The organism is Cupriavidus sp. CER-90 (assembly GCF_057652055.1).
Genome location: NZ_JBYGYM010000003.1, coordinates 1 through 57,671 on the forward strand (window position 1 = coordinate 1; position 57,671 = coordinate 57,671).

The following is a 57,671-nucleotide window of genomic DNA, read 5'->3' on the forward strand; positions in this document are numbered from 1 at the left end:
GTCAGCACGATCTCGCCACTGCGCCCCATGACAGCATTGCCACTAGCCGTCACCAACCGGCCACGCGTATCGAGCCGGAAGTCGCCGTTGCGGGTGTAGGCAGGGCCGGCATCTGTGGCGATCTCGAAAAATTCGGAACCGGTCAGCGCCACTTGCAGGCTCTGCCCCGTGGAACGCAGCGTACCGGCGCGTGTGTCCGACACGGTCAACGGCACGAGACGCCCTGCCGGATGCGATGCCAACGATGCGCCAGCAGGATCGGCAGCGGCCTGCCCTGCATCCACCTGCGCGGAAAACGGCAGCGTCGGCGTGCGGGGCATCGCGCCGACCTCGCGCCGGTAGCCCGGCGTCGAGGCGTTGGCCAGGTTCAGGGCGATGCGGTCGAGTCGGTCCGCATCGGTCTGCAGTCCGGTAAGTGCCACGGCCAGAGTCTGTTGCACAGTTTGTTCCTTCGTATCAGAGGCTCACAACACCAAACGACTTCAACTCCACCGCGTGCGGCACCTCGGCCATCGAGATCACGCGCAGGTGCGGCAAGACGCGTTCCGACAAGCTGCGGACATGACGCCGCAGTTCGGGCGCGCACAGCACCACGGGAAGGAGATTGCTCTTCATCATCTTTTCGGCGTGAAAGACGAGTCGCTGGATAAATTGCTCGGCCAGGCGGGGATCGAGCGCGAAATGCCCCCCGTTCTCGACCGCCTGCAGGTTTTGCAGGAATCCGGCTTCCATGGCGGCGTCCAGCGTCAGCACCTGCAGCGCACCGGCGTCGCCGGCCAGTGCCTGGCAGATTGCGGGGCCCAGGCGCTGGCGTACGGCCTCGGTCAATGCCAGGGGATCCTTGGTGGCGCGGCCCGCATCGGCCAGCGTTTCGAGAATGGCCTCGACGTGGCGGATGCTGACCTTCTCCCGCAGCAGATGCTGCAGCACCTTCTGCACATCCCCCAATGACAGCACCGTGGGAATCAGTTCCTCGACCAGGCCTGGATGGCTCTCGCGCACGCGTGCCAGCAGGCGTTCGGCTTCGGCGCGGGTAAGCAGCGTGGCCGATTCGCGGCGCAGGATTTCCGTCAGATGGGTCAGGAACACCGTTTGCGCGTCGACCAGCGTGAATCGCGCTGCCACGGCGGCGTCGCGCTGGGCGGCATCGATCCAGAGTGCCGGCAGCCCGTAGGTGGGATCCTTGGTCGGCTCGCCTGGAATGGCGCGCGTATCGCCTGACGGATGGATTGCCAGCAACTGCTCCATGCGCACTTCGGCCTTTGCCCGTACCACGCCGTCGATCTGGATCTCGTACTGGTTCGGGCCCAGCCGGGCCCCTTCGCGAAACCGCACGGGCGGGAGTACAAGGCCCAGATCCTGGGCGTGCTGCTTGCGGAACAGCGCGATGCGCTCCATGAACAGCCCGCCTTCCTGGCTGACAAGAGGCAGCCATGCAGTGCCCACGTGCACTTCGATCGGCTCCACGGCCAGTGCCGCGTAGCCCGTTTCGTCCTGGCTCCGGGGCTGCGCGTCGGACGCCGTGTCCGGGCTGTTGTTGTCCTGGGCGGCGCCCCGCCTGACACGGCGCGCAACCAGCGCGACGCTTACGACGAGCGCCAGCAGAACCAGGATCGGCACGGACGGTATGCCCGGCAACAGCACCAGCCCGCCCAAGGCACAGGCCACCAGCAGCAGCGTCTTCGGAAAGGACGTGATCTGGCGCAGCACTTCGTTGCTGAGATTGGCATCCGACGCCGAGCGCGTAACGATGATGCCGGTACCCACCGCAATCACCAGCGCCGGAACCTGGGTCACAATGCCGTCGCCAATCGTCAGCAACGTGTAGGTCTGCAAGGCTTCGGACCAGCGCATGCCGAACTGCATGGTGCCGATGACCAGGCCGCCGACGATGTTGATGAGCATGATGATGATGCCGGCAATGGCATCGCCCTTGACGAACTTGCTTGCGCCGTCCATCGCCCCGTAGAAAGCGGCTTCCTTCTCCAGGTTCTTGCGGCGGCGCTGGGCTTCCTCCTGGTCGATGAAGCCCATGTTCAGGTCGGCGTCGATGCTCATCTGCTGGCCTGGCATGCTGTCCAGCGTGAAGCGCGCAGCAACTTCCGACACCCGCTGCGCGCCGCTGGTCACCACTACATACTGCACCACAATCAGGATCAGGAACACGATAAGGCCGATCACATAGTTGCCGCCCACCACATAGGAACCAATGGCCGCAATCACCTTGCCGGCGTCAGCGTCCGCCAGGATCAGGCGCGTTGCCGCCACGTTGAGCGACAGCCGGAACAGCGTGGCGATCAGAAGCAGCGATGGAAACGTGGAAAACTCCACGGGTCGCGCCATGTAGAACGTCAGCAGCAGGATCAGGAACGCGAACGAAAAGTTCGTGAGGATCAGGAAATCCAGCAAGCCGCGCGGAATCGGCGCGAACAGCACCAGCAGGATGCCGAGTACCAGGCCAACCAGCAGCACATCGCCCTGGCCCGACAGCAATTGCCGCCAGTTGCTCATGACGTGGCCTCCTCTGCCGTCAACGACTGCGCCACCTGCCGGGAGCGCCGCATGGCGAGTACCCAGACCATGATGCGGGCCACATCGGCATAGAGTTCAGGCGGCACGTGCTGGCCGATGCCGACCCGGCGGAACAGCGCGCGCGCCAGTGGCCGGTTTTCCACGATGGGCACCGCCTGCGAGCGGCCTGCCTTGCGGATGGCCAGGGCAAGGGCTCCCGCGCCCTTTGCCACCACGCGCGGCGATTCCATCTGGCCGTGGCGATACTCGAGGGCCACGGCCAGGTGCGTGGGGTTGGCGATGATGACGTCCGCGCCGCCCGCCTCGCCGATGGCGCCTACCTTCCGTGCCATCTCCTGGCGCAGTTCGCGTTGCCGTTGCCGAATGCGTGGGTCGCCTTCGCGCTGCTTGTGTTCATCCTTGACCTCCCGCTTGCTCATGCGCATGCGCTGGGCAAACTGGCGTCGCGTGAACAACAGGTCCACCGCGGCGATCACGGTCAGGATGATGACCACCCGCAATCCGATGGCGCCCATGTCGTTGAGCACTGTTTCCACGTAGCGGCGCGGCGGCAAGGCTGCCAGATGGTGGAACTGCGGCAGAAGATCGGTCAATGCGTACCAGACCACCAGCGCCAGCAGCGTCAGCTTCACGCAGGAACGCAGCGCATGGAACAGTGTTCGCACCGAAAGCAGTTGCTTGAGGCCAGTCACCGGATTCAGCCGGGTCCAGTCGGGCTTGAGTGCCTTGGGCGCGAACATCGGCCCCGTCTGCAGCACGTTGCCGATGACGGCCGCAATCATCACCGTCACCAGGAACGGGGTCAGCGACCACACCAGATGATCGAGCGTGGCCGCCAGCAGTGCCATGATTTGCCCGCTGTCGCGGGCCGTGACGGCGCGTTGCACCAGCGCACTGTCGAAGCGGAACTCATGGAGAATGCCCTCGAGCCCGCGCGCGTGCAGCGTGGCGATGACGACGGCCATGACCAGCGTACCCGTCACCTCCTGGCTCCTGGGCACCTGGCCCTGTTCGCGCGCGCGCTCCAGCTTGTAGGCCGAAGCGGCTTCGCTCTTGTCGAAGTCTTCGTCAGCCATTATCGGAACAATGCCTCCCAGTTGCGAAACACGGTATTGAAGATGCGTGCCACATAGTCACCGGCCGAGCCGAGCCAGACTGCCAGCGCACCCAGGCCGACGATGACCTTGATCGGCATGCCGAGCACGAACATGTTCATCTGGGGCAGATTGCGGGCAAGCAGCGCCAGTCCAAGTTCCACCAGAAGCAGGCATGTGACGACGGGCGCCACGAGGGCGAAGCCCAGGACGAATACGCCCGATACATGACGCAGCACGGCCGGCAGGCTCTGCTGGATCGCCCAGGGCGCACCGATCGGAAAGTGTTCGAAGCTGTAGGCCAGCGCACGCAGCAACGTGTGGTGGGCGTTCAGGGCGAAGAAGCACAGAACGGCGAGCTGCGTCATGGCACCGGTCAGCAGCGGCAGGTTCTGGCGCGTGGCCGGATCGAACAACTGGCCCATGCCGAACCCGATCTGGATGTCGAGCACGCGCCCGGCAACAGAAAACGTGGCAAACGCCAGCAGGATGCCGAGGCTCAGCAGGACGCCTACGGATACCTCGAGGCAGGCGGCCTCGAACAGCGAGGACAGGTCGGCGTGCCCCCGGTAGCTGGCAGAGGGCAACGCTTGAGACAACGCTGCCGCGATGCCAAGGATCACCAGGACGCGAACGACAGCCGGCATCGGAATGGCAGACAGCACTGGTGTCATGGCGAACACCATGCCAATGCGGATGCTGACCAGTAGCACCGATACGACCCACGAGCCATAGGCGAGACTTCCCACTGTGAACTCCGGCCGACGGTCAGAACAAGGAAGGAATACTGGTCCAAAGCTGCGTGCAATAGCTGGTGAGCTTGCGCAGCATCCACGGACCCAGAGCGATCAGTACGATTCCCGAAGCGATGAGCTTAGGAACGAAGGTGAGCGACATTTCCTGGACTTGTGTCACAACCTGCAGGAGGCTGATGACCAATCCAACTGTCATGATGACCGCCAGCAGCGGTAGACAGACCGTCAGGCCCGTCCACAACAGACCCGACACCATGCGTAACGCGAGATCCGCGTGCATAACCGACCCTACCCTTCTTATCGCCATTCTTGGCTGTTTGTTCTTTGGCCGCCCGACCGTCTGAGCGGTATGCGGCTGATGTTTCCAACAGCGCCCTGTCTCTGCACGTTCCGAAGGACGGAATCACATATGTTCTGCAAACATGGCGCGGTCGCAATTGTGCAATTTGCAATTTGGCTGAACAAGCCCAACTTTCTTCGGGTAGGCGAATATTGGCGCTAAACCCATCATCGAGCGGCGTGTGCAGCACTAAAGATGTATGTAAGGTCTCTGTTAGCTAGCAGAGATGCAGCAATTGATGTGTTTTAGCCACAGTTGTTACTTTAGTAGGATACTTAAAGCGGTCCAGAGCACGCCAAGACATCCCGTTACACTGTCGGGATCTTCCTTGTCTGGCGAAGAATGCCATACCTGTGCCATTGAGCCACGGCCGGCAACGGCCCGCATCCCGGGTCGTCCGGCAGCACTGAATGGCCCGATGGGCTGACCGCAATTTATGTTAAATGCGGTGCGTAGGTTGGAACCGCGTTCTAGTGTAGGGTCGGCGTAATCTGCACCGCGACGACCTTGCTTGCCGCCGAGGAGTAAGTCGCCTTCCCACTGACCTGGTATGGCTGGGTCTTCAACGGTAGCGGGTCGTTCGCTGATAGAAACGGTTTCGCGGATTCCCTTGGTGGGCCTCCGCAAACAGCCTGAACGGTCGTTGTTTTGACCTTGAACCCTGGAGATGTCGGCTCTGGCCGCCGGGCGTGCTTAGGACCCGGAGTTCTCATGGACAACTCGGTGGCGGCGCTGCCCCTGGGGAATAAGAAAAACTCAGCTCGTTCTGTCAGTGAGGAGAGCGAGCGGAGAATCGTTCATGCCTTAGCGGTGATTCCGGAAAGCACCTTCGACATTGGCCCCTCCTTGACAAGTTGCGTCGCAAGTTCAAACACCTTCGGATCGATCTGGGACACATCCAGCGAGGCGAACGATGAACTCCTGTCGATGTTCCAGTGCTGAAAGACCTCCTTCAGTTCTGACCATCCGGCCTCAGAACCAAAAACTCGAAGGTAGAACTTGCCAAACTCAATTGCATGACGGCGATCAGCGTTGCGTAACGATTCGTTCGCGTAGGTCTTACCAAGGGAGAACGCGTACTTCGCGGCTGCTCCGAGTAGCGTGATGACAAGGACTGTTCTGATAGCTGAGAAAGCAAAATCTACCCAGCCAAGGGACGCTTGCGAAGGTAAAGAGTGGGCTGCGCCGAAGACGGAAAACGCGATACCAGCGAGGAGCGCGATGAACCCAAGAATGTTCCAGCAAATGCTCCACCGTCCATTGCTTCGCTCAAGCGAGGCCAGCCGCGCAAGAGCGTCGTCAATGTATTGCGGAGCACTGTTTTCAATCCGCCGCGAGAAGAGCGCGACGGCTTCTTCCTTCGCGGCCTTCCGTCCCACAAACGCGGAAACTGCACGCTCAATCTGTGAAACCACATACGAAAGATCCCGACCGGTTGCATTGATCGCCAACACGTCGGCAACTATTGACGGAATCTCGGTCAAATCAAGCAGAACGGGGATTACAACCATGCGCCCTGATTCACCTGCGTAGGCACGCGCCGCTCCCAACTCAGCCATGACGTGGGGTGAGTTCAACGAGCGCGGGGAAAGCAGTACAACGAGAGCTTCGGATTTCTTCAGCCCTTCTCCCAGCTTTCCTCGCCATTCATCTCCAGGCGCAAGCGAATCGACATCAACAACGATGTCATGACCGTTCGATGCGAGTGCTTCGGACAAGCTCAAAGCAAAGCCTCGATCCTGCTGCGTATAGGAAATAAATATTCTCGGCATTTGCTAGTTCATCAGGGCCAAACCAGGTGTTAAGGATAAACACACTGTTGGCGTGCCTTCGATTGTCAGGGTGAAGTGTACCCTGCAGGATGTCAGTGGCCTGCTGAATATCTTTCAGGACAGGCCTCCAACTAGTTTTTCTTCATATTGCACGGAAGTTCACGGAATTCACCCTGACACTTGGGACGGCTGGAGCCAAGTGAAAGGTGCTGCTCCACCTCCGCTATTGCGGGATAGCTCCTGGTCGTCTGTTACCAGTGTCCCGCCGGCCATCCAAGCCTTCTCAGCGCCAGCCACAGCCGCGTTCTAGTGCTTGAGGGTCTTTGTTGGACCATCACAGGATTCTTGCAGTCCGTCCCTTACATTCTTGTTCCAATGGTAGAAGGTTATCGTTTCGAGCATCGTAGATTTTCTCTTTAGTCTTCGACAGCGATAGAATCAAAAGCGAACTGAACGCGATAGCGGACCAGCTCGAGATCTTTTACGGCCTCCGCGGCGTAGCGAACCGGCTCCGGAAAGTCGCCGGCAATGAGCATCCCGCGAGGCGGCTTCTGATCCTGCCGAGCGTACCAGCCAAGGTAGCGGGCGATCTGCCCCACCGCAGCGTCTTTGGCATCCCCCACCTTCAATTCGATGACGACACGGCGGCCCTTTCCATCTTCCGCAAGGATGTCCACGCGGCCGACGTCGATCACAACTTGACGCTCCACGAATCGCAATCCCTTCTCAAGCATGCCCAGATTTCGAATCAAATGTTCTTCCACATCCCGCTCGAAGCTTATCGACGCCTCGACGCGCTGCTCGATCGCATCGACGGTCTCGACTTCCTCTTCGATCAAGGGGTCTTCGGCAACCGGCGCCCAAACGTTTGGCCCGTGCTTGCCTTCGTCGTAGATGAAGAAGCGACCGTCGTTGGCTCGATAGAGAAACTTCTCTGCTGACTTGTGATGCAGATATGCCTTCGGCTGGTTAACGGCGCATCCATAGAGATGCGCTGTCAGCGTGCCGGGCGTCCATTTGCCCGGGTAAGCAGATTTGATATGGTTTCGAATCTCGCGCGACGTGACGCCGATGGGCGAGGATTCAACGAAGTGGCGGACAGCACCGGCCATGGTTGCCATGGGGATTCCCGATTTGCTCTGGGTTGTAGGAAGGTGTCCAAAACTAAGCACGCCGATGGAACCCACCAAAATTTATCATCAGCAGGGACCGCGAATAGTTGAGGCGGCTTTGTGCACACAGCGCTGCAACCGGGTCGCGTGAATGCGGCCCGGCATACTTTCTTAGCTGACTCGCTCCGAAGGAACCGTAGCCTGGGAGTTTCCCGCTGCAGAGGATCTTTGGTCGCTCAACTGACTAGTCGGCAGCCTGCGACGCATGTAGCGATCAATTTTATTGACATACCGCCCGATTTTTCCGTCAACACGGGCTGTCCCCATGCCTCGAAGTGGAACAAGGCAAAACAACCATAGCCCAACGAACAGCAACATTATCGCGAGCACAACGTTTCCGGCGAGATGACGTGGGTCGGCGCTCACCCAGTAGTACTGTCTTCCGATGATCTCGATGCTAAGTACAATTGCCGATGCGCTGATAAGTGCCTTAGCAATCAGCAGCGTGACCCACTTCCAAGCCTGAGATATAAAGCGAGGGCTCTGAGCAGAGCCGCTGATGCCGGAAAATATATATGCAAAACACTGAGTTGACACAAAAAAAACGAGCAGCCCAATAAGCGCCCAAAATTCCGGCCCAATATCGAGAAAGAAATTTGCACCAGCCAGAATCAGCTCCGCTGTTCGATTTTGTGGTTTGCCGTCAAAGGCGAAGATGCCGCTCTCACCGGCCGCAACAAAAATACCTGCACTCCCAAATAAGGCACCAAAATATGCCACCCACATTGGGTAGATCACCTCCGGCTCGGTCTTCGCCTTCTCATTGAGCACGAAGAACGTGAAGAACATCATGATAGCGGCCGCTACGATTAGGACGCTGAACGGAAACGCAACAGAGAGCCGCGATAGCCAAGTTTGCTTCGTGATGGCGGTTTTTTGGCACCCGGTTAGCAGTTCATAACGACGATCTAACGGATGATCGACGATGGTCTGACCCTCTATCCCTTCACCAAAATCGAGTTCGTACCCTTGCCATTCTGCGTCGAATTCAGAGATCTTAATGGATCCCGTGGTGCTGTCAGATACAGTTACACGCTTTCCTGCAACTTCAATTCTTAGATTCCCTGCTTGATTACGATACTCGCCGTCGAACTGAGGTACGAAATACCATACGGGCAAAGCAATCCCGATCACCACCAGCCCTACTCGGACCAGAACTGTCTTAATACTGCTCCACGTAAGAGCCGACGCGACGCGGTCGAGCGCCGCCCATATCCGCTTTCTGAGATTCCTCGATGCGGGTCCACTTAATTCTTCCTGAGGCGCAGGGGAAGGCGTCGAATGCATGATCGCGATAAGAAGGGACTTACAATGAATGTAAGAACGCCGTCGAGCGTCCTAAAAACGAGTTCTGAGAACGTAAAAATTCCCGCGTCGAAAACATGCGGGAAGAAGTCTTTGGATTTTCTCACGGATAGAGAATTGTGAACGTTTTTTTCGCATTTTTCCACCCTCTCCCTTTCTACCTTACGGTTTCTTCCGAGATGCTTGTTCCGTGAGCAGCCCTGAGATGACTTGGCTATCGGTTGTTGGCGCGTCATCTGGAGGGGTAGTTGGGGTACAAAGGCTAGGCGGAATTCGATGTAGAAGGGATTCTCTGACTAGTGGGTGAGGGTCGTCCGTCCCTATGCAAATCCGCACTCCATTTGAAAATGGAGTAAATTAACGCTTCTGCGGGGCTTCCTATGAAGGATAAATACATGGCTACCTACAAGCAGTTGTTGGCCCAGAAGGAAGCACTGGAAGTCCAGTTCGCCGACGCACGTTCGACTGAGGTGGCGGGGGTGATCCAACAGATCCAGAAATTAATGGGAGCGTACGGTCTGTCGACCGACGACATCATCGGAAATCGTCGCCGTAGTCGACCGGCCGGCCTCGGAACCGCCAAGGCAGTTAAAAAGCCTATGCCACCGAAGTATCGCGATCCGAAGACGGGAAAAACCTGGTCCGGTCGCGGCCATACTCCGGCGGGGCTTGGAAAGAACCGGACTTGGGTACGTAGCCCTACTCGCGCATTCTGGCTGAAGTACGCCGGTCGCTTATGGTCACTTCTCTAGCCCCCCCGAGCACCGGAGCAATCGTGGGCTCTTCCGCAGCCTATCCGACTGACTGTTGCTGTGAAGGGGGACTGGCGGCTATTCCGGCGCAGCGACTCGTGGTACTGCTTCGCAATCGGGTCGAGGCTTGCTCGGCGTTCACTCGCGTTACGGCCTGCACACTCGCGCTGTCACAGTATTTCGTGACATGTTGGCTTCAGCCACTTCGTCACCTCCATAGTTGCTCCGGATGCTTCCGGCTGGAGCGGTTGCCGGGTGGGGCTTGCACCTACTCGAAAAACGCCGCCTTAGCACGGCGCACGCCAGATGCGGTCGTATCAAAAACTCAACCGATTGTGTGCGATCGTCGTTGAACGTACACTTTCGTCCGCGCGCGTTAACGGCGCGTTAACGGTGAGTCGGCGCAGCTATGGGAACGAAGCCTGTTTCTACCCGTCACTACTCGGGTGGGCGGGCCTTGTGCCCGATGAGACCATCCGCGACCCAAGAACAATAACGAGGGCTACATGCATCCTGTACTGGTCCAGATTCAAGAGGAACTCCGCAAGGTCATTGCCCAATTGCAGGCCCACCTGGGCAGCGACGAGCCATTGGGAACCGTACACAATAACTGGAGCTTCCCAGGTCTCACCCGCACCGAGCTGATTGAGGAGGCGCAGTCGATCGTCGACCTCATCGACGAACGCGGCGGTGACGACCTCGGCAGCGCCGAATCCCGCATCAAGGACTATGTGCGGCGACTGACGCATCTGCACGCGAGCACCATTCCCAACATGTGGGGCAATGCCAACCAGGCCGTCACCGCCTACCTGCTCACGCTCGAGGGCTTGCGCAAGGCACTAGCCCCGGTCCTCGCCGACGACGCGGTCGCCAAGGCTGCCGAAGCCGCCATCCAGTTACGCCGGCTCGCCACCAAGATCCGTGGTCTCGAAGCGCGGCTCGCGAACGTCGAGCCGCGCACCGCGACCCTTTCGGGCATGGTCGAGCGCATCGAGAAAGCATACAGCGCTGCCGACCAACTTCCGACGGACCTCGAGTCGCTCGCCGAGGCTCGGCAGGAGCTCTCAGCCATCCTGAAGGCGTCTGCCGAGGAAGGCACCCGAATCGCTGACACGCGCAAGGAGGCGAGTGCGCTCGAGGCGGATTTGCGCCAGAAACAGAAAGAAGCCGGCGAGGTCCTCGAGCGGTGCGAAACGGCGTATTCGGCCTCCACCAGCGTAGGCCTCGCCGCCGCCTTCACGGAGCGCTCCGAGTCCCTTTCGAAATCAATGTGGTTCTGGGTGGGCGGTCTCATTGCCGCCCTCTCGCTGGGCAGTTACTTCGGTTCGCAGCAACTCCACTCGCTCTCGGAGCTGTTCCGCCAACCCAATGCCCCGACCTCGGTCCTGGTTCTCAATTTCGCCCTGTCGCTGCTGTCGGTCGGCGCGCCCGTCTGGTTCTCCTGGCTGGCCACCAAGCAGGTCGGGCAGCGCTTCCGGCTTTCCGAGGACTATGCCTTTAAGGCGTCGATCTCGCGGGCCTACGAAGGCTTCCGCCGCGAGGCCGCGCGCTTCGATAAGGACATGGAAAGCCGCGTGCTGGCCTCGGCCCTGACGCGGCTGGACGAGTTGCCCTTGCGCCTGGTGGAAACCGAAACGCACGGCAGCCCCTGGCACGAGTTCGCGTCGTCCGACGCCGTTAAGCAGGCGATGCGCGTGGTTCCGGGCTTTTCCGGTCAGGTGAAGGACCTGGCGGAACAGGGCATCGCCGCGGTAGCCTCGACCCGGACCAAGCCGAAGGCACCGGCCAGTGCAGGTCCCAGTGCAACTACCATAGCACCGGCCAGCTCGGCCGCTAACGCGGAGTAGCAGGGTCCTAGCGGGCTATCTGACCTTTGGACGACGGAGTCGTTGCCCCGCCGCATCCGACAGAGACGCCGGAGTGGAGCGTGTCACCCTTTCGCCATCGCTTCTACATTAGTGCCTTCTGAGTTTCGGTGTATAAATCCGGCGCCTTTTGTTTCATTTGCAGCACCTCCACAGCCTACGTAGCGTCTGCGTGTTGCATAGACCCATTAAATCCACGTCTGACTCCCGCCATTTCGGCCGGTGGGACGTCTGCTGAGGGCTGGCGTGGGGCACCGCTGTACGAGCTGACCAGAGAGTCAGGAACCCCCAAACCCTGGTCCACCCAATAGCCGCCCGGGAAGGTGTACCGGGCGTAGGAGCCAGTGAGGAAGTCCCGCTGAATTGAGAACTTCGACCGGATGTGCTCCCGAACTTCAGTGTGGCGCTTTGACGCGTTTGCTTGCTCGCGGTCGTTAAGTTCAAGCCTGGACTTAAACTTGCGGAATGCATCGTCGAGGGAAATCATCAGCGGGTCCTCCAGTACGCAGCGCTCGCGCCGAGGCCGCTATGTTCAACAGTTGAGCCTAGGGTCCGGCGCACCATGCCTTCGGTTGAGCGGGACGAGCAAGGGCCCCAGCCATCAACGTCCGGCCGCCCGGCCTTGGTCCTCAGAATCACCGCATACCTTGCGTTCTCAGGTGCCACGCCGGCCTGGATCCAGGATAGGTCGTCAGTAGCGACAACCACTGACACCTGCCAGTTTCCCTTGGTCGCATCGAGCCCCAGTTTCGCTTCATTGCCGCTTGATTCATCAAGTGCGTCATCGTCGTACAGGCAATAGATGCGGGTACGCGGACCTTCGCAGGTCACGACAATGGGGCTGGACTTCGGCGTTTGGTCAGTGATGGCACTTGCCACAATCCCTGTCACGCTCAACAGTTCCTTGCGGGCCTCGTCGTTCGAGTTGCCAGCTGTGATCAACTCGACGATGGCAGTCCAAGTGTCAGCTGCGTCCCGCGACGGAACGCTACGAAAATCTCGACGGACGGTGTTCATTTGCTGGCCTCCTTGCGCGAGCGTGCCGCCTTCGCATCCTTCGCTGCGGCAAGCAGGTGTGCGGTCGTCAGCTTGTTCGGATCGACGGCAACCTCGCGGCTATGGCCATGGCGTTCACCACCATCTTGCGAAGCGCACCGCCATCCAGCCCTTCGCATGCGCGCGCGATCTCGACAATATCCTGGGGGCTGGCCGTCGTCGCGAGCGCCGGAAACTGCTTCGCCAGACTGCTCAGGCATTGATCGAGAACCTACAACAACAAGCCCGAACCACTTATCGTCCAATTGTGAAGCTGGGCCATTGCGCCTACAAGGAGAGTTTTTTACACTTACGGGTATATTGTAGGCAAGCAGTCTGTTGTGAGCAGTATCAGTATCGGTCTGGATGTTTGCTTTGGGCGTGTACTGCATGTGGCGCGCCTAATGACAACCCCTATCTGAGCATCTCACGATGAAATGCAAGATTGTCTCGGTTGGAAGGCGTCGGGATGGCGGAACGCGCTACTGGTGCTTGTCCCATCATGCAAACGCCACAGCAAAGTACGGCGTCGCTGCCCGGCAATGTGTCGCTGCACACGACTTGCCAATCGGGCCGCACGAGACCCTAAACCTCGCTTTCTCCGACTATCCTGGTGGCGTCGCGCTATGGGGATCAGTTCCAGCAGTTTATGACACTACCCACCAGGCGGTAGATCGTGGCATCCACGTGCATGCGCGGCGCACCGTAGGCGGGCATAAAGAGATCGACCGGACGTATCGGAAACTGCGTATTCCGTTTGCCGAAGACCTACTTTCTGACGGCTGGGCCGAAGTGGAGGAGATTGACGCCATCAACTATATGGTGTCCACCGTGTTCGGTTTTTCGACGATTCCGGTGAGCTGCACATATTGCGGATTCCCACATCTGGACCGCGACTGGTTCGCGGTGCATCCGCACCGCAGGCATCAATGCCACGGATGCGGCAAGCAGTTTTCGGATTCGTCCACTGGAATTGGGAACCCGCTTGCTACGATCAGAGCACACTTCGATGCCAAGGCGACTAAGGAGGTCAAAGCGCCCAGGAATCTCTTGCTAAAGCAAGCCGACTTTCTCGGCGGAGTTCAGATCTGGGGATCGAATCCAGCGCTGATATGGACATCCACGGAAACTGAAGAGAGTGGAATCCATGTACACGCTTTTCGACACTATGACGATGAAATACCTGAAATCGATGACACCTTTGCAAAGGTCGTCATCGACGGGCAAAAATTAGAGGCAAGTCATGTGCGGGTATATATGGCGCAATCGGCTATGCCTCACCTTGAAGGTCGGATCGTAGCACTGACTTGCCCGACTTGCGCCGCGCCTCACTTTGACAATGGAGAATGGGCGTACACGCCTCACTCTGAACATGTGTGCCACGCGTGCCAGCACGTCTTCCACTCGCCGACTCGTGTAAAGAAGACTATCGGCAATCCATTCGCCGCACTTCGCCATGCGTTAGCCACTACGGCTCCGAACCCGTTGCGCCAGGAGAATCTTGGATTTCGGCCCGAGACGATATAGTGGAGACCGTGAATGTTTCCGGAGCCAAGTCAGGGAGGTAACCTCCTCGTGATTTCATCAAGTTGAACGCATCATAAGCTTGCTCCGGACTTAAGATTCCTGCTGAGACGGCTTCCTTTAATAAGCCGATTGAGCCGGTGAAAGGGAAGTCGGGGATGGCCCGGTTGATGATTTTCCTTGCGGTGCCATCGTCGCATGCCACACGACATTTCATGACTTGGGCAGCTAAGATGCACTCCGTTTCGCCTTCACCAAGTCCCCAGGCTTCTAAGGCAACCTTAAACTCGTCAAAGTCGACCAGATCTGCGTCGACCCATTCCAGATCACCGCGCTGTACTGCCGCATTAATAGCGTTTGAAACCGTTTTGGATTCCTGACGTACAACCTCGCTTACCATGAATTGGTGCCCGGGCAGGGAGACAATCTCGGCAAACACTTCGCCGTTTGCCAGATTGATGAGCGTGGATGCATCAAGAATGATAATCACACGCTTATGTCCGAATTGGCTGCCACCAGAGTAGACACCGGCACATTCAAAAGTTCGGCCGCCTTCCCGAGAGACATCTGACCTGAGCGGATCTTCTCAACCGCGGCATCGATCAATAATGGTGAAGCAGCAATCGCTAGCTTCGGACGCGGAGGGATGTCGATTGCCTCGGCGAACCGCTCGGGATTCTTATAGTCATCCACCAGCTTCTGGTAGAACGCTCGAGCACCCGATCGAGGCAGAAGGTCCAAGCCCTCAAATCGTCGGGCGGCGACCTCAAAGCTAACGTGAAAAAAGTGGGCGACCCAGGCAATCTCGATTGCACCCAGAGGTCCTTTCGAAATGCCCATTCGGTCCCGAATCGCTTGGAGTGCACGTAAAACTCCGTGGCGAGGCAAAAGCAGCGATGCAGCAAAAGCATCGGCGAACCGCTCTTCCTGGCGTTTAGGTTCGTTCAACCCGCCCACCTCCTTATCCAAGTGAGCATATCCATTGTCTCGCGAGTCGTGATGTGCAACCAGATGTCCTAGTTCATGCGCGATCGTAAATAGCATCCGCGGCTGAAACGTGCGCGCTCCCAGAATGATTAGCGCGTGGCCTTCGACAATTGCGGAAACACCTTCAATGCTCGGATCTCGCGAAAACAGGACAAAGACGCCCAGTTGACTAACAGCTTCCGGCAAATCCTGAAAGGGCTCGAGGTCGTCTAAGGATCCAATCGAACTGCGGAAGCGATCGGCGAACGCTTCGGCGATCTCGACTCGCGGCTCTAGACCATCGAAGAGCTCTAACCATGTGAGATCGGAAGGAAGCCCGCGGGCGATCACAAGAGCATCGCGCACCTGCGCGGCCAGCACATCAAGTTGGGGCGTAACTTCGATTTCACGCTGATCGAGCGTCTTCCGAAACAAAACACGTATCGGCTCGGCAGGTGCGCTGTCCATGAGGCTCGATACGGGGACACCTAAGGCACGAGCAACCTGCCTGAGTTCTCCGAGCGTCGCGTTGCCCCCCTTCACTACCTCTTCGAACCTGTCTAGGGAAAGACCGGCCTTTGCCGCAGCCTTTTCCATCGATAAGTTGCGGCTCGCGAGATAGGACGCAATGTTGGTCACGCCCTCGCCTCGCGTTTGATGTCTTCGAGCGCATGCCTTAGTCGCTCGACTTGCGCATCGGACAAGCGCCGCGCACGCCCCATAATATGGTGTACGCGGGATCCATTACGGTCGAACAAATCAGAAAGGATCTCTATGGTCCGATCACGCCCGAGTTGCACTTCCCGATCGCTCTGTAGGACCACTGGGTTCTTTCCGAGCACGTAGTTTTTTATTCGGTTTTCGAATTTCGAGTGGCTGTCGCGAGGGTTCTGAGTGCCGTCCGGCATCGCGATGATGTTCCCGTGCTTTTGTCCGTTCTCAAATCGAAGGGCATTTTCCGGATGCACGCGCAACGCCTCCAACTGATCTTTGAGCTTTTCGTCGATCTCCATCCCGCCAATGACATATTGCGGGTAGGTCTTCCCCAAGCTTCCGCTCACAACAAAAATATGGTCGCCGGGCGTCACCAATCGACGCAAATCTGGCCGACAGGTCCCCATAGTAGGACGTGGAGCGGTCAATATCGGATCAGCGAGCGCGCGGCCGGCGCCAGGATCGGAATTGGGCGACACAAATATGTAGCTAGACATATCTTCCCTACAGTTGGGGGTGGACACTGTATTTATATACAGTACATCGATCTGTGACAAGTAGTATTCGCCCCTTCCCGACGTTGTAAGACACGCCCCCGTCATAGATTGTCACAGAACGCTGAAATTTCTCAGGTTTGTTGCTCCCTGCATACGGGAGGTCCGCAGAGAGGGTTCTGTGGTCGATAAGTAACGAGAGGTATCGATCGCGGGCGAAGCCTACTGTGAAAGTGTCTAAACATGCACTTTTCTTTGGGAATAGCTTGCAAAGCCTCTAGGTATCGTCCTAATCTCATTACGTGGGTTGAGCAAGCTCCCGTGAGTTGACGTTGCTACACCTAAAGCATAAGATAGTGGGTTGGCATTTTTCATGCAGTACCATGTTGTGCAACTCTGGAGAAAATGATGGACAAGCGGCTTGTTGAGATGGCAGCCAGGGTCCTGTTAACCGGAAAGGCAGAGCGCCTGAGCGGAGAGGATGCGCAGGCCGTATTTGAAAGCTACTTTGAGCGCGCGCAGGAGCCCATCCAAGCTCTGCGCCGGGAACAAGCCGCCGCCATCGAAGAGAATCGCTTTGTGACGTGTCGCTGACACGCATCGAGAACCGTTAAAGGGCCACTTTGGTGGCCCTTTTCTTTTGTCCTATGACGTCAACAAACGAAGTAAGTCTTTCTAGTGCGACAAATGGCCGCCTGGTGCTTCACGCCATCAGCAACGCGGAAGACATCGTTGCGGTACTTATGGGCCGCACCAGTGCCCAAAACTCGCAAACCGGTGCGCGCCATCGCGCGCCTTCCAATCAGCATCAACTCACCCCGTTGCGCAATATCGCCGCGATGTTGGCAGAAATGGGCTGCAAAGCCGCAATTGTCCAGGCGCCTTCCACAGACAAGGAGTATCAGGCCGAGTTTCGCGCATATTACTCCACCACATTCTCGAACTACTCTCGATACTCCCAAAGGGTCCATTTCTTCTCGGTTGCGGTGGAGCAAGGCCAGGCACCGCTCGACTATATTGACAGAATTGCCGGAAATGACCATGCCGACGTTAATCAGACGCCGGGCTACCTAGGCTTCGTCAATGTACGGCCTGTCAAGTCTGCGCCCGTGGGGAGAACGGTGCTGAAGGCGCCGCCAGAGTGTACGTTCCTGACAGTAAAGGACTCGTTCAGAACCACCTTGGCAGGAAGAACCTTGAAGGTCGTGGGAGCACCGTTCATGCAACAGGACAGCGCGGTGGGGGCCTGCGCCCAAGTGGCGATCTGGTCAGCATTGCGGGTCTTGCGGAAAAGGGACGGCAGGGATGCCATTACCGTGGCCGACATTTCCGCCGAAGCAGGGGCATCTGTGATCTTTGGGCCGGTACTTCCGACCAAGGGCTTGGGCGTCCAATCCATGCTCGCAATCCTTGAGCGCTTCGGATATCACGGTCATCAACTACGAACAAAACTGCCGGCCAATGCAGCGCAGCTGCCACTTGCTCCTTGCTATCGATATGACCTGGACCGGGTCAAGGATTTGGTCTACCCATATATTGAATCTGGCATTCCGGTGATCGCGCTGTACGGTACAGAAGTCGACCAATTTTCGCATGCAGTTGTCATCGTTGGTCACGACTGGGATACGTCGCGATCGGCCACAAATGGTCCGACGCGCAGCGTGCGTGTTGACACAGGAGGCGGTTGGTCTCAGTCTTTCTCTCTATACTCTCCAGTCAACTGGATCGATCATCTCTACATCCAGAATGACAACGATGGTCCGTATCGCAGCGTCAGTCGAGAGGGGGGCCTCTATCCATACGGATCCATTCAATCGGTAATTCCGTTGCTGCCAAAGGACGTTTATGTCTTTGCGGAAGAGGCCTCCTTCGCGGTGCAGGAGACATTGTCAACGTTTCTCGACATTGCAATGACTGCGTCTTCAGTGACCGGTATCACGAGGACCGATGATTTTCATTTGGAGTTTGTTCTGCGACCGTTCCTGACTTCGCGCCACGAATTCCGGCGTTGGGCGATCGAGAACACTGAGAAGGAATTGCAGAAATTTTACCGCGAACGGCACTTGCCCGAGCGGCTTTGGGTGTTCGAGATTAATCGAAAGGGGGGCTATCACCAGGCTGGTGTGCAAATCTCGGAGGCCGCGCATGAGAAGACTCAGCGTATTGGAGAGATTCTCGTGGATCCCACCGGCGACGTTTATCATTTCCCGGTACTTTGCGCCCATATGAGCTTTCAATGGAAGAAAGGAGCGACGACCGGCATCATGATTGACTTCGATGTCGAAGAGGGCGTAGAGGCGTTCCTGATCGACGAATCTGTGAATTCATACAGCATTCACATGCGGGAAATCGACGCCGCGGGACATGCCGCACCGGCGCTGGCGTAGCGACGTCTTCCCCACGCCCTTTTGCGATTGCCAGCCGCGGGAATACCGAGGGAGAGCGCCGCAGTGCGGCGACACTCCCTTGGCATTCCCCAATCGTAAATCTGCAATAACTATTGAACGGTTCCTCGAGATACAAGGCACCCGAAAAGTGGTGACACCTCCTTGAGACCCACAAATGTCGAATTGCACTGAATCAGCATTCCACCTGCCTTGGGTGGGTTACGATCAGCGCAATTCAACAATCCGCTTCGCCAGCCGACCCTGAAGCTGCTGCGCGCATGCTAGACATCGGCAACCAAACGCGCCCCACGCGTGCGTGAAACTTTAACCCTGTGCGGCCTGGCCACGAACAAGCGGCAAAGAGGCTGCAGCTTATCCAGAAAATCATCCCGCTCGATGCACCAGAGTCGCTCGAACACCTAAATTGTGTTCTATTTCGGGCGATCCCCGGCCGCGAACAAATAACCAAAAAGCCTCGATGGGCAGTCGTGTTGGACCCTTTTTGAGTTGGCTAGACACGCGGACCCCGTTAGGTTGATGACGCCTCAGCCCCCCTGAACTCGCGGGCGAGCGGTATTTCAGGGCTTTGTGCGGGTGGCGTCGTTGTAATGCTCAAACGCAACAGCCAGACGCGAGAGCGCCGTTGGCGCGTCAGGGTTGTCCATATAGAACGTAGTTGTGTTTTATGGTCTTCACGAACGATTCGGCCATGCCATTGCTTTACGGCGAGCGCACAGGCGTCGTCAGCTGGTCCGGCCCAGCTGACGCGCGAAGCGTCGCGTGCGATGGTAGATATAAGCCGAGCCGTTGTCCGTCAGCCATTCGTTGGGCCGTGCCGTTTCCGTGGTGCCGAAGCGCTGCTCGACGGCGGCCAGCATTACGTCGCGCACCACGTCGGCGCTATGCCCGCCGATCATTGCTGCCCAGCTAATTGCTTACCGGTCGCCGCAGTCCCACGCAAACGTCACACGCAGCGGCGTGCCGTCATCGCATGGAAACTCGAAACCCTCGGAGCACCTGCGCGTATTACTTTGGTCGCTTGCGCCGGCCAAACACCTGGTTCGGGTTCCCGCCGTGCCGCCGCGCTACGGCTGACACCGACGCGCCAGGTGCCAGCATTTCCCTGATAGGGCACAAGACTATCCCCTATTTTAAGAGAGTCCGCGTGTCCTTAGATATGCGGGACTGCTTCAGATCCACTTCGTTCGCGCGTCGACGCAACGCGCCGCGCTTGCGTATTGAGCGAGCGCCAGGAACTTGGTCGACACATGCCGTAGCTTGGAATTTGGTGAAGGACAGTAGATCGGAAAGCTCCGATGGTCGCCCCAGGAACACGGCCAGAGGCTGCGGAGCCTGCTCGTCACGTTTCACCGATTTGGCGAAAGAGTCCTGCAAGCAGCGAGTTGCAACGAAGACGCGAGCATCGCGCCCTCCTCCGCCGACCTAGTTTTCAGCCGCATACCCGGCGAAAGGCTCGTCCCCCGATAGGACACTACTTCTATTGGAAGTTTAGACACAATTTTAGTTTCATCAGCTGTGGCGTCTCGCCCACCGCAATGCGATAGTATCGATAACAAACATTATCGATATAGCCACATTTTCGTGGCAGCCTACGCGACAGCAATTCGCGTCCATCCTCCGCTCCACGCCTCGCTTGCCATCTCCCCGCCGATCACGGACACCGCGATACCTGGCTGCCGGCGCGTGCCGCGTCGGCGCTGCAAGCTCACGGGCTGAAAACACTGTCCGACATGACCGTGCGGATCCCGCGCCGCCGGCGTTGGTGGCTCGCCATTGACGGTCTCGGCGAGCGCGGTGCCCGCCCGTCGAGGCATTCTTCGCCGCGCAGTAGTGCGTTGACGTCTCTCTGCACTCGAACGCCATGGCGCTGTCCGCCTCGGCCCGCACCATGGCGGCCGGCTGGAGATGAATGACTACTTCCAGAAGCCGGCGTGCGCCTGGGCGGCTTCGTCCTCCAGCATCGGGCCCGCCACCTTGACCTTGCGCTGGCCGCGTTCGAAAACTTCTCGGCACGGCAGCGAGAACGTGGGGTTCTCGGGGTGGTCTCCCGTGAGACCGAGCAGGGAATGCTCCGAGAGTGCGTAGACAACGCGACCGATTCCGGTCCAGTAGATCGCACCGGCACACATGCAGCACGGCTCCGCACTCGTGTACAGCGTGCAGCGGGCGAGTTGTTCCGGCGTCAGCACGCGTGCTGCTGCAGCAGCGGCGGCCAGTTCGGCGTGCTGGGTCGGATCACCTTCCGGTGGCATCGAGTTGTTGCCTGCGGCCGCGATGATGTTGCCGTTCTCGTCGGCAACCAGCGCAGCGAAAGGATGCCGGCCGCGCTGCCTGGCCTCATATGACGCGGCAATAGACTGGCGCAGCAGATCCATATCCAGCATTGACACGTCCTCGGGAGTTTCTTCAATGTTCAGGGTTGCCATGTAGTTCTCCAGGGGAATAGGACGATAGGACTTGTTCAGCAGCGCCAGAAATGACATTGGCAGGACCCCAACGCTGACCGAACCGCCACAACCATCGCATCACGAGCCCGGCATCACGCGACGCCGCTCTATTGCTCGAGGTGCATCGGTGCGGCATCATCCATCGAAGCCACCGCCAAAACAAATTAGGAGCCATCGATTTTATCGATGGACAAGTCAATGCGTTTTTCCCTGGAACAACTTCAGATGTTTATCGCCGTAGTGGAATCCGGATCGTTCTCCGCGGCCGCCCGGCGGCTCGGAAAAACGCAGTCGACGATCAGCAGCGCCATCGGCAATCTCGAGATCGAGCTTGGCGTATCGCTATTCGATCGGACGAGCAAGATTCCCGTCGTCACGGAGGCGGGACGGACGCTGCTTGCGGAAGCCTCCGCCGTGCTGGAGCGGTGCCGGTCACTGGAGGCGCATGCGGCCAGCCTGGCGGACGCGAACCCGGCCGAACTGACGCTGGCGATCGAGATACCGTACAACACGATCATGCCGGCACTGACCGATTTCGAACGGGAGTTCCCATACGTCGACCTGACCATTCGCAACCCGGTCTATGGCGACGTCAGCGACCTGGTACTCAAGGGTGAGGCGGCACTCGGCATCGCGTTTGCGCAACCGGACTACCCGCCCGAACTTGACTTCGTGCAGCTCGGCAAACTGATCATGGTGCATGTCACCCATCCCTCGCACCCGCTCGCGTCGCTGGCCAGCGTGTCGTTCGCCGACCTGCATGCCTATCGGCGCCTTGCGTTCAGCGCGCACGCCAACAAACTACCAACAACCGAATACCTTCGCGCTACACGCACGTGGCAGGCGGAGAGCTATCTCGCCCTGATGGAGATGGTCGGCAGCGGTCTTGGCTGGGCGACACTACCCCGGCAATTGATCCGCAACGAGCTGGACAAAGGCGATCTGGTCGAACTGCAGTTGACCGCCTACCCGCACACCGACTGGCTTGTCGGGGTCGATCTTCTCTGGCGGAAATCGGCCCGTCGCGGACGCGCCGATCGATGGCTGCACGATCGGCTGCAGCAACACACGGTTTTCGAAGTTGGGCGAGGCGGACAACGAACTACGCGATAGCCTCCCGTTCATGCCAGAAGCACGGGTATCAAGATAAGTTTTCTTATCACAATGGCATCGGTGAATACGAAAACTGCATTCCAAGAATACCGACCTTAGTGGTTTCGCCATAACGTCAACAAAAAAGGCGGAGAAATCCTGGTTCTTATGGCGACCAGATCGCCGAACGCAAGCCAGTCCGTGCAGCCCGTTCCCGCGTGGTGGCGAGTTCAAGCCTTGTGCTTTGGGAACTGAAGCGCGAATTCGGTGAACTCGTGCTCCACCGACTGGCAGGAAATGGATGCACCCCAACTGCGCAAGACATCCCTGCAAAACGCCAGTCCGATACCCGTGCCCCGATGGGCGGGATAGGAGAAAAACGGCTGGAACATCCGGGCCAGGACATGGGCCGGAACTCCCGGCCCTGTATCCCGGAACAGGACATAGATGTCGCTGCCTCGCGTCTCACAGCGGATCAGAATCTTGCCCTTCCCTGCCCGCTTGATCGCCTCGAGCGCATTCTTGGTCAGATTGGTAATGACCAATTCGAATAGTTGCGCGTTGCCCAGCACGTGCAGGGGTGCGGACGCATCGATCGTGACGATATCCTGATGCGTAGGCTCGAACGGAAATCGATCAATACTCTGGCGCACGGCGTGCACCAGGTCGAACACCTCTTGCCTGGCCGCCTTCGGGTCCTTGGAGTTCGCCACCAGCAAATCGATGCTGCTGCTGACATGCGCGAGATCGGCCTGTAAACGGGCAATCGCCTGCAGAAGCCCCTCTCGATGCGCCGCCTGCGGGTCAAGCGCCGCCGGCAACCTGCTCTTGAGGCCCGCAGCGGTCATCGTCAGACTCGTCAGTGGCGTGCGCAATTCATGCGCAACCGTTGCCAGGGCGACGGCCATCCCCCGCCGCTTTTCTTCGACCAGCAACTGGCGATCCAATTTGATCACGACGAGCACGGCGATGACGAACGCAATGATCGGCAGCTGCAACAGCAGCGGTTGCCACGGAATGCCTGCAATGGAATGACCGGCCACCACGAACAATGCAAATGCGCCGGCTGCTCCCGAGAGCAGGGCCATCGTCGCAAACGCCGAACTGAAGTGGTATAGGACCACCACGGCGATGATGACCGACTCCGCCCATACCAGCGAGCCGTGGTTCTCCAGGTAGAAGAAGATAAAAGCGAAGGGCATTCCGACGGTGATGGCAAATAGCGCATAGGTCGGCAGCCATCGCTTGTGCGACAGTGCAGAAGCGAACAACAGCGGCACGAATAGCGCCGTGCAAATCAATCGCAGCCACAGGTTTTCGTAAGCCTGGGGAAAGACATAGGACCAGATGACGAAGTAAAGCGGATGGCCAATGACCCCGAGCGCGCCCACCATCTGGATGCGACGCAGGCGCACGACGCTTTCCTCGTCGAGCAGGGTGGTCCGGGAGGCCGTCTCAAATACGGCACGCCGGGCATCCTTGACGAGCCGAATCCACAACGATTCGTCTCCTGATTGCGCTTGCGTGGCTTCCATCTCGAGCGTCTGACCCCTGCAAGATTATGGCGCTGTGCTGCCTGGTGAACAGGTGCGGCCGCGATGCGCGCGGCGCGTCGATGACCACTCCGCCAGCCTGACCTCGTCCCGAATTTTCGCGAGAACGTCGATCAGCCGGTCCATGTCGGAAGGAGTGAGTTTCGCATGCAGCGTAAGGCGCATCAATGCCCTATTTTTGGGGGTAGCAGGGGAGCAAAAGACGGCCCCGAAGATGCCGTGCCGCTGCAGTGCGTTGCGCAGAACCATGACCTGGGGTTCCGTGCCGGCCTCCAGCCCGATGATCTGCTCGCTCCCGTCGCTGATGTTGTAGCCAAGCTCGGTGATAGCGGCGCGCGTGGACCGGGTGATGGCATGCAGGCGCGCCCTGCGGTCGTCTGCGCGCGCAATAAAATCCGTCGCGGCATCGAACCAGGCAATTTCATGGCGCAACAGACCCGAACTGAAAATGGCTGGGCGTGCCTCCACCGCGAAGAAATCCTTGAATCGGGTCGAACAGGCCACGAATCCCGCGCGCCCGGCAAATGCCTTGGCCAGCGACGCCGTCCGGAAATGGACCCGTTCGGAAAGCCCCAGCGCCGGGACAAGCCCGCCGCCCGCCGGGCCATGCGTGCCTAGCGAATGTGATTCATCCACCACCAGGACGCTGCCTGTCGCTTCCGCCATCTGCACATACGCTTCCAACGGCGCCACGCTGCCCGTGGTGCTATAGACGGCATCCACCAGAATGACGCCCGGACCCATACGCTCGATCTGGCGTGCGGCGTGAGCAAAGTCGTTGTGGCGCACGGGCACGGCCTGGGCCCCCGCCGCGCTGATGCCTTCCCACAGCGAGGCATGGCCGTTCATGTCGATGTAGACAGGCACCCCAGGCCCTGCAATACACTGCACCAGCCCGACGTTTGCCGCCCATCCTGACTGGGCGATGAGCCCATCCTCGGCCTGCATGAGCGTGGCGAGCTTCCGTTCGACCTGCTGTTGTGGCGTGTCGCCGTGCCGAAACACCGAAGACATCAACAATTCAGGCGCCTCATCGAGTAGCGCCCGCGCCTGCGCCTGGACCAGCGCAGATTCCCCCAGCAGGCATAGATAGTCGTTACTGCTCAGGTGCAAGGCATCCGGCCCCGGGACGCGTCCGTGCAGCAGGTGATTGCCTCCCCAGAGTTTTTCCATTCTGTCGACGAAATGGGCAGCCATCCGATCCGAGATCCAGGCCGGTAATGGCGCGGACTGTATGCGACTGACAGATTTTGTCGGTTGGGAATGAAGATTGGCGGGCGACATCGGTTTTCCTCCAAAGAAATGAGCGCCAAAATCAAAAAACGAATGACTTGAAAACTTGAGGTCTGCAGCGGAGGCCTGCCCTCATTGAATTGGAGGAACACGGCAACCGTAGGCTAAGCCGAAGCCTGTCGCGAACCCAAAAGCTCGCGCCATGCGTAGGCCGTGACGACACCGGCGTCCCCCCGTGGTTTTGTTCGAAGGACGGTACGGCACAGCATCACAGTTTGCGTCATCTATTCGACGCCCATTGGGCACGCGCGCGCTATTGCCGGATACCCAAAATCGACTGCTTGTGGCATGAGAAAGGCATGCCAGCGTCTATCCGTGACAACGCGGCACCCTGCCCGGTTGGGAGGAAAAGCAGCAGATATCTTCCGACGATGAAGCAATCTACTGGCCTGCTTCGCGGAAGCACCGGATTGGGCCTCGCTAAATAATATTGAGGCCCTACTGTCCTAAACGCAGCAAGGCGGGACTCGGATGCCATCCCGATAGGCGAATCGGCACTCAGAACAGTTGTGCCACACATTCGGCCATTGCTTTGCAAGCAGGTTTGGGGAGGTCCGACGTGTATCAACAGGGCCCCTACCATCGACCAGTACGGGCGGGCACTATGGCGGTTAATTGCTTTTTTAGGCAGAGCGCATAGGGGACGGCTTTCACGTGCGCCGCATAACGATGGGCGCATAGAAAATACACACGCGATTCAGGACGACTCGTTTGGGAACAAGTCCTTGTTTTTGCGGGGTTTCTATTGGAAAGATAAGGTGTGCCTAGACGACAAGTAGCTTATTAGGCACTTTATCGTTACGACCTACGCCGGCTCGTCGGGTGACGGCTGATCGCCCTGCCCTGCTCTCTCACGGCGCCTCCCACCTTTCGAGTCTTCAGCAGTCGCGAGCAAGGAATCGCTCTGCTTCGACCCAGTTCGCCTACAGACGACACGGGCGCACGGCACACCTATGCACGACTTCGCACATTTCGATGTGCGTGACCATTCGGTGTTCTTCCCCTTATCAGGCCAGGTGCATGCCCAGGACATCGTCGATCAAGCCGCACGGCTATGTACTGCACTTCAGTACCGACTTTTTCGCCCAAAGACTTCGCCGGCGCGACGGCCGTTTCCTGCGATCCATAGATCGGCTGCTGGGGCAATTATCCACAGCGTCAAGCCTGCGGGAGCGATTGGTTCTGACGCTTACGCCCCATGCAAAGGCTTTTGCAGCGCAAGGGTTAGCAGCGATAATGAGGCACAACTGATTGGCTCAAGAGGCACAAGGAATGGACAAGCAGGGCTTCACCACCGCCATTGTTCACGGCGACAGAATCACAGGTACCGAGCATGGTGGCGTTCACCAGCCGATCCATACCTCTGTGCAGTATGGTTTCGATCGCGTCGAGGACCTGATCGGCGTATTCCAGGGCACGAAGAAGGGTGGCTTCAACTACGCCCGCCAGGGCACGCCCACGACCGCGGCGCTTGAGCGCAAGATTACGGGCCTGGAAGACGGCATCGGCACGATCTGTTTCAGCACCGGCATGGCCGCCATCACGGCAACGTTTCTCACGCTGTTGCGTGCAGGCGATCATCTCGTTGCGAGCCGTTATGTGTTTGGGAACACCAACAGCCTGTTCGGAACGCTGCGTACGCTCGGCATAGACGTGACGACGGTCGATGCGTGCAATGTCGAAGAGGTCAAGCAGGCCATCCGTCCGAATACCCGGATGGTGTTCGTCGAAACCATCGCGAATCCGGGCACGCAAATTCCGGATCTGCAAGGCATCGGCAACGTGTGCCGCGAGCGCGGTATCGCGTATATCGTCGATAACACGATCACCTCGCCGGCCTTGTTCCGGCCGAAGGCAGTCGGGGCCAGCCTTGTCATTAGCTCGCTGACGAAGACGATTGCCGGTCACGGCACAGCCCTTGGGGGCGCCGTGACCGATACCGGCTTGTTCGACTGGAGCACATATCCCAACATTGCCGAGGATTATCGGCGTGCCATGGGCAAGGAGCAGGGGCTGCTGCAAATCCGCAAGAAGGGCTTGCGCGACATGGGCGCGGCATTGTCGTCCGAGCAGGCGCATGCGATCGCCATTGGGGCCGAAACACTCGCGCTGCGCGTAAAGCAAAGCAGCGACAACGCGCTCGCGCTGGCGCAGTTTCTGGAGCGGCATCCGGCTGTCGGAAGGGTGTACTACCCTGGCCTGCCGAGCCATCCGCAGTATGACATCGCGCAATCGCTGTTTTCCAGCGCATCGTGGCTCCTGTCGTTCGAACTGAAGAACGCGGACCGCATGATTGACATCGTCAACGCGCTTGCGCTGCCAATCAAGGCGACCGGCCTTGGCGACACGCGAACGCTGATCATTCCCGTGGCTCCTACGATCTTCTTCGAAGCCGGCCCCGAGACACGCAAGGCAATGGGGATTTCCGATGGGATGCTGCGCCTGTCGGCCGGCATCGAGGATATCGACGATCTGATCGCGGACTTTTCACAGGCGCTGAAACTGGCCGCGTAGCACTGCAGCACGAGGAAAAAGTAGCCCCGCTGTCTGCATGACCAGCATTGCGTGATGAGTTCGGGCTCACCAGACGGTGAGCCCGGTGTCATCAAGGTGCCCGAGCCTGCGGTTCGGCTTTCCCTCCTGACCTCGCCGGCCGAATCGCTGTACGACTTACTTGAAGGGCGTCTGCAAGATGCCCATGATGGTCTGGACGCCATCGCGGTAGTTGCCAAGCCGCATGTTCTCGTCAAAGCTGTGCTGATTGTTGTCGGCATTGACCAGCGGCACGATCACGAACGGGGACTTGAGCGCCTGCACCGCAGCACCGGTGGGGACGGTTCCGCCCATCATCCGGATCTGCACGGGCGACTTGCCGTAGGTATCGTGCATCACGCCCTGTAGCCATTTGCTGATCGGCGCGTCCAGATCGGTACGCGCCGCCGAACTCGACGCAGACACTTCACCGGCCGTGAGCGATGCCAGTTTCGGATAGCGCGCACGCTCTTCTGCCGTCGGCTCGCCGTTCACCAGGTGGTAGCCCTGCTTCTCGATGTGCTTGCGCAGCAGCGCCACCAGCGACTCGGGCGGCGTCTCGGGTACCGTACGCAGATCGATATCTGCGATGGCCACTTCGGGAATAATGGTCCGCGCCTTGGGGCCGACGTCACCCGCCACAATGCCGCGTACGTTCAGGCTGGGATACTGCATCGCTTCCTGGTAATTGGCGCCGACCTTTTCCGCGCCGGCAATGCCCAACCGGCGCTTGAGCGCCCCCTCGTCGTCTGGCACCGCCGCCATGATCTTCCGGGCCCGCTCGTCAAACTTTACCGGTGTGTAATACCCGGGGATGGTCACGCGGCCATCTTCGTCCTTCATCGACGCCAGCAAGCTCGCCATCCGTTGCACCGGATTGGCGGAGTAGTTGCCGTAGTGTCCACTGTGCAGTCCCTGGCTTGCACCGAAGACTTTCAGTTGCACGAGCTGGATGCCCCGGTTGCCGAAGACCAGCGTCGGCTGGTTGCTCTGGTGCATCGGACCATCGAAGATGACCATGCCGTCATTTCGCAACAGCGCAAGATTCTGGGCAATGACCTGTCCGAGCGAGGGGGAGCCCTTTTCTTCCTCGGAATCGAGCAGCACCTTGATGTTAACGCCCGGCTCCACGCCCGCCGCCTTGAGCGCATCGAAGGCTGCCAGGAACATCACGATCGGTCCCTTGTCGTCTGATGAGGATCGTGCGAACAGGCGCCACTCGGGGTCCACCTGGCCACCGTACAATTTGTCGAGCGGCAGGGTTTCCCATTTGCCGTCGGCCGCGCGCGCCTTGAGCGTGGCTTCCCATGGGCTCTTCTGCGCCCACTGGGACGGTGTCACCGACTGGCCATCCAGGTGCATATAGAACAGGACAGTTTTGCGCGGTGCGGTCGCGCCTGCTCCGGGCGCCGTGTACTCTGCGTACATCATCGGCTTGTCGCCATTTGGGAGCGCCTGCGCCTGGAATCCGCGTCGGGAAAAGGCCTTGGCAAGCCAGTCCACGTTCTTTTGAATATCGGCCGGCACGGTTGCATCGTTGGGAATTGCCAGCAGCTCGACCCATTCGCGATAGCTTGCTGCTGCCGCGCGGCCAGCCGATTGCTCAAGCTGTGCGCGGTCCAACGTGGTAGCGCTCACCGCCGTCCCATACGCCAGGATCAGCGACGCGACAAGCGCCAGTCTGCGGAAACGATGGTGAATTCGCGAGGGGGTGCGCATGTCTTTCTCTCTGTTGGTTGTATGACGACATGCATTATGACGGCAGCCTCCACGAACCAAAAGGGTCTATGCGCCGCAATCGGCGGCAGAAGAACCCATCGCGCCCCCCTCCCCTCGGAGCCCTTCGCGCCCCCGTGGCTTTTGCCTGCCGACGCTTCGCTGTCACGGCTTACTTACCTGGTATGTCTTTCGTCGAGGGCGGCGCTATTCAACCGACAGCATTGAAGGGATAGGTACGCGACTGCGGCGCTGGTTCACTGCGATCGTCCGCGGGCAGGTTGTTCGCGGCAACGGAGTGGTCTCCGCCGGGATCTTCACCTGACCGAAATGCGTCCGCAGCCTGGTGTTGCTTTCGTTTTCGCGTCTCCTGGTAAGCAGCGAAGCCCACTCCGGCACCCGCTGCGGCGATATACGCGATGAGTGGCAACGCCAGATGAACGAGTTTCCCGTTGAACATGATCTGCTCCTGCATTGTTCCAGGGATCGGCAGCGTGGAAAGCTGCAGAACTGCGGCATACCATCATCAGCATGGAGCATGCCACCCGCAGATCGTCGGGATACCACCGCGCCGCCGTCATCGCGACCGGCCATCGGAGACGGCAATCCGGGCCACTGCGGGACGGGCAGCCGGCGATCACGTGTTGTCGAACAATTGACGCACCGCCTGCTTTCTACAACCGTGGCAAAAAGGAAGCGCACTCGATGTTCCGCCACGCGGCGATCAAGTGAAGGGCGGCCGACTTGCCGAGGCCACGGCTGCCGCCGGCCATCATGGCGATGCGGCGGGCGTCGACGTTGCGCAACTGCCCACGGCGACTGCCACGCCAGATCAAGGCGTGCGCGCGGCTGGCCGCTGATCTTGAGCGGTGTTGGGCGCAGGATAGACTTCATCGCTGCGGGTGAACGACTCACGCGGCGGCGGCGGCGTCGCGGTGGTATCCCTGGGAACGCCCTCGCATCCACCCATCGTCGTGGCAAGCAGGGCAACCGCTAGCGCAGTCGCCATACCGCGAGACCACGTTGTACCAGTGCAAGATCTCAGTGTGTCGGACATAGACGGGTTCCCCGAAGACATATCTGAAGCATAGATGTCTTCGGCAGGCGTGCACAAAAGAAACCGCTCAGCGCGAGGGATCCTTGGTCCCCAGGGGTACAGGCTGCGTCAGCGTTTCAGGTCGAAGAATCCGGTCCAGCTCCTCTTTCGATAGCAAGCCCTTTTGCAGCACGATCTCATAGACGCTACCACCGGTGGCATGCGCTTCCTGCGCGACGGCAGTCGCATTGGCGTATCCAATATATGGGTTCAACGCCGTCACAATACCGATGGAATTCTCCACGATCGCGCGAAGCCTTTCCTCGTTCGCGGTAATGCCCTTGACGCATCGTTCTGCCAGCGTCAAACAACCATTCCGCAGGTGACTCACGCTTTTGAAGAGGCTATGGGCAATGATCGGCTCGAACGCATTGAGCTGGAGCTGCCCTGCCTCTGCCGCGAAGGTCACGGTGACGTCATTACCAATGACTTCAAAGGCGATCTGATTGACGACCTCTGGAATAACGGGATTTACCTTGCCAGGCATGATGCTGGAACCTGCTTGCATCGGTGGCAGGTTAATCTCATTGAGACCTGCCCGTGGACCGCTCGACAGGAGGCGCAGGTCATTGCAAGTCTTCGATAGCTTTACCGCTACACGCTTTAGCACCCCCGAGAGTTGCACGAAGGCGCCACAGTCTTGCGTTGCCTCGATCAGATTCGGAGCCGTCTGCAGCGGGATGCCAGTAATGTCACGAAGCCGCTGCAAGACCAAGGGCGCGTAGGAAGGGTGCGCGGTGATGCCCGTACCGATCGCGGTGGCACCCAGATTGATTTCGCAGATGAGCATTGATGCTTCACGCAAGCGCTGCTCGTCCTCACCCAACATCACCGCGTACGTACTGAACTCCTGACCCAGCGTCATCGGCACGGCGTCCTGCAGTTGGGTACGTCCCATCTTGATAATGTGCGCGAACTCCGCCGCCTTGGCTTCGAATGCGCTGCGCAGCGTGGCCATCGCGTCAATGAGTCCAGCGATACCAAACCACGTCGCCATTTTTAGCGAACTCGGATAGACATCGTTGGTGCTTTGCCCGATGTTGACGTGCTCGTTGGGATGAAGATGCTCGTATTCGCCTTTGTGGTGCCCAAGCAGTTCCAGCGCACGGTTGGCGATGACCTCGTTGGCATTCATGTTTGTCGAGGTGCCCGCTCCGCCTTGAATGACGTCCACGACGAATTGGTCATGCAGATGACCAGCGATGATTTCCTTGCAGGCGTCCACGATCGCGTTGCATCGTGTCTCATCCAGGAGGCCCAACTCATGGTTGGCAAGGGCGGCCGCCTGCTTGATTGCCGCAAGCGCCTTGATTAACTCCGGGTAGATGGAGATGGGTGTGCCGGTGATCGGAAAATTCTCAACGGCCCGCAGGGTGTGTACGCCATAGTAGGCATCCGAAGGGACGTCTTTGTCCCCGATGAGGTCGTGTTCGGTACGAAACGATGTGGCGGCCATGGCTCGTCTCCCTCAGCAGCATGCGTATCGTGAAGTGTATGAAGTTACACCGCCCGAGTGGGTCTTATGCAAAGAGAGTATTACGCCGACCGCGGTGGTGACGGTTATGCGCGGGGAACATCGGGTGTCAGACGTTGCCCGTGGGCCGAAGTGGCGGAAGGCAGTATGCAATGAAAGCCTGTCATGGCCGGCGCTAGCTGTGCCGTCATCGGTCCAAAATAATTTACATTGCTATTTAGCCCGTAAAACGGGCCGGCGCATTTCGGAAACGCTATTTTTCGGAATGAAAACAATGGGTTACGTCGATTATCGCTGTGTGGCGTTGGGCAAATCCCCTGATTTGCTACCCGCATCGTCGCTATCGCCTTGCGCTGGGCGAAGGCGAGGACTTTTGCAGTAAATCATCTGGTACCAACCCGGCATGGCCATTGCCTCAACACCGGCACAACAGAATGCGGCCAGGGCACTCGAGCATGGTCTCGCTGCTCTGCGCACAGTTTTTCGGGGCCGGGAGTGGTATCAGCCCGGTGCAGGCCATGCAACGTTTGCTGAGCGAATCGACTGACTCCATATCAAAGAGGCCGGTGTAGCTCTTCACTCCGCAAGCGCGCGTGGCGGCGAGCGGAGCGCGAGGTCTACTTCCGACGATCTTGCCGGTGTTGCGACATGGGCCCGCAACATGCGCCCCTCGCCTGCTGTTTCGGCACGTTGATTTCCGACGGTCAGTAGCGCCGCCGCTCAGTGATAGCGCTCGTGTTTGGCGACTTGGATATGTTAATTGTCTGCGCCGGGTAGGTCGGAGCTAAAAGGCATGGATGACCATTGCACAGCTCGCCACGGGTCGTCGCTGCTCACCGCAGAACGGTGGCAAGGATTGCACTCGGCTCCCACAAATTCAACCATAGCTGCTTTGCCGCCAACCCGAGGCTGTTTAGGCTCGAAGCCACTCTCATCTTTCCCGGCCCTGGCCATCTTTCCAACGGGGTCTGCTATACCAGCAAAAATGCCCCGGATCGCCAGGAGTGAGCCGAGGGCGGCGCAGTACTTCTTCCCCGCGCTCTGCTCAGCGGCCCCGGCCCCGAACGGCGCTCCCCCATCGGCGGCCACCTGCCCCCGACCACCTGCGCGGCACCTTTCCAATAGAAACCATTAAAAATCAAGAGGTTAGAACCGCTCGCTTGACGTTTCTCGAACATATACGCCTCCCGTCGGGAAGGCGGCTCTCGGTAAGTCGTTGATTTAATTGGCTTTCTACTAGAAAGCCAACAAGAGCTCTTAGTGCTGTCATCCGTCCGCCAAATTGGACAGTCACTTGCCGTCGCGGCCACAGATACTGATCCGAAAAATAGAATGCAAGAGCAAACGCCAGGTTCGTCTCACAACGAAGTAATTGAAAACACGGCGGCAGCAGCCGACACCCATTGATGGCCATACTCGATACCGATGCTAGCCGAGCGATGACCGTCGGATGCTCACCTGCCCCTTTTGCACAGCCAGCGCGAAGCGCAGATTCAGGGGTAACGAACCACCCTGCCCCACGACAACCTGGGCATGCGCATCGATCCGCCCCAAGCTGGTCCCGTCGCGTCTCACGACCGTCAACCCGTGCGACTTGGCGAGAATCGAACTCAAAAGGTTTCTCGCGCTTTGCGCCTCAGTGGCAGTGCGGATAGCCGCATCCTTGCCCGAGGCAATCGCAGCGAAGTCCAGATCCTTCCCTGCAAGCGACCGGATGTAGGCGTATGCCTCCCGGCTGGAAAGCGCCGACAGGCGTTCGCGGAATGCCGTGGCAATGGCCTCAAGTCGCTTGCCATGACGCTTGGCAATGCTCATGAGCGAGAACACGGCTCGGGCAGTCAATCCGAGTTTGAGAAGCCAAGTCAACGAAAGCGGTACCTTGGAAACCGAATCAATATCTGCCGGCGGCTCGCTTGCGAATGAATTCTGTAAAGACTTCTGCTTGTTGGTATGTTCCTTATATTGGCCGTCTTCCATTGTGAGAGACGGTTCCTTGTGGATAACTTTTCGGCGCCTATCTTCTTTTGATGACCTGCCGACGAGGCCGAGGAGAATCTGTGCCTTCTCTGTGAGGCGAACCGGCGAGACGTGGAACCGCCCGGAGCGCGCAATACGGATCTGCTCGCGAACGACGTAACCGTGGCGCTCCAGATCGGCCAGGCCACGATAGAGGGACGATTCACTGTTGAGTAGAGACTCGGCGCGCAGCAAATCCCGGCGCGGCCAGATGGACGAGGAGGGGCGAGACAAATTGAAGAATCGCAGAATGCCAAAAAGGACCCGGCGGGCGGTAGTCCCGAGGTCCAGGCAATTAAGCGGATCGAATACGGCGGCTCGGGCTTCGATGAGCGCGAGGGGTAGGGTAGAAGGGCGAGCAATAGCCTCGCCCGGCGCGTAGCGTTGCGCAATAGTCATACTGACTCCGATTTTCCAAGGACGAACGCCCTCCGGAGCTTGACTAGGCAAAATGACTCGCTACACTGAACACTCGTTGCGACTCGTGTTCACGGTTCCCGCCGTAGATACGTGTAGGTTGAGTTTTGAGCTATCAAACTCCACCAAACCGAGTTTCGGATTCCCGTCCGAATCTCAGCAGAGGCCTGGGTTCCCGCCCAGGCCTTTGTCTTTGTGGTGAGGGATGTGTCAAAAACGCGGTTTACTTCATTCGCTTCACTCTCTCATGGGTTGTAAAAGGCAGAAGTTCTGCTTTTTAGTTGTCCGTCTGGGCGTTGGCCTCGATAAACTCCCGCACCCGCTTTTCCCAGGCCTGGGCATCCTCGGCCTTCTTGAACTTCAGCGTGACCGTCCCATTACGGGTCGTCACTGCACACAGTTCACGCGTTCCCACCTTGATCCGATGCGTTTCACCCGCCGCCGGGGCGACAGCTCTTTGCCGCACGCGCGCATGGAGAAGGGCGATCGCTTGCTTCTGCGTGACTTTCTCGTCGCTCAGAAGCTTCTTTACGACCTCCGTGACCGCGGCTTCCTGGTCCGGGTGCTCGCCCAAAAACGTTGCCATCTCGTAAGCCGCGTTTACGCCCAAGCGGCCACGATCGTCTGCCGCGTCCAGCGCCGCGATGGCGGGTTCGGGCAAACGTGCATACGAGAAGAGCTTGCTCAGGTGCCCTGCGGAAATGCCCGCAGCCGCCGCAATATCCTGTTGCGACCGGCCCGTACGATCGAGGTGCTTCCGAAACCCAAGGTACTTTTCGAAGTCGGGCAGCGACGGGGAGAGCAGGTTCGAATAGAACGCGGCTTCCTCGATCTGCTCGACGTCCGCGAGATCGGCAAACACCGCTGGGATCGCGTCCCGGCCGAGTTCCTTGAAGACGTAAAACCGGTTGTGACCGGCTACGAGCTCCTTCTTGCCGTCCCCGCGCACGACGAGCGTGATCGGGTGAACCAGCTTGTTATTACGCAGGTTCTCCCGTAGCTCGGCATACTGTTCAGGCGTAAGCTTGCGCCGACGCCCGGGGACTTCGGTAATCTCGTCGAGCGCGACTTCGACGGCCTTGCCGATGCTCGCTTCGAGCTCGGCAACCCGGCGTTCGGCCGCCGCCACGGCAGACTGCACCGCCAGCATGCGGCCTGGCGACGTCTTGGGCTCGTTGGCTTCGGATTTAGGCGTATTGGATTTGACTGCGATGTTGGCGGTCTTCGCCAACAACTTGTCGCCGATTCTCATACTTCCTTCCTTTCTGTCCACGCCCTGACGAACTGGTCGTCGATATGCAGGGCGAGCTTGTCCAGCGGATCGCGGAAACGCTGATACGCTTCGACGCTGCCGTCGGGCTTGGAGAGGTCATAGACGGTCGCCAGCTGTGCCGAGGCGCCCTTGGGGACCGATGACTCGGGAATTTCGATGCTCAGTACACGATTGCCGTAGGCCTTGACCATCCACTCGCGCACGACCCGCGACACTGCATCCTGCTTCACCTTGGTGAGCACGATGTTGATGAAGTCATAGCGTTTGGATTCCAGTACGCCAGGCAGTTTCTTTGCGATATCCGAGAACAGGTGCCAGAACTGCGTCGAGCTGGCAAAGTCCAGTCCGTCAGGCGGGCAGGGCATCAGAATGCCATCCGAGGCAATCAGCGCATTGATCGTGATGTAGCTCAGTGCAGGCGGCGTGTCGATGACAATCACGTCGTACTGCTCGGACAGCGGCACCAGAGCCTTGCGCAGGATGTCCCAGAACTCGAAGCCCGACTCGGACAGCACCTTCGACGGAATCTCGAATTCCGCATCGAACAGTGCCGACGAGGCCGGGATCAGATCCAGGTTGTGCCAATAGGTCGTCTGGACGGCATAGTCCAGCGTCGTCTGGTCGCCATAGATCAGCGGCAGCAGCGTCTGTTCTTCGGCAATCTCGGCATCCGGGGCCCAACCGCAAAGCTGGGTTGTCGTGCCCTGCGGATCGCAGTCGACGATCAGGACCCGTCTGCCGAGCAGCGTCAAAGCCTGCGCCAGGCAGACCGCGGTCGTGGTCTTGGCGACACCGCCCTTGAAGTTGCCGACCGTGACGATCCGCCCGCGCTGGCCGTCGGGTCGCTTCATTCTGCCGTTAGCGTGCCGTACCCAGGTAATGGCATCTTCCAGGCTGAAGACCTTCGCCCGGCCGTTGCCCTGTGAGGTACCCATCGGCAAACCACCTTTGGTGGCAAGATAATGGAAGCGCGCCTTGTCGACCCCGCAAAGCGTGGCGATCTGGCTGCTCGTGAACGAGGGCGGAATCTTACGGGGGTAAGGTTCCAGCATGGCATCCCGAATTTGCCCAAAGACGTCGTTAGCCTGCGCCGCAACGGCCGCAAGCCCGTCGATGGACAGGCCGTGGTCGTCTAAAAAGTCTGGGCGCGGGAGTTCTGCCTTCAGTAAGCTCGTGCGTGCCATAACAGTCGTGAATCCGTTGGAAAGCCCCGGAAGCGCCTGAACGGCGCTGAACCCAAAACTTAGACGCTTTCCGTCAATTAAATGGTTGGCCGTAGAATAGCGACCGTATACGTAAACCGCAAGAAGTTTACGTCACACCGATGCGTATACGCGTCAATTAATTGTCAGCCGCGATGGACGCAGATGTCGCGGATCTGGGACACGTCGAATACAAATCCGGTAGCAAACGGAGAGTGATTGCTCACATATGGCGCGAAAGAGGGCGGTCGGCCGCTCATCGGCGCCAAAAGCGGGCCACCATCTACGGTCGGCAGCAAGTCTACGTGTGAGTCGCGATCTCGTTCATCGCGCGCCGCGCCGCCTGGCGAGGGCGACTGCACCAGCGCCACGACCAGCTGCAAGCGCGGTGGGGGCGTCGCGCCCGCCAGATCGCTCAAGCAAACGCGAAGGGCCCCTCGAACTGGCCCACGTAGCTGAGGTGCGTGACACCCTCGCCCGTATCCGGCGCCCAACGGTGCAGCAGGAAGGCGGCGGGTTCCAAATAAGAGGCCGGCAGGGCGTCGTCATGGACACGCAGGGCAATCTGCGTTGTGGTGCTCGGACACGTTGACACCGGCACTGCACCGATGCGCGTCTGCATCGTACGGTGAACATGTCCCGCGATAATGCGGTCGATATTGTCGTGTCGAGAAATCAGATCGCGGAAGGGAGTCAGATCGCGCAATCCGTACTTGTCGAGATAGGGGATGCCGGTGCTGAACGGCGGATGATGCATGGCAACGACACACCGTCTGGCCTTGTTCGAACCAAGTTCGTGATCAAGCCACGCCAGCGTCGAACGATCCAGCGCACCATGGTGGAATCCCGGAACGGTGGAGTCGACGGCAAGGAAGCGAACGGCGCCGATATCAAAGGCGAAGTTGAGAGGGCCGTCTTCTGATGCCGATGGCCAAGGCTGGCCGGGAAAAGCCTCTCGCAAATGTCGTCGGTCGTCGTGATTGCCTGGCATCAGCAAGTATCGAGGTTCCAGCCTGCCCAGAATGGCTTTCAGCATGGCATAGGCCTCAGGGGAGCCGTCGTCGGTCAGGTCGCCGGTAATCAGGACGGCATCCGGGGCAGGCCGCAGGCGATTGACGGCCTCTATGGCCGACACCAGCATTGCATTGGAATCCACGAGGTTTTGATACAGCAAACCTTTGGGTCGCACATGGACATCCGAGAGTTGCGCAACGACGGTCATGAGATTTCCCTCTTGTTGTTGCCTGCGTCCGAGATGAAGCCGACGGCTTTCATTGCCTCGAGAACCGCCGTAGCGACGCTTACCGTGCGCGCATGGTGATCCTGGCTGGCGCCCACCTGAGTAGGATATTACTGGGTCAAGAGGCTGAGTCGATCCCGTACGTTGTCAGAAGCCGCCGCTGTCATCGTACTCCATAGTGAGTTCGACCAGCTTGCGCGTCGCGTGACCATAGCGTTGCGCGATGTCGCTCAACGTGCTGCGCAGTTGCGTGGCCGGCAATGTGTCGGCTGCCAAACGTACCCGATAGGCGTTACCGTGGGCAGCGGGCGATGCCGGCTCAAGCGTCAAGCCGCTGCGCATCCGTACGGAACCTGATGCTACGGCGACGGCCGTTGATCTGTAGGTCCGAGACCAGGCGTCCGCTGCCAGCGCGAGCTGCATGTCATCGATGCCGTCCATCACGGGAATCGCGATTGTTTCGTGTCGCCAGAACGTGAGGGTATTAATGATGAGCGTCTGGAGGCGGCGCGCATCGATGCGGAATGGGGCGGCATCATGGGTGGTTCCCCAATCGCTCACGCCAATCGAAGCGGCTACCGATGTCGCCCGCGCCCGGCCGGCAATGGCCTCGACAATGGCCACACTGATCGGCACGGATGCGCTGGCGCCCGTTGTCGAGATGATGCCGCGGTCGGCAACGTAGCGGCGATCGGGCACGTGGATGGCACCTGGATGTCTGTCAAGCAGTGTGGCCCTGTCATACCAGTGCCCGGCGAACCGACGATGATCGAGAAGTCCCGCGTTGCCCACCACCAGTGCGCCCGAGCATATCGCTACGATTACCGCACCCTTGGCAGCCTGGGCGCGAATCCAGCCGATGATGACGGGGTCATTGTCGGCATGCATCGCCGGCACGATGACGTAGTCCGCGCCCTTTGGATATCGGCTGTCAAAAGACGCCACGTCATTGGGCAGGTGGACGGCGAGGGCGGGCATCAGATTCACGCGTCCCGGTTTTGACGCCACGGCCTCTACGGTGGCAACGTTTGCCCGGCGCAATACGGCGTAGGGCACCAAAAAATCAGTGGTTTCCGTCCCTTCGTTAAGCGCAAGCACGGCAATGACGGGCTGTTTCTGGCGTGGGGAAGGGATCGGCATGTCCCTGGCGGAGATAGAATCCCCGCCGTGGGCCGACCCACTGGCCATCTGCAGACTGGCCATCACAACGATCGAGACGAACCTGATCGGGAATGCCACGCTATTCTCTCGAAATCCTGAACATGCCCGCAGGGTACGGAGCACGCTGATGGCGAGCAAGGACAACATTGCCGCACCTTCTGCCAGCGTTGGCACCGGCGCGGTGTCGACGCGCCACGTTGTTTTGGTGGCATTCGACGGGGTGGAGGCCATCGACGTAGCCGGCCCGGCCAGTGCACTGAGCAAGGCAGCCGAGTACGTTGCGGGCGCCTATCGATTGACGATCGCCTCGCCGAGCGGCGGGGATGTCAGAACCAACGCTGGCCTGACCATCGCCGCGACCGAAGCCCTGAGCGCAGTGGCGGCGCCCATCGACACCCTTATCGTGGCAGGCGGCGATGAGCCTGCCTTGCGTGCTGCCATTGTCGAGCAAGGGGTTGGTGACTGGGTGGCGCGCATGGCCCCCGAGGTCCGACGCGTGGCCAGTGTTTGTACAGGTGCGTTTGCGCTGGCGGCAGCCGGCCTTCTCGACGGCAGGCAATGCACGACGCACAGGAATGCGTGCGCGATGCTGCAATCGATGTTTCCCAAGGCCCACGTACTGAACGACCCCATCTACGTGTGTGATGATGGTCTCTGGACTTCCGCTGGGGTTACTACGGGGCTCGACATGACCCTCGCGATGATCGCCGCCGATCTGGGTCAGCCCGTGGCGATAGAGATCGCACGCAATCTGGCCGTCTACATGCTGCGCGGCAGCACCGAATCGCAGGACAGTCGCACGTTGGCGGCACAGGCCGGCGCAACGCCGCGCGTGCGAGGGTTGGTGACCTGGGTCATGAACAACCTGTCGGGCGATCTTTCGGTCGAAGCGATGGCGCGGCGGGTCCTTATGAGCCCGCGCAATCTGGCCAGGGCGTTTGTGGCGGAGACCGGCAGCACGCCTGCAGCCTTTGTCATGCGGGCGAGATTGGACCGGGCCACGACGTTACTTCTGCAAACGGACTGGCCGCAGGAGAAGATCGCCTCGGCGAGCGGCTTCCGGTCAGTGGACGCCTTTCAGCGCAGTTTCGGTCGAGAGAAGGGCTGCACGCCTGACTTGTACCGCTCGCATGGCGGAAAGTCGGTTTGAATGCATGGGTCTTCCTGGCGGCGCGTCCTTCAGGCGGCAAAAAAACGCTGGTCCTCATCAAACATGGCCCAGCATCTTCCACCACAGCGGGCCGACGACGAGCCAGACGAACATGTAGATCAGGCTCATCAGGAAGCCGGCTTTCCACCATTGCCCCTGCGACACATACCCGGCGCCGAACATGACCGGACCGGAGCCGATGCCGTATTGCGTCAGGCAACCGTTGATGTTGCTCAGGATGCCGAGTGCGACGGCTGCAGTGAACGGCGGAATGCCGGCGGCAACCATCAGCGCCATCGACAATGGAAACAATGCGCTGATGTGCGCCGTTGCACTGGCAAAGAAGTAGTGCACGTAGCAGTAGATCGCCGCCACAAGCATGTAGACGGCAAGCCGGTGATACCCCTCCAGGTGGGCGCCGAACTCCTTGCCGAACCAGCTCACCATGCCGTATTCATTGAGCTTGGACGCCAGCATGATCAGGAGGCCGATCCAGATCATGGTGTCCCATGCCGCCTTCTCGTCCAGGGCGTCCTGCCACGTCAGCACGCCGGTGAGAAAGAGCAACGAGACACCCAGTGCCGCCGCGAGTGTCGCGCTGATTTTCATGTCCTCTCCGAATATCCAGAGAACAAGCAGACCGATAAAGATGACGGCCATGATGATCTCCTTGATGGAGATCGGCCCCATGGCGGAGAGCTCCCGCTGGGCGAGGCTGGTCGCGTCCGGCGTCTCGCGGATGCGCGGCTGCGCAATCCACAGCATGGCGACGGGAATAATGGCCAGGCACAGCAAGCCCGGGACAGAGGCCGCCACCGCCCATTCGAGCCAACTAATGGAAACGCCCTGATCCGCGGCAAGCTTGACGGCCAGCGGGTTGCCCGCCATGGCCGTGATGAACATGCCCGCTGTGATGATGTTGGCATGAAAGGCACAAAGGATCAGATAGGTGCCGACCTTGCCGCGGGATTCCGGATCATTCGCATGGCTGCCAAGGATTTCCGAAATGGCCCGCGTGATCGGTAACATCACGCCACCTGCGCGGGCGGTGATGCTCGGCATCGCCGGCGAGATAATCAGCTCCGTCAACGCAAGGCCATAACCGAGTCCCAGTGTCCGTTTGCCCAGCAGGCGCATGAACATCAGGGCGATGCGGCGGCCGAGGCCGGTCTTGATCACGCCCCGCGAGATGAAGAAGGCGAGCATCACCAGCCAGACCAGATCTGTCCCCGTCGATTTGGTGACGTCGGAAAAGGCGAGTACGCCGACGAGCACGCCCACCGTGGAACCAATAAGGGCCACCGCCGACATTGGCAAGGGCGCCGTCATGATGCCGGCAATGGTTGCCACGAACACGGCGAACATGTGCCAGGCTTTGAGCTGGAGGCCATCCGGTGACGGCAGGTACCACAGGACGATGCCAAGTCCCACCGGCACCAGTAAACGCCACGCCTTGCTCAAATGCCCCGCCGGGGGCGATGCCTTGCTGGTCGGGGAACTTCCGGCCGGGGAGTCCTTGGGGGGAGAGATGGCCATGATGAACCTCCTGGTTCGCTGCGGATGCGGCCGGTCCGGTGCACTGATAAAAATGGGCTACCGGCCCCGGAGCACGCTGTCAGTCGCCTCTTTCACGATGCGCGCACTGCGTTGCAGGGCCGCACGTTCGTCGGGGCCGAGTTCCGGATATGCCAGCAACCGTGCGCCGCTGCCGTTGACCACGGTTGGCAAGGACAGACATACCGTTGCGACGCCTTCGACCTCGGGGTGCACGATGGCGACGGTGAGAACTTGATCGGTGTTGTGAACGATGGCCTCGCAGATTCGGCCAATCGAACTGGCGATGCCGTAGTGCGTGGCGCCCTTGCCTTCCTTGATGAGCTTGGCGGACTCATGTACCGAGCGCAACACCAGGTCGCGACTGGCGGGGCCAAGCTCCTTGCCCGTCCTGGTCAGGAAGGTTTCCAGTGGCATGCCGGATACGGTCGCCCCGGACCAATCGATGACCGCCGATTCGCCATGCTCGCCAATGACATAGGCGTGAATCGCAGGCGCGACCACCCCCAGTCGTTCTGAAAGCAGTGCGCGCAGCCGGCCGGTGTCCAGGGTGGTGCCGGTGCTGATGACGCGTGCCGGCGCGCATTGCAGTCGGTCAAGTACGACCCCGGCTATGACGTCGCAAGGATTGGAAGCGACCAGGTAGATGGCATTCGGGGCAAGCGGCGCGGTGCGTCCGACAATTTCGAGGGCCACATCCGCATTGGTTTTCGCCAGGTCCAGACGGGTCTGACCGGGCTTCACCCCGGCGCCGGCCGTGATCACGATGATGTCGGCGTCTTGTGCATCGTCGAGATCACCGGCAGTGAAGCGGTTGTGACCCCAGAATGCGGCGGCGTGGATGAGATCGAGCGCTTGTCCCTCGGCGCGAACTCTCTCGATGTCGACCAGGACGATCTCCGCGCTTGGGATCGCCAGGGCAGCAAACAGGGCCGCCGAGCCGCCAACCAGGCCTGCCCCGACGATAGCGATCTTGGGTTGCCGCATGCCCGCTCTCCTTCCTGGCCAGCGTCGCGCCTATCGAAGGTGGCGTCGGCAGCCACCCTGCGATCCATGTCAAAAAGCCACGCCAACCGATAAGTGGCGCGGGTAATTCGCGTCGCGTCCACGGCTCCATGTCGAGGCCAGGCAGCGTACGACGCGACATCTGCGTCTAATTTGGCGGACTATGCCGCTTTCGCCATTGGACCTTGGGCTAATCCCGTCGAAAGTACTCACTGGTTGCTTGTCGGGCCTCAATAATGAGACGCAGGGAGGCCCGAAAAGGGGCGTATCCGAGATATGACCTGACCGAGCGATTCGTGCGCTCTGGATCGGCCTGTTGGTTTGAACTGGAAAGAGGAACGCAAAGATGGCCTCGTCGACCGCGCTGACACCCCCCTTTGTTTCAACTGGCAATCTGCCCGGGCACGACGCGGTCCGGTCGCTGGTCGAAGCGGCTTACGATCGCTTCCGCGATGAAGCCGGTGGCAAGCTGGCCGACTACATCCCGGCGCTGGCCGAAGCGGATGCCTCCGCCTTCGGCATTTGCGTTGCCAACACGCGGGGGGACACGTTTATGGTCGGCGACGCGGCACAGCCGTTCTCGATCCAGAGCGTGTCCAAGCCTTTCGTATTCGCGCTGATATGCGATGCGCTTGGCGCCGACGAGGCCGCGGCGCGGCTGGGCGTGGACGCTACCGGCCTGCCCTTCAACTCCATCATGGCAATGGAACTGCGCGCCGATGGCACCAGTAATCCCCTCGTCAACGCCGGGGCGATTGCCGCGACAAGCCTTGTGCCAGGCACTGACGCAGAGGACCGCTGGGATCAGGTTCGCCAGGGGTTGTCTCGCTTCGCCGGGCGGGAACTGGAATGCGATGCCCGCGTCTACGCCTCGGAAGCGGCCACCAATCAACGCAATGCGGGCTTAGCGCATCTCCTGCGCGGGCATGGCCGGCTTTATTGCGATCCGGATGACGCTGTGGACGTCTACACGCGGCAATGTGCGCTGCTGGTCAGTGCGCGCGACCTTGCGCTGATGGGTGCTACCTTGGCCAGCGGAGGTGTCCATCCAGTGACGGGCGAGCAGGTCGTCCGGGCCTCGACATGTCAGCGTGTACTGGCGGTTATGGCGACAGCGGGTCTGTACGAGCGCTCCGGGAGCTGGCTGTACGATGTGGGCCTGCCAGGCAAGAGCGGCGTCAGCGGGGGCATCCTGACGATTGCCCCCGGCAAAGGCGCAGTGGCGACATATTCGCCCCCACTGGATGCCGCCGGCAACAGTGTGCGGGGTCAGCTAGTCATGCGGTTCCTGTCCGAGCACCTGGGTCTGAACCTGTTCATTTCCGAGCCTGCGGCGCGCAGGTCCGGATAGCCCTGTCCAGCCTGGTGAGACGTACGCCCGGTAGCCCTGTTGGGCGCGCTCAGTTCAGGTGCACGTTTGCACTCTTGACGATCCTGCCCCACTTTGCGACGTCCGATTGCATCAGCATGGACAACTGCTTTGGCGTGCTGGCTTCCAGGATCACGCCCTGGTCCGCCAGCCGCCCAGCAAGATCCGGCGCGGCCACTGCCTTCTGGACCTGGGTGTTGAGCAATTCGACGATCTCCGCCGATATGCCCGCAGGTGCCAGTAGCGCGAACCAGTTCTTCACGTCGAACCCAGGGAGTCCGGCTTCGGCCAGTGTGGGAATGTCCGGGCTCATTGGCAGGCGCTTGGCCCCTACGACGCCAAGTGCTTTCAGCTTGCCGCTCTTCACCAGCGGCATGGAAGACGGCACGCTATCAAAGAACACCGAGACATTGCCGGCAAGTAGATCGGGCATGACGTTATTGCTGCCTTTATACGGGACATGAAGCATGTCGGCGCCAGTGGACAACTTGAACATTTCCAGTTCAAGGTGAGACAGCGTGCCGTTTCCTTGCGAAGCGGCGCTGATTTGTCCGGGCTTCGCCTTGGCCAACGCGATCAGTTCCTTGACTGAATTCGCCGGGATCGAAGGGTTCACGACCAGCATATGGGGGACATGGCCCACCAGCGAGATTGGCGTGAAGCTCTTCAGAACATCGAAGCCCAGTCTGGGGTACAGGTTGGATGCGATGGCAAGCGAGCCTGACGCCAACAATAGCGTGTAGCCATCCGGTGCCGCTTTCGCAACGATGTCCGATCCGATGGTGCTGCCTGCACCAGGCCGGTTCTCGACCACCACTGGCTGCCCAAGGCCTTCGGATAGCTTCTGCGCAATGGCCCTGCCCAGGACGTCAGTGGCACCGGCTGGCGGAAAAGGCACCACCAGTCTGATCGTCCTGGATGGATAGGTCTGCGCCAGTGCGCAGCCCGCACCGAAAGCCAGCACGCCAAAGGACAGCGCCAAGGCTGCCCAGTGCGCAATCTTTTTCTTCATCAAACGCTCCCCGAAAGTCCCGATGCCAATGAGTCTGTGTTCAACACGCAGTGGCGGATCAGGGAGCAACGTCCGTGCCAGCTTCGGGCGCCGGGCTACAGGTTCCTGTCGGAAGCGACGGCAGCTGCCGCGGCCGCGCGGTCAGGCGAACACCTCGGCCTCGTCAAGGGTACGCCCGGCAGCGTCCTTGGCCGCCACCATCGGCGTGCCGGACAGCGGCCATGCGATGGCGACACGCCCGTCGTTCCAATGCAGTGAGCGTTCGTGTTCCGGGTGCCAGGTGTCCGTGGTCTTGTAGAGGAATTCCGCAGAGTCCGACAGCACGAGAAACCCGTGCGCAAATCCTTCCGGAATCCACAACTGGCGCTTGTTTTCGGCGGATAACACCTCGCCGACCCACTCGCCGAATGTTGGCGAACTGCTGCGCAGGTCCACGGCCACGTCAAATACTGCGCCCGACACGACGCGCACGAGCTTGCCCTGGGGATGTCGAATCTGGTAGTGCAATCCGCGGAGCACGTTCCGGGCCGACCGGGAGTGATTGTCCTGGACGAAATTGCGCTTCAACCCGGTGGCGGCTTCAAACTCGATGCCGTTGAAGCTCTCGAAGAAGAATCCTCGCTCGTCGCCAAACACCTTCGGTTCGACGATCAGCACATCGGGGATCCGGGTAGGCACAAGGTTCATGGTCATGGCGCACCTCTAGGAGGATGTCTCGGAAAACAGTTGCCGCATGACGAGGCTTAGTCCGTCTCGCCAGTACGGCAGCTGCAGGCCGAACGTCTCGCGCAGCTTTGCCGTGGCAAGCCGGGAGTTCGCGGGGCGACGGGCCGGCAATGGATAGTCGGCTGTGTCAATCGGCTGAACCTTGCTGGGGTCGGCATTGAGCACTGCCCCGAGCGTGGTGGCCTGCCTCAGTACTTCCACTGCATAGGCATGCCAGTTCGTGTATCCGCCAGCGGCAAGGTGATAGAGACCCGCCGGGAAGTCCGCACGGTCGCCGAAGAGCCAGTGTCGGGCCACGATGTGCGCGGTGACGTCGGCCACAAGGCTGGCAGGCGTGGGCGCGCCAAACTGGTCCGACACGATGCGCAGCGTGTCGCGGTCACGACCGAGTTTCAGCATGGTTTTCGCGAAGTTGCGGCCATACGCGCCGAAGACCCAGCTGGTGCGCAAGATCAACGATGCCGCCTGGGTTGCGAGCACCGCTTCTTCGCCGGCCAGCTTGCTTTCTCCGTAGACCGATAAGGGGTTGGGTGCATCCGTTTCGGAATACGGGCCATCCGCTGTGCCATCGAACACGTAGTCGGTGGAATAGTGCACGGCCAGTGCGCCAAGCACGCCCGCCTCCTCGGCGAGGATGCCGGGGGCATCGCCATTGATGGCAAATGCAAGATCGGCGTCATGTTCGGCCTTGTCGACGGCCGTATAGGCTCCCGCATTGACGATGACATTCGGCGCAATGTCCCGCACATGGTCGCGCAAGCGGGCGGTATGGGTGAGGTCGCATGCCGCGTGGTCCAGCGCGATCACGCGACCGAGCGGGGCAAGGCTACGGCACAGTTCAAAGCCAATCTGGCCGTTGCAGCCCGTCACGAGCAGCGTGGGCACGCTGGGGTTGTCACACGGCATATTGGGTCTCCACCCACTTGCGGTACTCGCCCGAAATGACGTCACGTACCAATGGCTGGTTGTTGAGGTACCAGGCGACTGTCCTGGCCAGGCCGGTTTCGAAGGTTTCGGCGGGGCGCCAGCCCAGTTCGCTTTCGAGCTTGCGGGCATCGATGGCGTAGCGGCGGTCGTGGCCGGGCCGGTCCTTCACGAAGCGGATCTGGTCGCGATAGGAACCCACGGTGCGCGGTTGCAGCGCGTCGAGCTGGTCGCACAGCGCGTGGACGACTTCGAGGTTCGTTTTCTCGTTCCAGCCGCCCACGTTATAGGTCTCGCCGACCCGCCCGCGCGCAAGCACTTCGCGGATCGCGGCGCAGTGGTCGCCGACATAGAGCCAGTCGCGCACGTTTGCGCCGTCGCCGTACACCGGCAGCGGCTGTCCCGCCAGCGCGCTGGCGATCATCAGCGGCACCAGTTTTTCAGGAAACTGGTATGGGCCGTAGTTGTTCGAGCAGTTTGTCGTCAGGACGGGCAAGCCATAGGTGTGGTGCCAGGCGCGCACGAGATGGTCGGAAGCCGCCTTCGACGCCGAGTAGGGGCTGTTTGGCGCGTAGCGGGTGGTCTCCGAAAACGGGGCGTCAGCGGGCCCCAGGGAGCCGAATACCTCGTCGGTGGAGACGTGCAGGAAGCGGAAGCCCGCCTGTTCGGCATCGGGCAACGCGCTCCAATAGCCGCGCACGGCTTCCAGCAGCGTATAAGTGCCGCCGATATTGGTATCGATGAAGGCCGCCGGCCCGCGGATGGACCGGTCGACGTGGCTCTCCGCCGCAAAGTGGATGACCGCACGCGGGCGGTACCGGGCAAGCAGGCTGTCCATCGCTGCCCGGTCGCCGATGTCGGCCTGGACGAAGATGTGGCGCGCGTCGCCATCGAGATCGTCCAGGCTGTGCCGGTTTCCGGCGTAGGTGAGCTTGTCGACATTGATGACGCGGTCGGCCTCGGCCGGACACGCGGGCGGGCCTCGCAGCCAGTCGAGCACGAAGTTGGCGCCGATGAAGCCGGCCCCGCCGGTGACGAGTATGGATGACATGTGATGCCCTCGTGCCGGTCAGCGGCCTACGATGCGTCGCGCCAGGGCCTTGGCATAAGGCGGGGTAATGCCGGTCAGGATGTCGCGTGCCGTCAGCGGAAAGCGGGCGCCGGGTGCCGCCTGGAAGCGCGTCGTGTGGACGTCTGCCACCTCGTCCTCGGGGCGACCGTTCGAATAGTAGTAGAGCGCGATCGAACGCCGCGAGACGCCTTGCGGGCAGGCCAGCGGCACGGGGTGCCCGTGCCAGGAACATTCGTTCGTATTGAAGACGACCAGCCGGTTGCCGATGGGCGCGATCTTCTGCACGCAATGCTGCACGCCCTCGTCCCACAGTTGCAGGTGGCCGCCCCAGCTATCCTCCCAGGTGTCGTTCAGGTAAAGCAGTACGTTCACCCGTCGGTCGAGCTTCCATTCCAGATGGTAGTTGTAGTCGATATGCAGGCCCAGATGGCCGCCGGGCAGCGTCTGGTGCAGCCCGCCGCCATGCAGGTGAGGGTCCGGCACCAGCCCGCGCACGCCGGTCAGCGTCTCCAGGAACCGAATGAAGCCAGGGCCGTTCAGTTCGACGATCAAGGCGCGCAGCGCGGGCGGAATGGCGTAGAAGTCCTGGATCTGGAGCTTGAGGTTTTCGGCAGCCGACTGATACTTGAACCAGCTGCCTTCCTTGCGGCTCGGGAACGCGTCGCTGGCTTCGCGGTAGATGTCCGGGTCAAGGAAGTCGTCGATACAGGCATGCGGGAAGGGCGGGGCGGTCTTGTACGGCTCGGCGAGTTCGCGCGCCATCCAGTCGAGTTTGGCCAGGTCAAGCAATTCGTTGCGCATGCTCAGCACTCCTCAGGTTGCGGTGGGATCCGACCCTGGGCTCGCCGGTCCCTGGTTCCGATACTCGGTGGGCGACAATGCGAACCGCTTGCGGAAGATCTTGCCGAGCCGGTCGCCGTTGCCCATGCCGCAGCGCCGGGCAACCTTGTCCACCGGCAGCGTTGTCTTGACCAGCAACTGGCAAATCATGTCGAGCCGCGTCTGCAACAGGTATTCCGACGGCGTCATGCCCATCGTGAACTTGAAGCGGCGCAGGTAGTTGCGTTCGCTCATCGCGGCAAAGCGCGCGGCGTCGGCAACCGAGATGGGCTCCATGTAGTGCTCCGCGATCCAGCGCGCCGAGGCCAGGATCTTGTTCGCCGTGGCGGTCGAGAGGTCTGGCGTCTCGTCCGTGTCGTAGGGCTCGATCTCGGCCATCGTCTCGCGGCGCGGATCGAGCTGCCTGGCCACTTCGTCGGCCACCTCGGGGCCCAGGTCCGCCTCGATCTGGGCGAGCGCCATGTCGATGGCCGACGGCATGATTTCGGGCGCATGGTCCGCGCCGCCCCGGCACCAGAAGACCGACGCGGCATTCCCTTCCTGGCCGCTTGCCGCCTCGGCGCGCGACACCCGTGGCGCCAGCAGCCCGCGGCCCCATGTGCTGCGCTCCAGCGCCGATGCACTGACTTCCATGATGGCGCTGGTCACACGGGCATCGCGCTCGCTGGCTGGCTCGCGCTCGCTGCAGGCGATGAACACGGCGCCAAAGCCCCGCTGACCCGCCGCATCGAGACCCTGGGTCCAGATGCGCACCGACGACGAACACGCGATGTTGCCGCCGCGATACGACAGCAATGACAACTGGTAGAACGGCCGGCCGTTGCGTTGCAGTTCCAGCTCGTTCGCCACGCGGAAGGCCTCGGCAATGATGCCTGCCGTCAGCAGCGAGCATCCGTCGAACAACAGCAGACCAATGCGTTGTGTGTGGGCATGTCCGGCGATGGGAAAAGGCCCCGGGGGCCGGGTCGGCGCAGGCATCTCGACAAGGTGATCCATGGCGTGTCCACCCTTTGCGAAGGCAATTCGAAGGCGAATCTATTGCATTGCATCATATCCAACTTGCCGCAATGCACAATGGTCCGTGGCCGATTTTTCCGTGATGTTGGCCGATGGGCGCGGGTGCCATTGAAAATCAATTGGGAAATGCGCCATACGCCGCAACATGATTATCAGAAATGAATCAGTTTTAGTAATTGTTACGCCACGTCCCGCCGTCCTTGCATGTGGATATGCGGAGAATATCAACCAAATCAGAGACTTCACTGCCGTTGTGCAATGCGGATTCTGCTTGGATGCGTTGCGGTGCATTGGCGCACCGCAGACGGGAATCGTGCACGCATATCAGTAAGGCCGCGTGATGACATAATGGGCTTGTATCACCGCAAATACGTTTTATTGCCGGTTTTCAAGTTGCATCGGTCAAATCCTCTGCATTATCGGCCATCGGCCAAATGGTGCATTCCTGCGCATCTATGCTTCGGTGCAGCAAAGCGGTTTCATGCCGCAAGCGCTGCCCGAACAGGAGCCCAGCATGCCTATCACTGCCCCCGCCGATCTCCCTTCCCATGCCGCCGTCACGCCCGGCGGCGTCCAGAGCGCGCTGCGGATCCGCCCCGTGGTACTGGCCGGGGGGGCGGGTACACGGCTTTGGCCGCTGTCCCGCAAGCACTATCCGAAGCAGCTGATCGATGTGATCGGGCGTGACTCGCTGCTGCAGTCCACGGTGCGCCGCATGGCGGTGCTGCGCGATGGTCGCCACGGCGATGCCGCTGCAATCATTGTGTGCGGCGAGCCGCATCGGTTCATGACGGCGCAGCAGCTTGCCGCAGCCGGCACGGAGGCACAGATCGTGGTGGAGCCGGCTGGGCGCAACACGGCGCCGGCCCTGACACTGGCTGCGCTGCTGGCGATGGCGCAGGGTGAAGACGGCATCCTCGTGGTCATGCCAGCCGACCATGTCATCGCCGATACGGAGGCATTCGGCTACGCCATCGCGCATGCCGCCCGGTTCGCCGAGCAGGGCGCCATCGTGACGCTTGGCGTGCCGCCCACCCGCGCCGATACCGGCTACGGCTATATCCGCATCGGCGCTGCGTTGGGCAGCGTGGCGCGCGCCATCGACAGCTTTGTCGAAAAGCCTGCCGCCGAGCTTGCACAGCAGTACGTGGCGTCTGGCGAGTACTGGTGGAACAGCGGCATCTTCGTCGTCCGCGCCAGCACCTGGCTGGCGACGCTGCAGCGCCTGCAGCCAGACATGCATGCGGCGTGCGCCAGTGCCTTCGCGCAGGGCCGTCAGGACGGCCCGTACTTCCACCCCGATGCCACCGCGTTCGCGGCCATCCCGTCCGACTCGATCGACTACGCCGTCATGGAGCACCTGGCGCGCACCGACGGCGTGCAGGGCGTGGTGGTGCCGTTGGTGGCGGGGTGGTCGGACCTGGGCTCGTGGGACGCCGTATGGGATGCCATCGACAAGGACGGCGACGGCAATGCCGCGCGCGGCCGGGTGATGTACGAAGGCGCTACCTCGTGCTATGTCCACGCCGACGGCCGGCTGGTGGCGTGCGTAGGTACCACGAACCTGATCGTGGTGGAAACGCCCGATGCCGTGCTGGTCGTGGACCGTTCCCAGGTGCAGGGCGTCAAGGGGCTGGTGGAACGGCTTGCCAGGCAGCAGGGCAGCGAGGCCGAGAACCATCGCAAGGTGCAGCGGCCGTGGGGGTGCTACGACTCGCTCGATCAGGGCGAGCGCTTTCAAGTCAAGCACATCGTCGTGCACCCCGGGGCATCGCTATCGCTGCAGCTACACCACCACCGCGCCGAACACTGGACCGTGGTGCGGGGCACGGCACGCGTCACGCGCGGCGAAGAGCAGTTCCTGCTGAGCGAGAACGAGTCGACCTATATCCCGATTGGCGTCACGCACCGCCTGGAAAACCCCGGGAAGCTGCCGCTCGAAGTCATCGAGGTGCAATCGGGCGCCTACCTTGGCGAGGACGACATCGTCCGCATCGCCGATACCTACGGGCGCTGCGCCTGAACATCGCGCGGCTTACGGGAGAAGGCTATGCGATTCATCAAATCACTGCTTGCCAGATCCGGCATCCTGCCGGCGCGCTTTACCGCGGCAGCGCCGGCCATGTCGCCGGCCCTGGCCGATGTCTACACACCGTCGCACGACGCCGGTCGGCGCTACGCCGGCGCATACGGCCATGCCGCCAAGCGCGCGTTCGATGTCGGCGCGGCGCTGGTGCTGTTGCTGCTGCTGTCGCCGCTGATGCTGACGGTGGCCCTGCTCGTGATGCGCGACGGCGGCCCGTGCGTGTTTGGCCATACCCGGGTCGGGATGGATGGCCGGAAATTCCGTTGCCTGAAGTTTCGCTCGATGGTGCGCAATGCCGATGCGGTACTCAAGGAGCTGCTCGCCAGCGATCCGGTGGCACGCGCCGAGTGGGAAAAGGACTTCAAGCTGCGCAACGATGTCCGCGTCACGGCGTTGGGGCGCTTTATCCGCAAGACCAGTATCGACGAGCTGCCGCAGCTATGGAACGTGGTGCGCGGCGACATGAGCCTGGTGGGGCCGCGTCCGGTCGTGGAAAAGGAGCTGGAACGCTACGGCGAATCGGTGTCGTACTACCTGCGCGTGCTGCCTGGCATCACCGGGCTGTGGCAGGTCAGCGGACGCAACGATGCCGACTACGACAAGCGCGTGACGCTGGATGTCGCCTACGTTCGCAACTGGACCTTTGCCGGCGATATCGTGATCCTGTTCAAGACAATCGGCGTGGTGATCCATGGTCGTGGCGCATACTGACCCGCCCTGGCGCAAGCGCCTGGCTGCCGTCCTGCTGTGGGGCGTGGTACTGCACTTCCTCGGCGGCTGCGCCATGGCGCCCGGCATGACCTACAAGGCCACCACGCCGGCGCCGCAGCCGGGCAGGGAATCGGCGCAGCCAGCCGCGCCGGCAACCAATCTGCCGCCCATGCCGGGCGTACAGTCCGTGTCGCGCGACAGCCTGGTCGAAATCGACAGCGCGCTGCTTGCGTCGCAGCGTGCGGCGCAGCCCGAAGGCGTGGCGCCGGAGGTGCGTGCGCTGTTCGACAAGCCGCGGCCCTACGTGCTGGGCCCCGGCGATGTGCTGAGCATCGTGGTCTGGGGGCACCCCGAACTGAACCTGCCTGCGCTGCAGGTCACCAGCGGCGTCGATACGTCGGGATCGAATGCCGTGGTCACGGGATACACCGTCGACGCGCGCGGGAATGTTCAGTACGCCTTTGTCGGCATGGTGCCGGTGGCGGGTCTGACCGAGGCCGAAGCGCGCGACCGGCTCACGCAGCGGCTGGCCGAATACGTGCGCAATCCACAGGTGACGCTGCGCATCCAGGCGTATCGCAGCAAGCGCGTGTACATGGACGGCGCCGTGCAGCAGGCCGGCCTGCAGATCATCAACGACGTGCCGATGACGCTGCCCGAGGCCATCAACCGCGCCGGCGGGTTCAGCGCGGCGGCCGACCGCTCCTGGATCGCCGTCACGCGCGGCGAGCAAACGGCGCGCGTGAACCTGCCCGACCTGATCGCGAAGGGCGCGAATCCGTCCGACATCCTGCTGCGCGATGGCGATCTCGTGCGTGTCTATGCCGCGAACGACAGCAAGGTCTATGTGATTGGCGAGGTGGCACGCAACGCCGCGCTGACGATGAACAATGGCAAGTTGAGCCTGAACCAGGCGCTGGGCGATGCGGGCGGTGTGAGCCAGTATTCGGGCGATGCGCAGCAGGTGTATGTAGTGCGCGGCAACGGCGGCACGCAGCCCCGGGTTTTCCATCTGGATGCCAGCACGCCTTCGGCGATGGCGCTGGCCGACGGGTTCGCGCTCCAGGCGAACGACGTGGTGTTCGTCGACACCTCTTCACTCGTGCGCTGGAGCCGGGTGGTCAGCCTGCTACTGCCCACCGCGCAGACCGCGACGGCAAGCCGTGCGCTGGCGCCGTAGGCCTTGCGAATTCCAGGAGACACTCGTCATGAACACTTCGTACCTGGCAAATCCCGCGTATGAGCCTGCGCCCCGCCCGGCGGTGCGCGCCATGAACCCGCTGACGACGCTGGCGGCAAGCCGATGGCTGATCTTGGGCACGACATCGGCCTGCCTGCTGGCAGGGATCGCCTATGCGGTGTTCACGCGTCCGGTCTACCGCTCGGACATGCTGATCCAGGTGGAGCCGAGCACCATCGAAAACCGTTCCACGTCAGGGGACCCGAAGCTTACGCCCGAGATCAAGCCCGACACGACGTCCGAGATCCAGGTGCTCAGTTCGCGCATGGTGGTATCCCGCGCGGTCGATGCGCTACGGCTCCATCTCGACGTCACGCCGCGCTACCTGCCGGTGATCGGCTGGTGGCTGGCAGAGCGCGCCGAAGGCTATTCGCGGCCGATCGGCGGACACGTCTATGGCAAGGAACGTATCGACGTCACGACCTTCGACGTGCCCGCAGCCTATCAGGGCCAGCCATTCACACTCACGCTGGGCGAGCATGGCGCCTTCACCCTGGCGTTGTCCTCGACGTTTGGCGCCCCGATGGTGTCGCTGCAAGGCCGCGTCGGCATCCTGCTGCGAGCCGACACGCCGCGCGGGCCGCTGGCGCTGCTGGTACGCACGGCGGACGGGCGGCCCGGCGCCAGCTTTACGCTGAAGCGCTACTCCGAGACCGCCACGACGGAATGGCTGCAGAAAACGCTGGCGATTGGCGAACGCGGCAAGCAGTCGAACATCATTGGTGTATCGCTGGACAGCGTCGATCCCGTCCAGGCGTCGCGCATCCTCAACGAGATCGGCCGCGAATATGTCGACCAGAACGTGCGCCGTCGGTCCGAGGAAGCGGACAAGTCGATTCGCTTCCTGGACGAGCAGTTGCCGCAACTGAAGAAGCAACTGGGGGAATCCGAAAGCCGCTACAACGCCTTTCGCGCCCAGCAGGGCACCGTCGATACCAGCCAGGAGGCCCGGGCGCTGCTGCAGCAAAGCGTGGAGACCGAGACCCGGCTCGTGGACCTGCGCCAGAAGCGCCAGGAACTGCTAACCCAGTACACCGAGAAGCACCCGGCATTGCTGGCCATTGACGGCCAGTTGCGCGAGGCGCAGGCCGCGTTCTCCGTCGTACAGGGACGGACGCGCCAGTTGCCGCTGATCGAGCAGAAGGTGCTGCAACTGCAACGCGACATGCAGGTCGATACCGAGCTGTACACGAACCGGCTGAACGCGCGTCAGCAACTGACGCTGGTGCGGGCCGGCAAGGTGGCGAACGTGCGGCTAATCGATCCGGCCACTCCGCCCGAGACACCGATCAAGCCCCGGCGCGGCGTGGCCGTGGCGGGGTCGCTGTTGACGGGGCTGTTGGCGGGCATCGTGCTGGCGATGGCACGTCGCCGTATCGTGGGCACCGTGCAGGATCGCGAGGAGATCGAGATTGCCACGGGCATTCCGGTCTATGCGACGGTGCCGCGCAGCCGCCTCACCGGGCCGCTGGGCACCGCGCGGACCCACCTGCGCGGCGGGCACGCGCAACTGCCCGATGCGGCCATCGAAAGCCTGCGCGCGGTGCGCACGACCCTGCATTTCGCGCTCAGCGATGCGCCCAACCGCGTGGTGCTGATCACAGGGCCCACCGCGGGCGTGGGCAAGTCGTTCGTGGCCGCAAACCTGGCGACACTGGCCGGCGCGTCGAAGCGGCGTGTGCTGCTGATCGATGCCGACCTGCGCAATGGCGTGCTGCACAAGCGTTTCCGGGTCGATCGCGGACCCGGCCTGGCCGAAGTGCTGGCCGGCAGCTGCGAAGCCGGCGACGCGATCCGGCGTGACGTGGCGCATGGCCTGGACTTCCTGCCGACTGGCGCGCTCACGGCCGGCCCAAGCGAATTGCTGCTGCAGCCCGAGTTGTCGGCACTGGTCCAGCGGGTGGCCACGCAATACGACATGGTGGTGCTGGATGGCCCGCCGCTGCTGCCGGTGGCCGATGCGCTGGTCCTGGGACGCCTTGCCGGCACGGTGTTCATGGTGGCGCGCCACCGGGTGACCACGGTTGAACAGATCGATGAAAGCACGCGGCGGCTGGCCCAGGCCAGTGTTGCGGTGCGCGGTGTGATCTTCAACGACTTCACCGGCGCGCTGCATCGCTACAGCTACGCCTACGGCGCTGCCGAAAGCCATCCTGGCACGCCAGCCTGATACGGAGAACCGTCATGGCGCACCTGCACCACAAGCGCATCACGCTGGTAACCGTCACCTACGGCGACCGCCTGCACTACTGCGCGGAACTGCTGCGGCGCAGCTTCGAGCAAGAAGGCGTGTCGCACGCCATCGTCGTCAGCAACAACGCCACCGCCGATCTCTCGCCGCTGGAGGTTGCCTGGGGCAAGCGCGTCACCATCGTGCGGCTCGCCGCCAACACGGGATCGGCCAACGGCTATGCGGTGGGCATCGCCCGGGCGCTGGAGCGCGATACCACCGACTACATCTGGCTGATGGACGACGACAACGCGCCATGCGAGGGCGCGGTCGACGTGCTTTGCCATCAACTGGACCTGCTCACGCGCAAGCTGGGCCGCCGCCGCGCGGCGGTGCTGGGGTTCCGTCCCGATCACCAGGGTGACATCGCGGCGGGCGTGCCGGTGGGCCTGGCGATGCCGCCGCGCTCGAGCTACTTCGGCTTTCACGTGGGGCGCATCCCGTACAAGATCTGGCGCCGTACGCCGTGGGGAAGGCCACGGCCCGACGCGATTCCCGATGTGGTGCATCTGCCGTTCGCGCCGTACGGGGGCCTGCTCGGACATCGCGAGATGTATGTGGACCTGGGGCTGCCGGTGCCGGAACTGGTGCTGTACGCCGACGATACCGAGTACACGTGGCGGCTGACGGCGCGAGGCGGATGTATCGCGCTGGTAACGGCTGCGCGCCTCGAAGACCTGGAAGGCTCCTGGAACGTCAAGCGCAACTGGAAGAACCACTTCGAATGCATGTTGCTGAGCGGCTCGGATTTTCGCGCGTACTACAGCAGCCGCAACCAGGCGTGGTTCGACCGCAACCACTGGTCCACGTCCGGACTGATGTACCGGCTCAACCGCTTCGTGTTCCTGCAGCTGCTGCGCCTGTATGGCAAGCGCCGCAACGCCGGGGCGCGGCTGCGGCTGCTGGAGCGCGCCATTGCCGATGGCGAGGCCAGCCGGCTTGGCTTCCACGCCGACTACTCGCTGTAGCGCCACGCTTACGGAGGCCACCATGCCGGACCCTGTCGCATCGCCCGCGCTCACCGTTGTGATTGCCAACTACAACTATGCGCGGTACGTGGCGGGCGCCATGGATTCGGCGCTGGGCCAGTTCACACCTGTGCATGTCATGGTGATCGACGACGGCTCCACCGACGGCTCCCGCGCGATCATCGAGAGCTATGGCGCGCGCGTGGAAGCCGTGTTCCAGCGCAACGGCGGGCAGGTAGCGGCGTATAACCATGCGCTCGAACGCGTCCGCACGCCGTACGTGCTCTTTCTGGATGCCGACGACACGCTGTATCCCGAAGCCGCTGCCACGGTCCTGGCGGCCTTCGCCAAGGGCGACCCGGTCAAGGTGCAGTACCGGCTCGATGTCATGACGGCCGATGGCGCGCCCACCGGCGTCCAGGTCCCGCAGTCGATCCGCGCGGACGGTTGCGGACGGATGCTGCGAGCCGGATGGCTGTATCCGTCGCCACCCGGCTCGGGCAATGCGTATCGTGTGGATGCGCTGC

45 protein-coding genes and 4 pseudogenes (1 of these 49 running past the window's edge) are annotated in these 57,671 nt (G+C 60.9%); 16 read left to right on the top strand and 33 right to left on the bottom strand.

The features are described from left to right. The 8 genes from AC24R4_RS27265 to AC24R4_RS27300 form a co-directional block, all read right to left on the bottom strand. On the bottom strand, positions 1-440 hold a 440-nt coding region (locus tag AC24R4_RS27265; RefSeq protein ID WP_487523996.1), incomplete at its 3' end, for a flagellar hook-basal body complex protein. Between the two features lie 16 nt (positions 441-456). Then, positions 457-2,511 carry a flagellar biosynthesis protein FlhA gene (gene flhA, locus AC24R4_RS27270; protein WP_487523997.1) on the bottom strand — a complete coding sequence of 685 codons (2,055 nt, stop codon included), beginning with the start codon at positions 2,509-2,511 and terminating at the stop codon, positions 457-459. Then, entirely contained in the window at positions 2,508-3,608 is a 1,101-nt protein-coding gene (locus AC24R4_RS27275) for an EscU/YscU/HrcU family type III secretion system export apparatus switch protein (RefSeq protein WP_487523998.1), read from the bottom strand. The genes flhA and AC24R4_RS27275 overlap by 4 nt, the downstream gene beginning before the upstream one ends. Further along, positions 3,608-4,375, bottom strand: a complete 768-nt coding sequence (locus AC24R4_RS27280; protein ID WP_487523999.1) for a flagellar biosynthetic protein FliR — start codon at positions 4,373-4,375, stop codon at positions 3,608-3,610. The genes AC24R4_RS27275 and AC24R4_RS27280 overlap by 1 nt, the downstream gene beginning before the upstream one ends. 19 nt (positions 4,376-4,394) lie before the next feature. Further along, positions 4,395-4,661 (bottom strand): flagellar biosynthetic protein FliQ, encoded by a 267-nt coding sequence (locus tag AC24R4_RS27285; RefSeq protein WP_487524000.1) that lies wholly within the window; start codon positions 4,659-4,661, stop codon positions 4,395-4,397. An 857-nt stretch (positions 4,662-5,518) separates the two neighbouring features. Next, the gene (locus tag AC24R4_RS27290; RefSeq protein ID WP_487524001.1) at positions 5,519-6,493 is read right to left on the bottom strand and encodes a toll/interleukin-1 receptor domain-containing protein; all 975 of its coding nucleotides are present in this window, start codon (positions 6,491-6,493) and stop codon (positions 5,519-5,521) included. Between the two features lie 416 nt (positions 6,494-6,909). Continuing rightward, complete coding sequence (locus tag AC24R4_RS27295; protein ID WP_487524002.1) at positions 6,910-7,614, bottom strand: endonuclease NucS domain-containing protein; 705 nt, start codon at positions 7,612-7,614, stop codon at positions 6,910-6,912. Positions 7,615-7,776: 162 nt separating this feature from the next. Continuing rightward, on the bottom strand, positions 7,777-8,802 hold the full coding sequence (locus tag AC24R4_RS27300; protein WP_487524003.1) for a hypothetical protein: 1,026 nt from the start codon (positions 8,800-8,802) through the stop codon (positions 7,777-7,779). A 563-nt stretch (positions 8,803-9,365) separates the two neighbouring features. On the opposite strand from AC24R4_RS27300, the gene AC24R4_RS27305 reads away from it, so the two are divergent. Together AC24R4_RS27305 and AC24R4_RS27310 are read left to right on the top strand one after the other, a co-directional pair. Beyond that, positions 9,366-9,722, top strand: a complete 357-nt coding sequence (locus tag AC24R4_RS27305; protein ID WP_487524004.1) for an H-NS histone family protein — start codon at positions 9,366-9,368, stop codon at positions 9,720-9,722. A gap of 506 nt (positions 9,723-10,228) precedes the next feature. Then, the gene (locus AC24R4_RS27310; protein WP_487524005.1) at positions 10,229-11,569 is read left to right on the top strand and encodes a hypothetical protein; all 1,341 of its coding nucleotides are present in this window, start codon (positions 10,229-10,231) and stop codon (positions 11,567-11,569) included. Positions 11,570-11,909: 340 nt separating this feature from the next. On the opposite strand, the pseudogene AC24R4_RS27315 reads toward AC24R4_RS27310, so the two are convergent. Continuing rightward, positions 11,910-12,074, bottom strand: a pseudogene (locus AC24R4_RS27315) (SMODS domain-containing nucleotidyltransferase); the annotation flags it as partial. Then, entirely contained in the window at positions 12,074-12,604 is a 531-nt protein-coding gene (locus AC24R4_RS27320; RefSeq protein ID WP_487524006.1) for a hypothetical protein, read from the bottom strand. The gene AC24R4_RS27320 and the pseudogene AC24R4_RS27315, both read right to left, overlap by 1 nt. Before the next feature lie 450 nt (positions 12,605-13,054). On the opposite strand from AC24R4_RS27320, the gene AC24R4_RS27325 reads away from it, so the two are divergent. After that, complete coding sequence (locus AC24R4_RS27325) at positions 13,055-14,149, top strand: hypothetical protein (RefSeq protein ID WP_487524007.1); 1,095 nt, start codon at positions 13,055-13,057, stop codon at positions 14,147-14,149. On the opposite strand, the gene AC24R4_RS27330 is transcribed toward AC24R4_RS27325, so the two are convergent. The 3 genes from AC24R4_RS27330 to AC24R4_RS27340 are packed head-to-tail and all read right to left on the bottom strand — an operon-like array spanning position 14,091 to position 16,323. After that, positions 14,091-14,636, bottom strand: coding sequence for a PIN domain-containing protein (locus AC24R4_RS27330; protein ID WP_487524008.1), 546 nt, complete (start codon positions 14,634-14,636; stop codon positions 14,091-14,093). The two genes, AC24R4_RS27325 and AC24R4_RS27330, sit on opposite strands and share 59 nt — an antisense overlap. Further along, complete coding sequence (locus AC24R4_RS27335) at positions 14,633-15,751, bottom strand: ImmA/IrrE family metallo-endopeptidase (protein WP_487524009.1); 1,119 nt, start codon at positions 15,749-15,751, stop codon at positions 14,633-14,635. Before AC24R4_RS27335 ends, AC24R4_RS27330 begins: the two co-directional genes overlap by 4 nt. Continuing rightward, complete coding sequence (locus AC24R4_RS27340) at positions 15,748-16,323, bottom strand: hypothetical protein (protein WP_487524010.1); 576 nt, start codon at positions 16,321-16,323, stop codon at positions 15,748-15,750. Before AC24R4_RS27340 ends, AC24R4_RS27335 begins: the two co-directional genes overlap by 4 nt. 405 nt (positions 16,324-16,728) lie before the next feature. On the opposite strand from AC24R4_RS27340, the gene AC24R4_RS27345 reads away from it, so the two are divergent. Both AC24R4_RS27345 and AC24R4_RS27350 read left to right on the top strand, forming a co-directional pair. After that, positions 16,729-16,914 carry a hypothetical protein gene (locus tag AC24R4_RS27345; protein ID WP_487524011.1) on the top strand — a complete coding sequence of 62 codons (186 nt, stop codon included), beginning with the start codon at positions 16,729-16,731 and terminating at the stop codon, positions 16,912-16,914. Between the two features lie 104 nt (positions 16,915-17,018). Further along, positions 17,019-18,707 (top strand): hypothetical protein, encoded by a 1,689-nt coding sequence (locus AC24R4_RS27350; protein WP_487524012.1) that lies wholly within the window; start codon positions 17,019-17,021, stop codon positions 18,705-18,707. Between the two features lie 529 nt (positions 18,708-19,236). Here the strand turns inward: AC24R4_RS27350 and AC24R4_RS27355 are convergent. Beyond that, positions 19,237-19,750: pseudogene (locus tag AC24R4_RS27355) on the bottom strand (integrase core domain-containing protein); the annotation flags it as partial. A gap of 565 nt (positions 19,751-20,315) precedes the next feature. On the opposite strand from AC24R4_RS27355, the pseudogene AC24R4_RS27360 reads away from it, so the two are divergent. Continuing rightward, positions 20,316-20,553, top strand: a pseudogene (locus tag AC24R4_RS27360) (phage integrase family protein); the annotation flags it as partial. Between the two features lie 88 nt (positions 20,554-20,641). On the opposite strand, the gene AC24R4_RS27365 reads toward AC24R4_RS27360, so the two are convergent. Next, positions 20,642-21,154 (bottom strand): nucleoside deaminase, encoded by a 513-nt coding sequence (locus AC24R4_RS27365; protein WP_487524013.1) that lies wholly within the window; start codon positions 21,152-21,154, stop codon positions 20,642-20,644. A 219-nt stretch (positions 21,155-21,373) separates the two neighbouring features. On the opposite strand from AC24R4_RS27365, the gene AC24R4_RS27370 reads away from it, so the two are divergent. Further along, positions 21,374-22,288, top strand: a complete 915-nt coding sequence (locus AC24R4_RS27370; RefSeq protein ID WP_487524014.1) for a LysR family transcriptional regulator — start codon at positions 21,374-21,376, stop codon at positions 22,286-22,288. Positions 22,289-22,497: 209 nt separating this feature from the next. On the opposite strand, the gene AC24R4_RS27375 is transcribed toward AC24R4_RS27370, so the two are convergent. Further along, positions 22,498-23,802 (bottom strand): sensor histidine kinase, encoded by a 1,305-nt coding sequence (locus AC24R4_RS27375; RefSeq protein WP_487524015.1) that lies wholly within the window; start codon positions 23,800-23,802, stop codon positions 22,498-22,500. A gap of 24 nt (positions 23,803-23,826) precedes the next feature. Next, entirely contained in the window at positions 23,827-25,104 is a 1,278-nt protein-coding gene (gene cqsA, locus AC24R4_RS27380) for an alpha-hydroxyketone-type quorum-sensing autoinducer synthase (protein ID WP_487524016.1), read from the bottom strand. Positions 25,105-26,385: 1,281 nt separating this feature from the next. Here cqsA and AC24R4_RS27385 point away from each other — a divergent pair. Next, positions 26,386-27,627 (top strand): cystathionine gamma-synthase family protein, encoded by a 1,242-nt coding sequence (locus AC24R4_RS27385; RefSeq protein ID WP_487524017.1) that lies wholly within the window; start codon positions 26,386-26,388, stop codon positions 27,625-27,627. A 156-nt stretch (positions 27,628-27,783) separates the two neighbouring features. On the opposite strand, the gene AC24R4_RS27390 is transcribed toward AC24R4_RS27385, so the two are convergent. The 8 genes from AC24R4_RS27390 to AC24R4_RS27425 all read right to left on the bottom strand — a co-directional run bounded on the left by AC24R4_RS27390 (position 27,784) and on the right by AC24R4_RS27425 (position 39,318). Beyond that, positions 27,784-29,364 (bottom strand): M20/M25/M40 family metallo-hydrolase, encoded by a 1,581-nt coding sequence (locus AC24R4_RS27390; RefSeq protein WP_487524018.1) that lies wholly within the window; start codon positions 29,362-29,364, stop codon positions 27,784-27,786. Positions 29,365-29,572: 208 nt separating this feature from the next. Beyond that, positions 29,573-29,821 carry a hypothetical protein gene (locus tag AC24R4_RS27395; RefSeq protein ID WP_487524019.1) on the bottom strand — a complete coding sequence of 83 codons (249 nt, stop codon included), beginning with the start codon at positions 29,819-29,821 and terminating at the stop codon, positions 29,573-29,575. A gap of 664 nt (positions 29,822-30,485) precedes the next feature. Further along, positions 30,486-31,913, bottom strand: a complete 1,428-nt coding sequence (gene aspA, locus AC24R4_RS27400) for an aspartate ammonia-lyase (RefSeq protein WP_487524020.1) — start codon at positions 31,911-31,913, stop codon at positions 30,486-30,488. A gap of 1,446 nt (positions 31,914-33,359) precedes the next feature. Next, complete coding sequence (locus AC24R4_RS27405) at positions 33,360-34,346, bottom strand: hypothetical protein (protein WP_487524021.1); 987 nt, start codon at positions 34,344-34,346, stop codon at positions 33,360-33,362. Between the two features lie 295 nt (positions 34,347-34,641). Next, positions 34,642-35,616, bottom strand: a complete 975-nt coding sequence (locus AC24R4_RS27410; protein WP_487524022.1) for a ParB/RepB/Spo0J family partition protein — start codon at positions 35,614-35,616, stop codon at positions 34,642-34,644. After that, the gene (locus AC24R4_RS27415) at positions 35,613-36,821 is read right to left on the bottom strand and encodes a ParA family protein (protein ID WP_487524023.1); all 1,209 of its coding nucleotides are present in this window, start codon (positions 36,819-36,821) and stop codon (positions 35,613-35,615) included. Before AC24R4_RS27415 ends, AC24R4_RS27410 begins: the two co-directional genes overlap by 4 nt. 433 nt (positions 36,822-37,254) lie before the next feature. After that, positions 37,255-38,061, bottom strand: coding sequence for a phosphodiesterase (locus tag AC24R4_RS27420; RefSeq protein ID WP_487524024.1), 807 nt, complete (start codon positions 38,059-38,061; stop codon positions 37,255-37,257). Between the two features lie 165 nt (positions 38,062-38,226). Then, positions 38,227-39,318, bottom strand: coding sequence for a DJ-1/PfpI family protein (locus AC24R4_RS27425; protein ID WP_487524025.1), 1,092 nt, complete (start codon positions 39,316-39,318; stop codon positions 38,227-38,229). A 49-nt stretch (positions 39,319-39,367) separates the two neighbouring features. Between AC24R4_RS27425 and AC24R4_RS27430 the strand changes: the two genes are divergently transcribed. Continuing rightward, entirely contained in the window at positions 39,368-40,390 is a 1,023-nt protein-coding gene (locus AC24R4_RS27430) for a GlxA family transcriptional regulator (RefSeq protein ID WP_487524026.1), read from the top strand. A gap of 57 nt (positions 40,391-40,447) precedes the next feature. Here AC24R4_RS27430 and AC24R4_RS27435 read toward each other — a convergent pair whose 3' ends face one another. Together AC24R4_RS27435 and AC24R4_RS27440 are read right to left on the bottom strand one after the other, a co-directional pair. Continuing rightward, on the bottom strand, positions 40,448-41,926 hold the full coding sequence (locus tag AC24R4_RS27435) for a DASS family sodium-coupled anion symporter (protein ID WP_487524027.1): 1,479 nt from the start codon (positions 41,924-41,926) through the stop codon (positions 40,448-40,450). 57 nt (positions 41,927-41,983) lie between these two features. After that, complete coding sequence (locus AC24R4_RS27440; protein ID WP_487524028.1) at positions 41,984-42,931, bottom strand: lactate/malate family dehydrogenase; 948 nt, start codon at positions 42,929-42,931, stop codon at positions 41,984-41,986. A 364-nt stretch (positions 42,932-43,295) separates the two neighbouring features. Between AC24R4_RS27440 and glsA the strand changes: the two genes are divergently transcribed. Then, positions 43,296-44,300: a glutaminase A gene (glsA, locus tag AC24R4_RS27445; RefSeq protein WP_487524029.1), complete on the top strand. Its 1,005-nt coding sequence runs from the start codon at positions 43,296-43,298 to the stop codon at positions 44,298-44,300. 49 nt (positions 44,301-44,349) lie between these two features. Here glsA and AC24R4_RS27450 read toward each other — a convergent pair whose 3' ends face one another. The 6 genes from AC24R4_RS27450 to AC24R4_RS27475 form a co-directional block, all read right to left on the bottom strand. After that, a complete protein-coding gene (locus tag AC24R4_RS27450; protein WP_487524030.1) occupies positions 44,350-45,330 on the bottom strand; it encodes a Bug family tripartite tricarboxylate transporter substrate binding protein in 981 nt (326 codons plus the stop codon). A gap of 141 nt (positions 45,331-45,471) precedes the next feature. Continuing rightward, entirely contained in the window at positions 45,472-46,023 is a 552-nt protein-coding gene (rfbC, locus tag AC24R4_RS27455) for a dTDP-4-dehydrorhamnose 3,5-epimerase (protein WP_487524031.1), read from the bottom strand. Between the two features lie 9 nt (positions 46,024-46,032). Then, positions 46,033-46,962: a dTDP-4-dehydrorhamnose reductase gene (gene rfbD / locus AC24R4_RS27460; RefSeq protein ID WP_487524032.1), complete on the bottom strand. Its 930-nt coding sequence runs from the start codon at positions 46,960-46,962 to the stop codon at positions 46,033-46,035. Beyond that, on the bottom strand, positions 46,952-48,031 hold the full coding sequence (gene rfbB, locus AC24R4_RS27465; protein WP_487524033.1) for a dTDP-glucose 4,6-dehydratase: 1,080 nt from the start codon (positions 48,029-48,031) through the stop codon (positions 46,952-46,954). The genes rfbD and rfbB overlap by 11 nt, the downstream gene beginning before the upstream one ends. An 18-nt stretch (positions 48,032-48,049) precedes the next feature. Continuing rightward, on the bottom strand, positions 48,050-48,853 hold the full coding sequence (locus AC24R4_RS27470) for a 2OG-Fe(II) oxygenase (protein ID WP_487524034.1): 804 nt from the start codon (positions 48,851-48,853) through the stop codon (positions 48,050-48,052). A 12-nt stretch (positions 48,854-48,865) separates the two neighbouring features. Further along, complete coding sequence (locus AC24R4_RS27475) at positions 48,866-49,888, bottom strand: GlxA family transcriptional regulator (protein WP_487524035.1); 1,023 nt, start codon at positions 49,886-49,888, stop codon at positions 48,866-48,868. Positions 49,889-50,423: 535 nt separating this feature from the next. Here AC24R4_RS27475 and AC24R4_RS27480 point away from each other — a divergent pair. From AC24R4_RS27480 to AC24R4_RS27505, 6 genes and pseudogenes are all read left to right on the top strand, one after another. Then, on the top strand, positions 50,424-51,932 hold the full coding sequence (locus AC24R4_RS27480; protein ID WP_487524036.1) for a mannose-1-phosphate guanylyltransferase/mannose-6-phosphate isomerase: 1,509 nt from the start codon (positions 50,424-50,426) through the stop codon (positions 51,930-51,932). Positions 51,933-52,082: 150 nt separating this feature from the next. Then, a pseudogene (locus AC24R4_RS27485) lies at positions 52,083-52,706 on the top strand (sugar transferase); the annotation flags it as partial. After that, positions 52,687-53,886, top strand: coding sequence for a polysaccharide biosynthesis/export family protein (locus tag AC24R4_RS27490; RefSeq protein WP_487524037.1), 1,200 nt, complete (start codon positions 52,687-52,689; stop codon positions 53,884-53,886). The pseudogene AC24R4_RS27485 and the gene AC24R4_RS27490, both read left to right, overlap by 20 nt. 28 nt (positions 53,887-53,914) lie before the next feature. Further along, on the top strand, positions 53,915-56,116 hold the full coding sequence (locus tag AC24R4_RS27495) for a GNVR domain-containing protein (RefSeq protein ID WP_487524038.1): 2,202 nt from the start codon (positions 53,915-53,917) through the stop codon (positions 56,114-56,116). Between the two features lie 14 nt (positions 56,117-56,130). Continuing rightward, on the top strand, positions 56,131-57,144 hold the full coding sequence (locus tag AC24R4_RS27500; protein WP_487524039.1) for a glycosyltransferase family protein: 1,014 nt from the start codon (positions 56,131-56,133) through the stop codon (positions 57,142-57,144). Positions 57,145-57,166: 22 nt separating this feature from the next. Further along, positions 57,167-57,671, top strand: partial view of a glycosyltransferase family 2 protein gene (locus AC24R4_RS27505; protein WP_487524040.1) — the 5' portion only. Its footprint extends 527 nt past the window's final position; only the first 505 of its 1,032 coding nucleotides appear in the window; its start codon is at positions 57,167-57,169; the stop codon falls past the right edge of the window.

What these genes read in the sequence shown, in the direction of transcription:
- flhA (WP_487523997.1), bottom strand. Translation starts at nt 2,511, where the DNA reads ATGAGCAACTGGCGGCAATTGCTGTCGGGCCAGGGCGATGTGCTGCTG.
- AC24R4_RS27275 (WP_487523998.1), bottom strand. Translation starts at nt 3,608, where the DNA reads ATGGCTGACGAAGACTTCGACAAGAGCGAAGCCGCTTCGGCCTACAAG.
- AC24R4_RS27285 (WP_487524000.1), bottom strand. Translation starts at nt 4,661, where the DNA reads ATGCACGCGGATCTCGCGTTACGCATGGTGTCGGGTCTGTTGTGGACG.
- AC24R4_RS27290 (WP_487524001.1), bottom strand. Translation starts at nt 6,493, where the DNA reads ATGCCGAGAATATTTATTTCCTATACGCAGCAGGATCGAGGCTTTGCT.
- AC24R4_RS27295 (WP_487524002.1), bottom strand. Translation starts at nt 7,614, where the DNA reads ATGGCAACCATGGCCGGTGCTGTCCGCCACTTCGTTGAATCCTCGCCC.
- AC24R4_RS27305 (WP_487524004.1), top strand. Translation starts at nt 9,366, where the DNA reads ATGGCTACCTACAAGCAGTTGTTGGCCCAGAAGGAAGCACTGGAAGTC.
- AC24R4_RS27310 (WP_487524005.1), top strand. Translation starts at nt 10,229, where the DNA reads ATGCATCCTGTACTGGTCCAGATTCAAGAGGAACTCCGCAAGGTCATT.
- AC24R4_RS27320 (WP_487524006.1), bottom strand. Translation starts at nt 12,604, where the DNA reads ATGAACACCGTCCGTCGAGATTTTCGTAGCGTTCCGTCGCGGGACGCA.
- AC24R4_RS27325 (WP_487524007.1), top strand. Translation starts at nt 13,055, where the DNA reads ATGAAATGCAAGATTGTCTCGGTTGGAAGGCGTCGGGATGGCGGAACG.
- AC24R4_RS27340 (WP_487524010.1), bottom strand. Translation starts at nt 16,323, where the DNA reads ATGTCTAGCTACATATTTGTGTCGCCCAATTCCGATCCTGGCGCCGGC.
- AC24R4_RS27345 (WP_487524011.1), top strand. Translation starts at nt 16,729, where the DNA reads ATGGACAAGCGGCTTGTTGAGATGGCAGCCAGGGTCCTGTTAACCGGA.
- AC24R4_RS27365 (WP_487524013.1), bottom strand. Translation starts at nt 21,154, where the DNA reads ATGGCAACCCTGAACATTGAAGAAACTCCCGAGGACGTGTCAATGCTG.
- AC24R4_RS27370 (WP_487524014.1), top strand. Translation starts at nt 21,374, where the DNA reads ATGCGTTTTTCCCTGGAACAACTTCAGATGTTTATCGCCGTAGTGGAA.
- AC24R4_RS27375 (WP_487524015.1), bottom strand. Translation starts at nt 23,802, where the DNA reads ATGGAAGCCACGCAAGCGCAATCAGGAGACGAATCGTTGTGGATTCGG.
- cqsA (WP_487524016.1), bottom strand. Translation starts at nt 25,104, where the DNA reads ATGTCGCCCGCCAATCTTCATTCCCAACCGACAAAATCTGTCAGTCGC.
- AC24R4_RS27385 (WP_487524017.1), top strand. Translation starts at nt 26,386, where the DNA reads ATGGACAAGCAGGGCTTCACCACCGCCATTGTTCACGGCGACAGAATC.
- AC24R4_RS27390 (WP_487524018.1), bottom strand. Translation starts at nt 29,364, where the DNA reads ATGCGCACCCCCTCGCGAATTCACCATCGTTTCCGCAGACTGGCGCTT.
- AC24R4_RS27395 (WP_487524019.1), bottom strand. Translation starts at nt 29,821, where the DNA reads ATGTTCAACGGGAAACTCGTTCATCTGGCGTTGCCACTCATCGCGTAT.
- aspA (WP_487524020.1), bottom strand. Translation starts at nt 31,913, where the DNA reads ATGGCCGCCACATCGTTTCGTACCGAACACGACCTCATCGGGGACAAA.
- AC24R4_RS27405 (WP_487524021.1), bottom strand. Translation starts at nt 34,346, where the DNA reads ATGACTATTGCGCAACGCTACGCGCCGGGCGAGGCTATTGCTCGCCCT.
- AC24R4_RS27410 (WP_487524022.1), bottom strand. Translation starts at nt 35,616, where the DNA reads ATGAGAATCGGCGACAAGTTGTTGGCGAAGACCGCCAACATCGCAGTC.
- AC24R4_RS27415 (WP_487524023.1), bottom strand. Translation starts at nt 36,821, where the DNA reads ATGGCACGCACGAGCTTACTGAAGGCAGAACTCCCGCGCCCAGACTTT.
- AC24R4_RS27420 (WP_487524024.1), bottom strand. Translation starts at nt 38,061, where the DNA reads ATGACCGTCGTTGCGCAACTCTCGGATGTCCATGTGCGACCCAAAGGT.
- AC24R4_RS27430 (WP_487524026.1), top strand. Translation starts at nt 39,368, where the DNA reads ATGGCGAGCAAGGACAACATTGCCGCACCTTCTGCCAGCGTTGGCACC.
- AC24R4_RS27435 (WP_487524027.1), bottom strand. Translation starts at nt 41,926, where the DNA reads ATGGCCATCTCTCCCCCCAAGGACTCCCCGGCCGGAAGTTCCCCGACC.
- AC24R4_RS27440 (WP_487524028.1), bottom strand. Translation starts at nt 42,931, where the DNA reads ATGCGGCAACCCAAGATCGCTATCGTCGGGGCAGGCCTGGTTGGCGGC.
- glsA (WP_487524029.1), top strand. Translation starts at nt 43,296, where the DNA reads ATGGCCTCGTCGACCGCGCTGACACCCCCCTTTGTTTCAACTGGCAAT.
- AC24R4_RS27450 (WP_487524030.1), bottom strand. Translation starts at nt 45,330, where the DNA reads ATGAAGAAAAAGATTGCGCACTGGGCAGCCTTGGCGCTGTCCTTTGGC.
- rfbC (WP_487524031.1), bottom strand. Translation starts at nt 46,023, where the DNA reads ATGACCATGAACCTTGTGCCTACCCGGATCCCCGATGTGCTGATCGTC.
- rfbD (WP_487524032.1), bottom strand. Translation starts at nt 46,962, where the DNA reads ATGCCGTGTGACAACCCCAGCGTGCCCACGCTGCTCGTGACGGGCTGC.
- rfbB (WP_487524033.1), bottom strand. Translation starts at nt 48,031, where the DNA reads ATGTCATCCATACTCGTCACCGGCGGGGCCGGCTTCATCGGCGCCAAC.
- AC24R4_RS27470 (WP_487524034.1), bottom strand. Translation starts at nt 48,853, where the DNA reads ATGCGCAACGAATTGCTTGACCTGGCCAAACTCGACTGGATGGCGCGC.
- AC24R4_RS27475 (WP_487524035.1), bottom strand. Translation starts at nt 49,888, where the DNA reads ATGGATCACCTTGTCGAGATGCCTGCGCCGACCCGGCCCCCGGGGCCT.
- AC24R4_RS27480 (WP_487524036.1), top strand. Translation starts at nt 50,424, where the DNA reads ATGCCTATCACTGCCCCCGCCGATCTCCCTTCCCATGCCGCCGTCACG.
- AC24R4_RS27490 (WP_487524037.1), top strand. Translation starts at nt 52,687, where the DNA reads ATGGTCGTGGCGCATACTGACCCGCCCTGGCGCAAGCGCCTGGCTGCC.
- AC24R4_RS27495 (WP_487524038.1), top strand. Translation starts at nt 53,915, where the DNA reads ATGAACACTTCGTACCTGGCAAATCCCGCGTATGAGCCTGCGCCCCGC.
- AC24R4_RS27500 (WP_487524039.1), top strand. Translation starts at nt 56,131, where the DNA reads ATGGCGCACCTGCACCACAAGCGCATCACGCTGGTAACCGTCACCTAC.